This window comes from Deltaproteobacteria bacterium (assembly GCA_016931625.1).
Classification (GTDB): domain Bacteria; phylum Myxococcota; class XYA12-FULL-58-9; order XYA12-FULL-58-9; family JAFGEK01; genus JAFGEK01.
Map to the genome: position 1 here is coordinate 1 of JAFGEK010000069.1, position 55426 is coordinate 55426.

Genomic DNA, 55426 nt, shown 5'->3' on the forward strand with positions numbered 1-55426 from the left:
CTTATTTTTAATTGATGAAAGTGGTATTTGATAGTTTACGTGTTATAAGCGTTTAAGAATATGCGCTAATTTTTCCTACACGCAGATAAAATAATTTAGCATTAATAAAAAAGTAATAATGCAATATTTCGTTTTGAAGGTTATTTACAAAATATATTTTTATATCTAATCCCATTGCCAAATTAAATTCATTAAGTTCGTGTTCATCGCCATTTCATACCGTAATGACACTGAGGGTAGATGATTTGAGCACCTGCCAGATTGGTACAGGTGTGTCTTCCGGCTGTCTTTGGTGCTGGAGATTTTATGAAGTTTTCCTCACAACCAATTGATGAACATCAAGAAGTACCGCTTGCTGAAATCAATTTTCATCATATTTAATACGCATTCTAGTAAGTTGAGGTCGTGTTTTAAGACGAATATTGTTATGCCGTTTTGCCCAGTGACTTATTAATGTTTCATTTTTATAAGCAGGTTCAGTATCTAACGGTGCTAATAATGTTTGTACTTCATCAGCAGAAAATATCCGTTTGCTGGGATCAGTGTTATGTAAAATATTGTTGGCTAATTCTTGTTTTTGTCTTTGCAGAGCTAAGATACGTTCTTCAACACTACCAGCGGCGATTAAATTATAAACGAACACCGGACGTAATTGGCCTATGCGATAGGCGCGATCAGTAGCTTGTGCTTGTGCTGCCGGATTCCACCAGGGGTCATAGTGGATCACAGTATCTGCTTCAGTAAGATTCAAACCGGTACCGCCAGCTTTTAAGCTAATTAGAAATACTTCGGCGCGTCGATGTTGAAAAATATCAACCTGCGCTTGGCGATCGTTAGTTGCGCCAGTGAGAATAGCGTGACGAATACCGCGTTCTGATAATCCTTTGGCAAGCAGAGCCAACATAGTAGTGAATTGTGAAAAGACTAAAACACGATGATTTTGTTCAAGTTGAGCTGTAACAATGTCAAAAAATAAATCATATTTAGCCGAAGTGCTTACCGTGCGCGCGGCATCAAGGCGCAACAATCGCGGATCGCAACACACTTGCCGCAGTTTCATTAAGGCATCAAGAATGGTTATGGTTGCTCCGGCCATCCCACGTTCATTTACCGCTTTGCGAATTTGATCATGAGCGGCTAAGCGAATAGTTTCATAGAGGTCTCGTTGATCATCCGTTAATTCAACAGGTCGAACGATTTCAGTTTTAGGTGGCAATTCGGGGGCGACGTCACGTTTATGGCGGCGTAAAATAAAAGGTGCTACACGATTACGTAAAGCTATTAGCCGTTCATTACAACCACCTTGTTCAATAGGGAGGGCAAAATGATCACGAAAAACATTTTGTGAACCTAATAAACCCGGTACGGCAAAATCAAATAGTGACCACAACTCTTGTAAATTATTTTCAATCGGAGTGCCCGATAAACAAAGTCTTCGTGTAGCAGGCAGAGTTTTTACGGCTTGATGAATTTGGCTTCGTGAGTTCTTAATAATTTGAGCTTCGTCTAATACTAATAGTGAAAAATTAAGCTCACTGAGAATATTTTGGTCACGTAATACTATCGGGTAAGTTGTAAGTACTACCTCACAATGCTTAGCACGTTGCCATAAATCGTTTCGTTGAGGACCGTGACTGATAATAGTTCTTAAGGTTGGGGCAAAACGTTGAAGCTCGCGCTGCCAGTTTTTTACTAAGCTCGTTGGGGTAACTACTAATGCAGGTGTTATTAATTGCTTAGCATCTCGTAATACTAACAAGTGAGAAATAACCTGTAAGGTTTTGCCAAGGCCCATATCATCAGCGAGAATTCCACCAACTTGTTGCTCAGCTAAAGCAGTAAGCCAAGCTAAGCCAGCCCGCTGATATGGTCGCAAAGTTGTCTGCAAACCTGCAGGTGTCCAAGCTGGCTGTTGCCCAAGCGATTTAAATGCATTTGCTTGACGTTTTATAAATGCGTTGGCATTGATGGTAATACTATCATTTTCCTCACTAAAGATACGTTCAAGGTTTTTCAAACCAGCGATTTGCAGGTTATTAACTAATAATCGTGAGTCATTAGTCTTATGTCCTTGATTTAATTCTATGAGCACTCTTAAAATTTTTAAGAGTCGTTTAGGAGCAATGGTTAAATAGCGATTTATGCCGATTTTAAGACCAACTAAACGCCGAGCAGAGTGTGCTAAAGCATTAAGTTCTAAATCAGCCGGAGCTTTATCAATCAGGGTAAGTAAAATAGGTAGTAAGTTTTGCTTTTGTCCATCAACATCGATACCAAGTTCAAGATTCAACCACCCTGGTGTTTCTTTATCAATACTTGCATACCAAGCACGTTGAGCATCTACAGTTTGCCAGTGGTAATTTGGATCAATATCAACTTTGATACCATAAGCGCGTAGCTGTGGGATGGCATATGAGGTAAAGGTGCAAAGCGCGTGCATATCGGCTTCAGTATTAATTATATAGTCGGCATTACCGCTGTAACTGCTAGACTCATTAAGACAAGCAGTTTCAATGGCACCAAAGCTTTCGATTAAGCGCTGTACCTCTTGTTCAGCAGCGATATCTCGTTCTATTGATTGTATACCGGCATCGCTATTACGAAAAAAACGCGTTCGTGAATCACTCATACGAATGAGAGTGCCACCATAATCAAAACGCAAAATAGCAGCTCCGGTGGTTAACACGACATTTTCTTCTAATTGATTATCAATTAGCAACGTTTCAGTAAAAAGGTGAAGATGAGCTACAAAAGGCACAGTACTTTGTGCAGTTAATGCAATAGGTGCATAGATTGCGTTTTTAATAGAGGGCTTCTGGTTTTCCATGAGGCCGAAAGTCATCTATCCGCGTTTTAAGTACTTTTGTAAAGACCATTTTTACATAGATTGTTCAAGATTCAGCCGATGATAAGGTCTTTTTTGTAATTAACGGTTTTGCAGTTAACGAATCGGCCTGTGATTCATGCATAGCATGTTCACCAAAATTGCCACTACCATACCCGGTTTCATAGGCACTTTCACCATGTAGGCTCATATCAAGACCAATTTGCTCATCTTCATTATTAACGCGAATATAAACAAATAATTTTAACACTACTAAAATTACTGTCGTCATAACCATAGCTAAGCCAATGCCAGCAACTACTGCGATAATTTGCTTAATCACTAATGAGAAATTGCCATATAGCCAACCATCAGCCCCTGCTGCATTAGCAGCTTTAGTAGCAAATACACCAGTAAGTAATGAACCAACTAAACCACCCATCCCATGGCAGGCAAAAACATCGAGACTATCGTCAACTTTAGTTTTACCCATAGCTTGAATAGTAAAGAAGCTTACCGTTGCGCCAATAATACCAATTAAAATGGCATACATTGGCATAACAAAACCGGCCGCGGGTGTAATTGTTACCAAACCAACAACCGCACCAGTTGCAACACCAACTGCTGTAGGTTTACCGTTGCGGATCATTTCTAATGCAGCCCATGTTGCCATGGCCCCGAAAGCTCCAAGAGTAGTATTTACAAAGGCAAGTCCGGCAATGCCATCTGCAGCCAAGGCAGAGCCAGCATTAAAACCATACCAGCCAAACCACAATAAAGCTGCACCTAAAGCCACAAACGGAATATTGTGTGGTTTGTGTGGATGCACACGGTGACCATGTCGTCTACCTAAAATGATTGCAGCAACAAGCGCAGAAAAACCAGCGCTAACATGAACTACAGTACCGCCAGCGAAATCTAAGGCACCAAGCTTAGCAATAAAACCACCGCCCCATACCCAATGTGCCAGAGGCACATAAACAAGCAGTGACCATAAAACGAGAAAAACCGTATAAGCAGTAAATTTCATACGGCCAATGATAGCGCCAGAAATTAATGCCGGAGTGATGATGGCAAACATCATTTGAAATGCCATAAAGACAGAATGTGGTATGCTCATGCCACTTTTAGCTTCGGCACCAACGCCAGTAAGGCCAAGGTAATCTAAGCCGCCAATGATGGCATTGCCATCAGCGAATGCGAGCGAATAACCACCAATGGCCCAAACAATACCAACAACACAGATTGCGATGAGACTCATCATTATGGTGTTGAGGACATTTTTAGTACCAGTAAGTCCGCCATAAAAAAAGGCAAGCCCAGGAGTCATCAATAATACCAAGGCCGAGGACACCAACATCCACGCGGTATTTCCGGTGTCAATGGCAGTAGTGCTCATGATTGTTTTCCTTTCAGTAGTAAAAAAGTACCGGTGTTAGTGCCCATAAATGCTAAAAGGCGTAGCAAATATGAATGAGGGCTTATAGCGATAATGAGTACTAACCCTTCAATTAAAATTGTAATATTTATTACAATATAATTTATGATAAATATGACATAATTAAGTATTAATGTCTATAGAATTGTATTAATATTAACTATTTTTATAATTAAGCAATAGCAAACGTGCCTAAACCGTACTTTAAGATTTTAGCAAGCCAATAAATCCTTCGAGGGTGTTGCGTTTACGTTCAGACAGGGCGTAGAGGTTAGCCACGTACAAGGCAGTAGCAGCGTGCCCACCGAGCAATTCAAATAATTCATAATCAACCGAACCAAAGGCGTCTTTTTGCGAGAGCAAACTAAATAAAGCAATAACACCAATGGTCCGTTGATCAATTTTCAGTGGAATGGCTGCAATGGGTTGTTCGGTTTGCGTTTTAGTTACTTTTTCTGCAGGAGTAACCCAAATTTTTCGGGTTAATGCAATTTTGGTAATATTATTATCCAGTTCTAACGTTTCATTATTTTTATGTTTTTCAAGACCTTCGCTTGCAATCAGGGTTAAGTTTTGTTGATTTTCATCAAATAAATATATGCCAAATGCTTCAGAACCAATGAGATTGATAATAATTTCTTTTACGGTGTTAACGACTTCTGAGAAATCGAGAGTAGAATGTAAACGATAAGTTGCGACATACATTGATAGCAGATCTGAATTTTGTCGCTCAAGGCGTAAATAACGCTCAGCAAATTTTCTGTTTTCACCTTCTACCGAGTTAAATTGTTTACGGATGATCTCGAGTTCATCACGTAGTTGGGTGACAATATTCTCTAAATTTTGTGTTTTTTCAGCTAAGGTTGGATTGTTATTAACTTGTAATTGTTGCTCTAAATCGGTTTTTTCATCGCGAAGTTTAGCAATAATAAAACGAAGTTTTTCGTTTTCTTTAAGTAATTCTTGAGTAAAACGTTTACCTTCTTCAAATAATTCAAGAAAACGATCAGCTGATGCTGGAGTTTGTTTATCACTCATCGGCACCCCTTTTAGAAATCATCGCCGCTTGTTAATGAGTATGCAAGTCTCGTTAATGCATTGATGCATTTTATTTAAATAATCACGTACTAACCAAGATGAAATAGGAATATATGAGAAATGTTGCTAAATTAAAAAGTATGCTTATATAAATTTTTTTTAAGTATATTAATCCATTAGAAAAAATATCGTAAATAAATACGATGTTTTGCGATAACTGAAAAACGAGGTATGCTATAGCTATGAAAACGGTGTTGATCGCCGATGACTCCAGAACTTTTCGAGCTCTTGAGCAAGCATTTTTAGTGCAACGTGGTTTTCGTGTAATACAAGCAGGAGATGGGGCAGAAGCATTACGTTTAGTTTATAGCGAAAAGCCCGATCTTATTTTATTAGATATTCAAATGCCAGTAATGGATGGTGCTTCGGTATTAGCTACATTAAAATCAAACCAATCAACAAAAACCATACCAGTGATTGTTATTACCACTATTGGGCGTGATAAAGATCGAGAGATTATGTTACGTGGCGGAGCAGATGATTTTATTTCAAAACCGATCAATGGCGCTGAATTATTAAAAAAAGTAAAACGGTTATTAGAATAGGCTTAAGTACCAGACTAATTAGGGACACCCCCTTATTTTTTAAGCATTTTGCCCCATTAAAAGCTGTTGTACTTTAGCATCCCACTCAGAGGCTGAAAAACCTAAGTTGCGAATAGCCTGACGTTTTGCCGGGGCAAGACTCAAATAAGGGGTAAACATTTCACTTGGCCATCTAGCTTTGGGAGTATTACGCGCAGCCCAACTACGCCCATCCCATCCTAAATTGCGTAAAATGACTTGTTCGCTTTTTGAAAGCTGGGTCCATTCTTCGTTGCTGTTCATAAGCTCGCCAAGTGAGCGGAGCGAAGAGGGATCTTTAACTAAAGTTTTTCCAGTATATTTTTCTTCAACCATAGTAGCATCATTTGCATCGATATTTGATGCTCTGCTTTTTGCTAAACTTGGTTGCGGACCACCCAAATCAGGATCATAGTTTCGTTGTATACCCCAACCATCAGCTGGGGCACTCATGCGATGAGGTTTATTAGCTCTTGCGGTTTGTGGTGCCGTAGAGCCAATAAGAGATTCGGTTTCTCTAGGCATTACCTCAGACAAAGATGAAGCAGCGAGTAGTTGTTCAGATAATTTCTCAATTATTTGTTGCGTTACCTGTTGTGCAACTTTTTGTGCAACATTTTGCGCGATGGTTTGTACCAGTTGACTGGCTTGTTCGGGTTGATTAGCGATATTACCTAATTGAGAAAAAACCGAAGATAGTTGTGTGTCAATATCGCCAAGTGCAGCATCAGTCAGATTGCCAATGCTGTTAGTTCCGCTCATTGAAGCGCCAGCGCGAAGAGTACCGCGACCTGCTTTTGCTTGCCCTCTGGCAGCTCCTCCTGTGGCATTGGCTGTGGCATTGGCTGTGGCATTGGCTGTAGCATTAGCACTTTTAGCCAAACTACCCTTGGTGTTTGGTGTTGCTGCGGTATAAACGTTGGTAGCTGAAGTTTTACCTAGGTTAGGTTGATGGTATCTGGGTTGCATACCCGAAACACGTTCTTTAGCGGCACGGGCCTTGCGCATTTGTGGGGTCAAATGTTTATTACGCTTGGCCCGCATACACTTTTTTTGTTCACCTTGGGTATCAGTGAATAATTCGTTGGTAGATTCAAATAGAGAATCGTTAAGGGCAATGATATCGTCATCAAGACCTTTAGTTAGCTCTTTAGTGCTGATTTGTTTTGGAGGGTTGAGCGTCAATAAACTGACGTCTTCAAAGCATTTGCTTTTAGATTTTTGAATAGTTTTAATGGTGTTGCCAGCTTTTTGATAATGGCGCTGTAGTTTATTGTAATAATTCATTACTTGACTACGATTGCGAGCACGAACTTGCAACGCTTCATCGTCATCAAGACCTTCAGTTGATTGCAGCGTAGGTGGCTGCGGCATTTCAGACTTTTTCGAGTCTTTTATAAGCTTGCGCGTATCAACTGAAGTAGCCCCACCTTTTTGTACTTGTGCGGACATTTTATTAAGAAATTTATTAACATGGCATGCGCGACTAGGAAATTCATCTGATTGCAGAGCAATAAGTGATTTATCGGTAAGTGCTCGGTACTCACTTGGTTTACCTGAACCAATTGTTGAAAAGAAACGTCCTTTATTAACAGCTGTTTGTGCTTTGAATTTAGTATTAGCGGCGAGAGTTTCAAATCCTTGTTTTACCTCAGATTTTCCGTTGGTTTTTGCTAATAGCTCGGTTGCCTTGCCACGAGCAAAATTCGGCATCGCTTTAACATTTGGGTTTTGTACAAAGGCATCAACATTTTTTGCCGCTCGTGGTTCTCCTGGATTACGCTGCACCATCGACATCGCGGCTTTTTGTGCTGGTCGTGGTGTATTAGTAGTTACTAATGAACCTAACATGTCGGCAGCAGGTTTGACCGACTCGAACTGGTTTTTAGCGGCCTGTTGCATACCAAAACGTAAGAATTGATTTTTGGTACCCGCGTCAGCTTTTGAAGACTGCATAAAGCGGCTATTTAATATATTGCTTGCCGCTTGTTCGGTTTTTGGATTTTCTAAGATGTTTTCATGCAAAATACCAGTTTGTTGGGTGGTATTTATCGCTTTTTCAAAACCAGGTTGTTTGGTTAATCGATTAAGCGCATTACTCGCCTGTGTTGCCTTAGGAGGGTTTTTGACCATGGTTTGGCGAAATAATTTCTTTTGCGCTTCGGTTAATTTGCTTTGTATTTCAGTATTATTTTCCCAGTTTGCGACAGCATGTTTTGATTCAGGGCCATCGCTGCCACCCCTTATTTGTTGATACTGACGAAATAGTTCTTCTTCTTGTTTTAATTCTTGGCGGTTAATACTGGTTTGTCTATTAGTAACTATTTTTTGTGCAACTTTTACAGCAGTTTCTTTTTGTTTTTCACTAACTTGTTGCTGTTTTTTCGCAATTTTCTTATTTTTTTCAGCGTCTTCTTCAATATCTTTTATTTTTTCATCAGTGTCACTACGATTTTGAATAATCTGCGCAGCGACGTCGGCATCTAGCCCAGTAGGTATGGGTGCGCCTGAAATATCAACGTTAATTCTTTGCACAGCCATGGCGCCACCTATTGTAAATTGAGCTAGGGAAAATAGATAGTTAGCCCCAGCTCGGTTTATTAAAAATCTAATCCCAAGTTTGCTTAACCAGCAAACTTGCGAATTACTCCTTGAGCAGTATCATACAACATTTTTGAGATATTTGATATCATCTGCAGCGTTTGTTGTTGTTTTTGTAAAGTATTTTGCATATCGGTGTTTGCTAGTTGAGCATCTTCACCAACTGTACTCATTTTTTCTTCGAGTTCTTTAATATAATCTTCTAATTCTCTTTTAGTAGTGCATTTATTATTTGAGTCAGGCTCACCAATTAATGGTTCATCGCCAAAAAACTGAGTTTCAATAGGTGTTTTGCTGAAATCTACCTTAGCGTCGTCTTTGGCGTCATTTGGTAATGGTTTTAAGCAATCGCGAGCAGCTTTTAACTCGGCGCGAATTTGTTTTCTTATTTCATTGTAAAATTTAACTTTTTTGGCAAACAGGTGAAGATCTTCGGTAGATGAGAGGTATGCATCACGCAATACTTGTTGTACTAAAGCATTGGGATCAATACAGCCACCGTTTACCGCCATTTTGTTTACAAATTCACTCCAACGTTTTTGTATTTCGCTGCTAGGAGCAGCATCAAAAATGCCATGACAAATATTTGATAATTCAGCTCGATCTTCAGCACTGAAATTATGGGCATTTTCGTTAGTTAGATCAGGGCCGAAAGTTGGGTTAAGCGAAAACTCAGGTATCGGGTATTCATCGTCAATATCGACATTTTCGATACCAGTAAAAGATTCGAACGCTATTTCGGTACTACTGCCATCTTCATCAAATTGATCATCAATTTCATATAACTCATCTTCAGCGGCTATAACGACTTCTGAGCCATCTTTTGATGCTGTATTTTTGTTTACGTTGTAATCAACGGAAGTCATGTAATTCTCCTCGAAATAGGCGTTATTATTTGTTTAGAGGAGCACGTCTTCCTCTTGGCTAATTTACAGCTAAAGACAGCAATAAGAAAAAATCAGATGTTTTTATCTTCTGGTATACCAGCAGCATCTGGTGCATTTGCTTGTAAATAACGTTCACGTCTTCTAGCTTCTACGGCTGGATTATCTTCAATCTGATCATTAGCTTGAGTATCAGGTTCTGCTTTTTGCGATGCAGAGATAGCTTGGTTTGCTGCATCCAAAGCTTTTTGAGCTTGAGCTCTTGCTTGCTCAGCGCGTCTAGCATCATCAGCTTGTGCTGCTGGCAGTTCACTTTGCAATTTAACATTTTCAGCCATCAGCTTGTCCATTTGCTGCATTTTGCTTTGAATTTCCATCTGAATGGAGGCTATTTGCTGCTGAACAGCATTTAGTTGAGTATCGCAATTGCTTTGCCACTCCGCCAAGCGTTTTTTGAAATCTTCGTCGTCTTCTTTTTTGCCTTGAACTGGTTTCTCCGCTTCAAATTTTTCCTGAAGGGATTGTAGTTTTTCGGTTTCGGCTTGCAGTTTAGCAATTAACTCAGCAATGCCAGCACCAAGGCCATCGAGTTCAGCACAGTTTGCCTGCAGTTGTGCTTGAATGGACTCACTCATACTGCCACCTTTAGTGGCTGTCATAACTGCTGAGTTAGCGATTATATTTACGTTTACGTTAATGTTGTTGCCACTTCCGCCAGTATAAGTCATGATAATTCTCCGTTATTCACAAAATTGAAACAATTAACTTTTTAACCAGCTAACGTTTAAAAATAACCGTTCGCTGGAGGTTCAGCTCGCGATTTACCCCCTTACTCATCTTTTGCGCTTCCCCTACAGATTGGTTACTCTTTTCTGCAATTTTTTGTACGCCACGTACCATATGGCGTTCATTAATCTTACCTTTGTCTACCTGTACCCACACTGACTCACCTGCTACAACTAAGCCATTAATCATGAGTTGGTGGCCTACTGGTAAATCTTCTGGAAGCTCGATTTCAAAGAGGTTTTTAATATTTTTACTAGGTTCATCGAGGTTAATGGGGTCACCGTTTCGCTGCTCAAGATATTCGAGTTTTTTAAGATTTTCTTCGGTTGGTAAATAAGATTTACCAAGGATCGTTTCTGCAAAAGAATTTTCTTCTGGTGAACGTATAGTTTCACGTAATTGAGCACTAGCTAGTGCTAAATGCTTTTGGGCTTCATCAAGACCTTCAGAACTCCATTCAACATCATCGCCTTCATCTGGTATTGGTATAGGCGCATGACTATCATCACCTATGTTGAAACCCTTAGTTTTTCGGCGACGGGTACGTACAAATCCGGCCTGTTGTACAAGGCGAACAGCGTCTTCAGTAGAAATTTTATTTAAATTACGCTGTTGTTTTAGTTTAGCCTCTTCTTTTTCTGATAGGGTTTTAAGCGGACGGTTAACAATTTGAGCGGGTACTTGACCAGGAATTTGTTTATCAACTGGCCCCTGGATTGGTGGTGCTGTGTTTTGTGGGCCTTGCAGTTTGGGGGTTTCAGCAGGTGTTACGCGGGGCAGTGGTTGTGGTTGTCCTCCTGAGCGAATTTGACCAGCCATTGCACTACTCCTTTATTTAGGTATTCAAGGACACACCCTATATAGTCGTAACAAATTTTGTAGCAAGCTGACAACAAGATGCGGCATTAGACTTCGATACCATGTACTTTTAAAATGGCTTTAGCTCGATTAACCCACTGAGCATAATAGCCTAAAGGAGCACCAATTTCGACAGCACGCATTAAATCAGTAATGCCTTCTTTAAGATGGCCTGAAGAAATTTTTGATTCACCACGGTAGGTATAGCTGACTACGTCATTAAAATTAGTAGTAAGTGCCATATCATAAGCCACTATCGCTTCTTTATATTTTTTAAGTGCCTGATTAGCAGCACCAGCAGCACGCCAATAGCGACTAACAAAAGGTTTATACAGGGTTAAAACAGAAAAAATATTTAAAGCGGGCTGATATTTACCGTAATTATAAAGATAGTGCCCCATTAAAAAAATTACTTCTATTTCTTTTTCATCTAGCTGCATTAGTTCGGCGAGAGTTACTTCGCCGCGTAAAAATTTTTTTGCAATATATTCAACTAAACGAGCAAAAGTAACAACAACACTATCGTTTGCCATGATATTGATCGGGTAGCAGTCAAATATGCGTAATGTCAATATGTTCTAAAATGCTACTTAGGTGGTTCAACCACATCAGATTCATGGTTCGATTAGCTTAAGGGCTTATAACCAGGACTAATCATTGCGAACGCTGGGAGAATTCTTTTAATTCGGTTTGTAATTCTAGTGCCTCACTATGATTAGGAACAATTTTAAGCACAGAATTAAGCCATTTTAGTGCTGCTTGAGGATTTTGTTGGGCAGACAATTTAGCAATTTCAAAAGATAGATCTGCCATCGCGCGTTTATAACTGCCATCAATATGCTTAGGCGTGGTGCGGATAGCTTCTTTAAGCTCAGCTATTGCAGTGCTATTATCGCCGTTAGCAAGAGCCTGGTCTGCTTTAAATACGTGCTCACGTGCCTTTACCCATGGAGCGCAAGCTGGGCATGCGCCGGGATGTTGTTTGAGTAAGTAATATCCGTCAATATATCCAGTTTCATATTTGGTGGTCATCAAGCATTCTTTAGGGTGGTCGTAAAAATCAGGAAGTCGAAAAATTGCATGACCTAATTCATGAGCAAGAATAAAAGCACCAATAACATTTAAACGCTCTTGATGAGATAATTTGTCTAAACCATCTTCTTTAAAGAATGGGATTTCAGTAAACATAGAGAAAGTTGAACTAAACATCGCACGCCCGCGCATAGCTCGGCGTGATGGCGATTGCAGTGCAGCACCTCCGACTTTACATTTTTGAAAAACCGTGTGCGGAAAAGGCTCAGAGCCAAGGTCATATAAAATAAAAGCATTGGTTAAGATTAAATCTGCCACGTTCTGTTTGCGCATCGCACATATCCATCGTACATAAGAGCGCTCATCAGCGTGTTTTTCTGATAAAAGAGAAGCGCCATTAGCGAGTTTAAAATTTTTAAGCAGTGCTATTTTTTTGTCATGTTCAGCTTGTAATTTTTGCGCGATGATTTCGTATGAAGATAGTTCAGCTTGTACATTACTTGGAAAAAATGCTTTAAGCTCTTCAAGTTTCCAGTGGGATAAAAAATTAATGACATATTTTTGATCAATACTTTGTGCTGAGCGAATATTCGGTCGTACACGTAATGGCTCAAAATTATTAACACAGGCATTGCCATCAGGTGCATAAGTATCAAGAAAGTTTTTTACATTGGTGTGGCCAACAATTTTAAATTTTAAATGAGCAAAGCTAAGTTTATCGGCTACAGTTTTTTGAGCTTCATGGAGAATAACCTGAGCGTCAGTATCACTAACTTCTTTAAATTCTGGGTCGTTTGCTATTAAGACTGTAAGTAATAACTCGGGATTATTTACCGGAGTAATATTTTTAGAAGATTTATGGTTTGCAGCAGCAAAAGATGCCAATAGCGTAGGTATAAATGACAAAAAAAGGACTAAACCGGCTCGCCGTAAAATTTTAGCATAATGCCATTTGATAATAATTTTAACTTGCATGCAGTATGAGCCTTTGGTGATGCATTATGGCACATCCGGGCTTATAACTTTAATATTACCGCATGATTATTAGGTAGCTGCAATAAAAGATAATTTTTTATTTAAAGATACCCTTCATTTTGCAATATTGTTGTTCTAAGGCAAACCAATCAACTTCAGCCCCTAAGGTTGCAAGAATAGACATTAATCCCAGACGTACACGAAAGAGAAAGAGAAATTCGCCAGGAATAGTTAACTGCATCAGGTTTTGTTTATTTTGTATTAGTTGGCGCATAGAATGAGTTTGTTCGAGGTCGATTTTTCGAATTCCAGGTTGCAGCATCGGACCAAATAAAGAGCGGGTTAAAGCGCGAGCGGCTTCAAAGTCATAGGTGCGATAATGTTTGACCATACCTAAAGCAACAAAGGCTTCGTTTAAAGCATCACGATCATCATTTTGTGTGGCTATGGTAAGCGCGGATAACTTAGCAACAAAAGACATATCAAATTCACGTATGCACCCATAATCAAGCATCGCAACCGTGCCGTCTTGACGAAATAAAAAATTACCAGGATGTGGGTCACAGTTATAAAGGCGATGCTGAAATAGAGTGTTGACGTAGTATTCAAATAAAGCTTGCCCAATAGAATTTCTTACTTTTGGTGATGGATTAGTAGCGACAAAATCGTTTAAGTAAAGCCCATCAATAAAAGTTGAGGTTAATACATTGCGGGCACAATAATTAATATGGACTTCTGGTATAATAATGACTGGATGATTTTTATAAATAAAACCAAAACGTTGTTGCCCTCGAGCTTCGCAAAGATAATTGCATTCTTGTAAGAAACGAGTACGCGCCTCTTCAATAACATTATGCATTTTAGCATTACGATAAATTAGTGAAGCAAAACGAGTACCAACAGCGGCAGGTCCAAAATCAGCGGCGATGGCGCGTTCGATGTTTGGATATTGCACTTTAACCGCAACAATAGTGCCATTGTATAAACGAGCACGATGTACTTGACCTATAGAGGCGGCAGCTATTGGGGTTGTTTCTATTGAATCAAGAATTTCATCGGCATTATCAGGATTATCTGAGAGTGCTTTTTTAATGATAATTCGCGCTTGGGCACTACTCATTGGTTTGGCATGTGTTTGCAAAACTGAAAGCGCGGCTTTTAATTTAGGCGGCAATGCTACATCAGAGTAACTTAAGACCTGACCGACTTTCATGGCCACGCCTTTAAGTTCTGCAAGCGAAGTGACTAAAGCTATAATTGCTTCTTCATCAATTTCTTCTTGGTCATCATCGGTATTTATTACACGCTTGCGAGAATCATTAATAGCTACACCAGCTCGTAAGGCTGCAGAGGCTGTACGCCCAAGTCGGCCTAAAGTAGAAGTTGGCACTTCTTCGATTTCGTTATCAAGTAGCTGAGCTTTGAGCAGCGATATAAGAAGTTGGTTTTGCTCGTCCATCTAGTTCTTACCCAGGGTATTATCAACCCAGAATTAGCATTACATTTAATTAATCGCTAGTCACACATTGATTAAAATATTCTATAGCAATTCAAATTATACATGTTATTCTTTTAGGTGTGGGGTCATAATTGCCTTGTAATACTTAATTGCAAAATATGGAACGTTGATTGCAGGAATTAAAGAGAAAGCAGCATCGAGGAGGCGATATGACCTTAATTTCATCTGAAAGTATTCTTTTTATCGATGATGAACAACCTGTAAGAGTCGCTTTTGCCCGCATAGTTAAATTTCATGGATTTAACATAGATCTAGCAGCAGATCACAATGAAGCGCGTGAACTGGTAAGCAAAAACTCATATGCAGTGATTGCTACAGATTATCGTATGCCCGAGGTTGATGGATTGACATTAATCGAAGAGCTAAAACAACATCAGCCCAATGCGAGCTATATGCTGGTTTCAGGTGAATGTGATTTAACTTTGGCGATGCAGGCTGTAAATGAACACGGGGTTAGCTATATTGTTACTAAACCGTGGGATGCCGATGAGTTAAAGGTGTTATTAAATAAAGCAATAACCACACATCAAGAAAAAGTTTTACAATCCAGAGTGCAACAGAGTGTAGTTGGTCAAAGTCGTTCGTTTGAAGAACAAAAGCGAAGATTGCAAGAGGCTTTATTACGAAGTGAAACATTTCTTGCTGAAATATTACTAAATGCTCTTGATTTGCGACATCATGAAACTCGGGCACATTGTCGACGTGTTGCCACCTATTCACGTATGTTAGCAGAGCAAATGGGTGTTGCTGGTTCAGCTTTGCAATCAATTTATCAAGGTTCGTTATTACATGATATTGGCAAAATTGGTGTGCCTGACAGCATTTTACTTAAACCAGGCCCGCTTGACGCAGAAGAGTGGGCAATTATGCGACAGCATTCGTCTAATGGCGCCAAATTACTTGAAGGATTTGAGTCACTAGCTGGCGCAAGAGAAATTGTTTTGCAGCATCATGAACGATGGGATGGTACAGGATACCCGGGAGGTTTAGCAGGAAAGTCAATTTGTATTGGTGCGCGAATATTTGCCGTTGCCGATGCTCTTGATGCGATGTTGTCGGAGCGTCCGTATCGCGAACCAATGAGTTTTGCTGCTGCTAAAAAACAACTCACGCTAAATAGTAATAGCCAATTTGATGCTGATGCGGTCGCCGCGTTTTTAGCTATTTGCGAACAACAATGGCTTGAGGTACGTAAGCAATTTGTTGATGAACTATACAACTCAAAATCAAGCAGTAGCGAAGCTGCTTAAATATTTTTATTCGCGCCTTCAGTTAATTTAGGATATAGGCTGTATTTAAAACTAAAAGCCAATCAAAGAGAAATTGATGTCACCATTGATATGTATTACTGGCGGCGCTGGATTTATTGGTTCTGCAGTAGCTGAAAGATTTATTGCAGCTAATTGGGAGGTTGCGGTTATTGATGATTTATCTTCAGGAAAACGCAAAAATGTACCGCAAAAAGCAAAATTTTTTCAACAAGATGTTTGTGATGCTGAAACTAAAAATTTAATTGTACAGCTACAACCCGAAGTTATTTGTCATCAAGCAGCTCAAATTGATGTACGTCGCTCTATGTATGACCCTGTACATGACTGCAAAATTAATTTATGTGGTCTTTTGAATATACTTGAAGGAGCGCGTTTAGCAAAAACGGTGCAGCATATAGTTTTTGCTTCTAGTGGTGGCGCAATTTATGGTGATACTGAGCAAATACCAACTCCCGAATCGCATCCAGCGTATCCAGTTTCTAATTATGGGGTAGCCAAGGCCGCCAGCGAATTATATCTTGGTGTTTATTATACTAATTACGGCATTTCTTATACGGCTTTACGTTATGCTAATGTATATGGGCCACGCCAAGATCCCCATGGTGAAGCTGGAGTGGTAGCAATTTTTAGTGATAAGTTACTTGCTAATCAACCATGTATTATTTATGGCGATGGTCGTCAAACTCGTGACTATGTTTTTGTAAAGGACGTTGCGCAGGCCAATTTTTTAGCCGTACAAAAGCAATACCTTGGTGCAGTCAATATTGGTACCGGTATTGAAACCGACGTGAATGAACTTTATGCAAACTTAACAGAAGTAGCAGGTGTAAGTTTAACCACAAAGTATGTTGATGCGCGAGTTGGTGAGCAACGTCGCTCATGTATAGATACAAGTTTAGCTGCGCGTGTTTTAGGCTGGAGTTCGCAAGTTAGTTTAAAAACGGGTTTGGCAAAGACATACTCTTGGTTTAAACAAAAAAAAACAAATATTAATTAGGCTTTGAGAAGTAAGGATTGCGGCCATTCATTTGGTCAGCAGTTGGTTTTAGTGGAATTTTACGTGGCGGATAGCCTTGCGAGTATGGGCAGTCGTTTTGCGGGGTGCTTTCATAAGAAGGTATCGATTTAATTTGCTGCTTGGCTAAAAATGCTGGGGTAAATAGAGTTTTGGCAATTTTGCCACGCATGTCTTTGGCAGTCGGTAAGCCCAAATAAAATAAAACCGTAGGCGTAATGTCTAATATTGATACATCATTTAAAATTTTTGCAGCATTTATCCCAGGGCCATTTGCTACGATAATACCTTGATCAAGATGCACTCCACCATAGGGTTCAGATTTAAATGGATGTGGTCGTTCAACATGGCCAAAGCCATGATCAGAGAGTAGCAACACTAATGTATCTGGGCCACGCACCGCGTCTAAAATACGTCCAATGCGAGCGTCGGTATCTATGTAGCATTGCTCAAAGGCACGACCAAAGCGCCGCTGCAATTCACTGATGTGCCAAGTGGGTAAACCTAAGTCTTTAAGACGTTGCTCAACATACCATAATGGTTCTTTAAAAATCCAGAAGCGATGACCCATAGTATCGGTACATTGAAAATAAGCTAGTACAACCTCGGCTTTTGCTTGATCAACAAAATTTAGCGTCAGAGCTTCAACTGAACGCGCGCGCGCCAAGCTCCATTTAAAAGTATACATGTAACGTTTAAGGTAAGGTAATTGATAGATTGGTGAATGGTCTCTGGGCACGTCGGCAAAATAGGTAATTTCAGTGTCACTGATATCGCTTGCCTCAACGATCAGTTTAGTGGCTTGAGGTTCTAAACTACTTGGCTGCACAAAATTTTTAACATCGCGATAAAAAGAGCCTTTAATGGTGGTTTGGCGTTTGTCACCTAATAGTTCTTTTGGTGCAATCATGATCCCATGTTTTAACGGCTCGGCCGGCCAACTAATTACCCAACCTACCGTAAGTGAGCGGACACCATACTGATCAAGGATGTTCCATAACGCTTTAGATTTGCGATCATTACTAGTAACCACATGACTAGTTTGGGTACGTACATTTGGAGGGTTAAAAGCAGTGTCGGTTTTATGATCCCAAATGCCATGTTGCCCAGGGAGTTTGCCGGTTACTGCCGATGTCCAAACTTGGGGGGTACGGGTAGGCCAATAAGATTCGAGATGACCACGAGTGCCTTCTTGCATAAGCTTGGCGATATTAGGGATCACGCCTTTTTGCGCATATGGTTCGACGATATTTAAAGAAGCGCCATCTATCCCAATAATTACCACTTTGGCGGGATATTTAGCTGCGGCTGATTGCACGAAAAAAATCACTAAAAGATAAACTATAGCGAGATGAAAAACTCTCACGATTGCTCCTTTTATTTACGAGAATATGCAGCACATAACATTGCTTATATGAATTTTTCAAATATTGGGTACTTGATAACGTAAAGCCTTGACTTTATTTATTAGCGCACGTAGGCAGCAGCAAGCTTCTTTACCAATAACATCACCAGCTTTTGCGTGAGAGTTGCTGGCGGCTGCTGTGAATGATGGTACTGGCGCTTTATCAATTTTGTAGTAAGGGATTGTATTAAATGGTTTCAGTACAACATCTTGCTTATGGTGGTTGGCCAAATTGTTATCGGGTTAGTGATGGTGAGGTCGAAATTATTGCAGTTACTGATATCGGTCCGCGTATTATCCGTTGTGGCTTGGTCGGTGGCACTAATTTATTTTTTGAACGGGTAACTGATAAAGGCCGAACTGGAGGCAACAAGTTTCGTTATTATGGTGGGCATCGTTTATGGTGCGCTCCTGAGAGTAAAGCGCTGACCTATAATCCCGATAATCAGTTGGTACATTGTGAAGAATTAATTAATGGCGTTTTATTGCGGCAGGTTATCGAGAGTAGCACGGGTATTGAAAAGTCTATTCAAATTACACTGGATAGCGTTAATCATATTTTTTCTTTAATTCATTGTATTACCAACAAGGGTTCGCAACCAATTACTATAAGCCCATGGGCGTTAACCATGCTTTACCCTGGCGGGGTAGCAATAGTACCACAATATCGTCAGGGCGATGACGAAGGCTATTTACCTAATCGCACCATGGCTTTATGGCCATATACGGATATGAATGACGCCCGGGTAACTTGGGGGGCTGATTATACTTTAGTACGTCAAAATCCCAATGCGGGAGATAAGCGTTTCAAGTTTGGTGTTACTTTACCTCAAGGCTGGCTCGCGTATTTAAATCAAGGGGTATTGTTTATTAAAACGTTTGAATTTGTTCATGGCGCTAGCTATCCTGATAATGGCGTTAATAGTGAAGTGTATACTGTTGGTGATTTTCTTGAACTTGAATCATTTGCACCGTTATGCGAGCTAGCTGTTGGGGCAAAAGCAATGCATGGTGAGCAATGGTCGCTTGTTCGTGTTCATGAGCAACTTGATGACGAAGCTTCAGTGTGGCCGTTGATTGGTAAGCATATAAAAAAGGCGTTGGGACTATAACGACTCCCAAGTTGACAAATGTAGCTTTAGTGGCTACATTTTAATTATGCGTGCTGCTGGGATCCGAGAAGTAAAAAATCGTCTAAGTGAATTTCTGCGACTTGTACGCAATGGCGAGTCTGTATTGATTACTGATCACGAGCGTGTTGTCGCCCAACTTTCACCACCGCCAAGTTATCTTGGTATGCCGTATGAGAATACCAATGCGGCGCTTGAGCGTTTGCAAGCTCAGGGATTATTGAGGCTAGCTAATGCAGAAATGGCAAGTTTGTATGAACCGCCATTACCTAAACCATCGTACTCTGTCGATATTAAAAAAGAATTAGCAGCTATTAGAGCACAAGTAATTGATTTCGAGGATGACGACTTTTGATTTATATTGAATCGAGCGTGCTGTTAGAGATTTACTTAAGCCAAGTGCGAGCAGCTAAAGCTTTAGAGATTATTACCCAGCATCAAGCTAAAGTGTCATCTTGGTTGCTTTCTATTGAAGTGTCGATAGTATTAAGACGGGTATTAAATCGTTCGGCCAAAGATAAAAATTTATTAACAGCCGCTATGAAACGTTTGCAGAAAGATCTTACGGCGATTTCATTATTTGATGGTTTGCCAATATTAGCTGATCGAATCAATGAAGAGTCAAAATTTGCTCGTTGTCGCGCTCTTGATGCTATTCATGTTGCATCTGCTATGCTGATTCGTGATTTGACCGGTCAAAATATGCAAATTGCGACTTTTGATAATCGCGTAGCCGATCTCGCCAATTCTTTGGGGCTTGCTGTTGTTTTATAACGTTTCCCCTCGCTTTTATTTATAAAAATTGCTACAAAACAAAACACTTGTTAAAGAATTGTCATTAATATTATTGAGGGGAGATCATGCTTTTATATAGCGCCGCAATAGTAGTGCATTTGTTATTAGCCGCAAATACCAATGCGCCATCAAAGCCCGAGAGGCTGCCAAGTTCATTGGCAAATTCATCGGCAAATTCATTGGCAAATTCATTAGCCATTGTCGCTTTAGACGGCCCTGATGTGCGGGCAGAAGTTGCCCGTCTTTTTGAGCTTGCTCGTGAGCGTGGAACCTATGTACTTGATGCTGATGCCGTATCGCAAAAAGTACGTATGGTACCGGCTAATTGTGGCACAGACGCTGCAAGCGCTAATGCGGCAGTAGCAACGCCGCTTTGTGATAGCAAACTTAGCGATAGCAGCAACTGCTATTGTCGTTATAGTGAAGAAGCGCTGGCAATAATGTTGCAAAGCGCCTATGAGGCCGAAGGGCATTTTCAAGATCAAAAAGCCGCGGAGTTACGGCGAAAGATAATCAACATTTTCAATCGTGAACCGCAACCGAGCGTGCGCATGGTGCAAATTGCAGGCGAGGCGTTATTGGGTCGCGCTAGCGGTAGCTATGCCCAAGGCAATAATGAAGAAGCGGCAAAATGGGCCCGTCAAGCGATGCGTCATTTTAGTTCGGTTCGTATTGACCCGATGCTTTTTTCACCACCATTGCGAAAGTTATTTGATAAAGCGCTGGCAGCGGTAAAACATGAAAATCAATTTAAAATATTGGTGCGTAGCGATGTGGTGGGGCAATTATGGGCGGATGGCAACAATTTAGGGGCAATCAATCAGCAAAAAATTATTACCTTACCAGCAGGCGATTATCGTTTATGGCTTATGGCTAGTGATGGCACGTTAACGCTACCGCAGGCTGTAGTATTAAGGGCCAAATCTGACCAAGATACTCAAGCTAGCGCGGCGGTGAAGGAAGTCGAAATTAATTTTGATCATAGGCTCGATCAGCGCTTAGTGCTGAACAAACCAGTGCTGGTACGTTGTGCAGGTAATGAATGCCAAGATTTATTGGTGCGCTTACGGATTCGTCTTGGGGTTAGCGAATTAGTAGGCATTGGTTATGGGCCGAACAGTGTTTTGCAAGCTTTATTAGTCTCAGCACAAGCGCCGCCACGTTGGATCCCGGTTTCAGCTTTTGGTGGTGAGTTATTTGGCAATCAAAATTTTGTTGAACCAGCAAAATTAGCGACTAACCCTGATGCAGCGGCAGTACCACAAAATAATGCGGCCCCACCGCCAAGCTTTCTGTCTCGGCATAAATGGCAATTAATGGCAGGTATTGCTGGGGCTATTGCATTAGGGGTGGGTGCATATCATCATAAACAAGCAATCGACGCGCGCGATAAGGCCGCTACCAAAGGTATTTCTCAAGCAGAGCACAACACCTTTAATAGAAACGCCGATTCAAAAACTGAGATGGCATTAATTTTTTATGGGATTGGCGCTGCTGGTATGGGCACTGCCGGTATTATGTTTTGGTTAGATTTTTAAAAACAAGCCCTATGCTCATTTGATTTGAATAAAATGTTCATTTGAGCTATCATAGATAAAATGAAATCTACAATATATCAAGCGCAAGATAAATTTTTAAAATTAATCAATCCACTTAAACTTTATCAAGCCAGCCCGGTTGAACGTATTCGTAGAATCAAACAAGGGGTAGATGCTCAACTTATGTTGTATGTAATTGATAGTTTAGGTATGCCTAAACAACATTTTTATAAAATCTTAGGGTTACCTATTGCGACCATGAATCGCAAAGTGCATAAAAACGAGCAACTTTCAATTGAGCAAGGCGAGCGTATTTTTGGCATTATAAAACTTATTGGCCAAGTGCAGACCATGGTTAATCAGTCTGGTGAGTCAAAGGGTTTTAATGCGGCAAAATGGGTAGCTAACTGGATCAATGAGCCTTTATCCGCCTTAGGGGGCAAGCGACCTTCTGATTATATGGATACCATCGAGGGCCAAGAGTTGGTGGCGAATTTGCTGGCGCGTATTCAAAGCGGAGCTTATGCATAAAAAAATGCTTTATGCCTGGCGCATTGGGATTGATACACCGGATTATACTGCAGATAACATGACTGGCGAAGGAGCAAAGTGTACCGGCGGTCGTTGGAATAGAAAAGGCACAGCGATGCTTTATGCATCATCAAGTATCGCCTTAGCCTGTTTAGAAACTTTAGTTCATATCAATTCTTTTAGTTTGCCGCTTAACCGCTATCTTGTGCGTATTGATATTCCTGCTGAGGTTTATAAGTGCAGGCAGATCATTAATGCCAAAGATCTTGAGATCGGCTGGGACGCTGTGCCAGAGGGCAAGATTAGTATAGATGTTGGCCAGCAATGGATCGCAAGCATGGCAAGTGCGGTATTACAAGTCCCCTCGGTAATAGTGCCCGAGGAGTTAAATGTTCTTTTAAATCCTGCACATCCTGACTGCAGCAAAATAACCGCGAGCAAAATTCGTCGTTATCAATATGATCCACGCCTTAATTTCTAGCCAATATGACCTATATAGCTAACGGCGAGATCATTTTTTAACAGTGTCGCAAAATGCGACATTGTTAGTGTGTCATTTTGCGACATCGCTCTTTTCTACTCGTCAACTCAAAAATAAAAGCGTATATATTTTGACACATTAGGGGGCGGCCCAGATTAGCACGAAGTTTGCACAGACAAACCATCTAAGTGTTGGGCTAGCGCCTAATTAAGGCAAGGGCAGTTTTAAGCAGCTTATGCGCAGATACTGCTAAGAGAGGTTTTAAAAATGAACACCAAACGTCACGTTTTCAATGTCATCCCGAACGCAGTGAGGGATCTTACCCTCTGCATTAAACAAATGATATCGCGAATATTTTTATTAATACTAACTATAATTTTAACCACCAGCTGCATTAATGATAACAACACGGCGGCGGCTGATGATGATGGTTTTACCTGTGATCAATATCGGCGCTGCAGTTCTGAGGGCTATGTATGCAATTATAGTGACAATATGTGTATTCGCATCGCCTTATGCGAGGCCCAAGGCAAAGTCGCCGCTGATGGGTCGTGCCAAGTGTGTGGTGATGGTTATAAAACCGGCCTTGAAACTTGCGATGATGGCCCCGAGGGCAGTGCTACCTGCACGATTGCGTGCACCACTTCGGTTTGTAATGATGGTATTATCAATATAAAAGCTGATGAAGAATGTGATGACGGTGTGGCCAACGGCAAAGAATATGACGGCTGCACAAAAGAGTGCAAAATAGCGCCGTTTTGCGGTGATCATGAAATCAACGGCCCCGAAGTCTGCGACGACGGTCCTGGTAATGGTGATAATTGGACCTTAACCAAACACTGCAAAAAAGATTGCAGCGGCTTTGCCCCATATTGCGGCGATAAAGATATTAACGGCCTTGAAAAATGTGATGATGGTATTGCTAATAGTGATGAGTGGTCACTTTCTCCGCATTGCAATGGATCTTGTTCAGGCGGCGCAAATTATTGTGGCGATGGCAGCGAACAAAGTTTGCAAAAGTGTGATGACAACGATGCGTGTACTACAGATAGTTGTATTAAAGATGTTGGTTGTCAGAATGTATTCGACGCCGCCATTTGCAACAAGTTAGCTTTTGTCACCCAACCTGAGGCCGAACAGTTTCGCTCAGCCCCTTGGGCGCCGTTTTCGGTGGCGGTGTTAGACACCCATAATAATATAGTTAGTGGAGCTAATGCCACGGTTGCTTTAAGTGTAACTAGCGGTAGTGGCAAATTAATTGGTAATCAAACAGTAGATGCAGTTAACGGTATCGCCACTTTTAACGATATAGCATACGACACCCAAGAAGATGGGGTTAAAATTAGCGCGAGCGTTCATCTAATTGGCCAGGTTGAAAGTATACCAGTGAAAGTGACTCATTCATCTTTGGCAATGGTGTCCTCGGGTAATTTACACACCTGTGCAATTACTAAAGCAGGTGAATTGTGGTGTTGGGGCAATAACTATAATGGTCAATTAGGTGATGGTACTTTTGAAAATAAAATAATTCCTGTTCGCATAGGTAATGAGTATTGGCAATTCATTACTACCGGTTTCTATTATTCTTGTGGAATAAAAAAAGATCATACTTTATGGTGCTGGGGTAAATATGGCGAAAATTTAGGATTAGATAATGAAAATAATACAGATGTAAATACCCCAAAGCAAGTGGGCTCTGATAATAATTGGCAATCAGTAGTTGCTAGCAGTTCTCATACATGTGGGTTGAAAAATAATGCTGAACTATGATGCTGGGGTGATAATTCTAGCTATCAACTTGGTATCGATGAAACAATAAGATATACGAATAAACCAACTCGCATAATTAGCGATAATAGGTGGCATGCTGTTGCCATTGGTAAAGATTTTACCTGTGCAATAACTGATACTAATGAGCTTTGGTATTGGGGCAATGAATGGGATATATACCCACAGGGCTGGTACGCAACTACATATAAAGTTCCAACCAAAATAAGCAATAAAAATAATTGGCGATCGGTTTCTTCATTTAATCAGCACGCCTGTGCCATAAACAATAATAATGAATTATGGTGTTGGGGAGCAAATGATTATGGTCAATTAGGTGCCGGAACAAAAGAAGTCGAGACATTTGCAGTACAAGTAGAGCGAAATATAAATTGGCAATCAGTGTTTGTTGGTTTTCGTCAAACCTGTGCTATTAGTAATAATAGTACTCTTTGGTGTTGGGGCAATAATTTATTAGGTCAGTTAGGTGTTGGTGACAATATTAATACAAACAGACCAAAACAAGTTGGTAGTGATGCAGATTGGCAAATGGTTTCAATCGGTAATCAGTCTGCTTGTGCTCTTAAAAAAGATGGTATGCTTTGGTGCTGGGGAAAACCTTATATTAAAGGTGATGGCCTAATTTACTCAGCGAATTCTCCTGTGCAAATTGGTACAGCTAAAGACTGGCAGCAGGTGGCAGCCGATGGTTCTTCTGTTTGCGGTATTAAAAATGGTGGTGAATTATGGTGTTGGGGTAAAAATAGCTGGGGTGAATTTGATTATGCAACCTATAAACAAGTGCCAACAAAAATCGGTAGTGATAATAACTGGCAATCAGTATCAGTTTTTTATGATGCGACATGTGGTATTAAAAACAGTGGTGAGTTGTGGTGTTGGGATGATAATAGCTATTATGGTCGTCTTGGTTTAGGCAGCGATATTGAGTATTTTAAATCACCACAACGAGTAGGTACAGCTAACGATTGGCAGTTTATAAAAATATCTTATACTAATGCTTGTGGATTGCGAAATGGTGGTAAATTATGGTGTTGGGGTGATAACCTCTCTGGTCAATTAGGTATTGGCGGTAATGATTTAAACACACAAAAAGCGCCAAAATTTGTTAATGGCACCTGGAAATCAGTCGATATTGGTTTGTCGTTTGTTCAAAGTAGTTGCGCAATAAATTCAAGCGATGCATTGTATTGTTGGGGTAATGGTTTTAATCCTAATTATAACGATTATGAAAATGTAGCTATCAAAGCACCAAAATTTGTAGATTCAAATTTAACTTGGCTGTCAATTGCTGTTGGGGATGAAATATTTTGTGGTATTAAAAATGATGCTACTTTGTGGTGTTGGGGTTATAATAGCTATAAAGATATATTTATTAATAAGCCAACTATGGTTGGTACCGATAATAATTGGCAAGACATTATATTAAAAAGCACATCTGGATATATGTTAAAAACTGACAACACAATGTGGACAATTAATTGGGGTGAAAATCATTTTGATAAAATTAGTCAATTTGGCAGTGATGCCGATTGGCTTTCTTTATCAACTGAAGGTGGCCCATGTGCGATTAAACAAGACCACTCACTTTGGTGTTGGGGTAATAATTATGTTGGCCAATTAGCTAATGGTAAAGCCTGGCTTGAATCGCCGGTTTCGATTGTGATCCCATAATCAAGTTTATCAACTTAATACCGTCTGGTTTACTGAGCCGCAGTTAGTTACCGCGCCGTAGTAATAATTTGCGCATTTTTCACATTATGATTAAATAATTTTTGTTGTTGTTACGTCACATAGGCTAAGGTCGAGGCATTGGTGTGCTAAAAATTCTAAAGATATTGTGGTAACTTATTGAAATAATTAAAAGATCGCCAAAATATTTAAGGATTAATTAGTGCAGGTTGTCGAAAACTGACTTTCGTTGTAGTGTGCAAAGATATAAATTCTTTGCTTTGAGCAAAAGTAGGAGATAAACCGTGAGGAAAATTCTTTCTCTATCAGTAATTTCATTGCTGGCAGCATGCGGAAGTTCATCGAGTATTAAGACGACTGATCTTCCTGAAAACAGCGAAAACTGCCCCTATGGCGGCGTTCAGATTGATTCTGGCGGCAAAACCACCATCATCTGTAATGGTGCAAACGGTACTGTCGGCGATGATGGTACCATGGGCTATTCGTCACTTATTGAACGAACAGTTTTAGCTACCGGTGATGCTAACTGCGAAGCCGGTGGTGTGATGATTGTATCAGGTATTGACAACGGCGCTGGTGAAGGTGGTGTTGCTAGTGATAGTATATTACAAACCGGTGAAATAGTTGGCGACCCAACTTATGTATGTAATTTATCTTCGAGCGAGAAAGTTGGCTCATTAGATCCACCAAGCACCGCAGATGGTACTGCAGCGATAACTACAAATGGTGGTGAAGGCCAGGGCACAGCAACATATGATGATGGTGTTAACCCTGTTGAATATGCAGGTTATGGCGGTAATGCTGGTGGTGTTGATATCAAAATGGTTACTGGCAGCAATGGCGGCCATGTAAAGGTATTTAAAAATACTATTCCAACCGCGCCAACTGTTGCTGTACCAAGTAAATCTGATTTTAGTTTTGGTAAATTACCAACAGTTTTTGAGAAAGATGATAATGAGGCTGCTACTAATTGTGTTGTAGACACTGATAATAGTAATACAGGTGTATCGATTACTGGCAGTGTTGTTGCATGGCAAACCAGTACAGGCGCTTGGGCATGCGCACAGTGCGATAATGTTAATGGCGTAGATTGGCCATCAGCTGCTGCTCAGGCAATTTATATAAAAGCTAATTGTCGTGTAAAAATGGCAAATATAACATATAATATTCTTGGTAGCTGTGTTAATGCAGGAAGAATTACAAGTACTGGCAATAACTTTACACTTAATTGTCAAGATTATTATGGTACTAATACCTCATCAATAGATTCATCAGGTTTACTCCAAGGCAGTGTTGCTGAGGCTGGTGGTAATATTAATATTAATACAGCATATTCATTTTATAATTCAGGTAGCATTGTGCTTTCAGCAGACGATCCAGCCAATAGCAGCTCTACCGATGCTAAAGGTGGCAATTTAACTATAACGGCTACCAATGGCTCTATTTATAATGCTGGAGCAATTACCTCTATTGGTAGTAACCCCATAACAAATAGTATTAACGCAGCTTCAGGTGGTACAGGTGGTGATGTTACCCTCGCTGCAGCATATCATTGCTATAATTCTGGCGCTATTACAACTGATGGTGGTCCTTCTCCTAGTAGTTTAGAAAATGGTTTACAAGCAGGTGGTGACGCTGGCGCAGTTAAATTGTTAGCTGGCGGCGATTACACAATAGCATCGCAAGATTATGTTGGTACATTATTAAACACTGGCGCTATTAGTGCCAAAGGTGGCCAAGTATCAAGTGGATGTAGCGTTCAATCAGGCGCAGGTGTACTACAAACTCGTTGCGATGCAGGTAATGGTGGCAATGTTCTTTTTGCTGCGGCCAATGGTTCTCTTACAAGCACAGGAACAATAGCAACTACCGGTGGCAGTACCATAACTGCAGCTGATTTACGCAATGGCGGCAATGGTGGCACGGTAGACTTTATTGTCGTAACTAATCACAATTCACCTATATCCACGGCGAATATTTTAATACCTTCAGGTAGCATTACCATCTCTGGTGCAATTGATACCAGTGGTGGCAGTGGTTCTATCGGTGGTGATGGTAAAAAGGTTACTGTTAGTTTAGATCCGGGCTTATTACCAAATGGGCAAGAGATAGTGCTTTATGGCTATACTTCGCTTGTTGCCAAGGGTGGCAATGGCAAAATGGCCGAAGGTGATAACAGTGATACGTTAACCGATTATGGCAATGGCGCAGCAGTAAATATTAGTACTACTTATGGTACGCTTGCCAACAGCAACGTTAAAACCCCTGGTGGTGCTGTTATTAACTATGCCAATATTGACACTCGTGGTGGTAGTGTAACACCAGCAACCAGTCTTACTGATACAGATCTAGATGTTGGTCTTGGTGGTAAAGTTTCATTAACAACGCAACAGAATTCTTACTTTGTTAATACTAGCGATACAGAATATGAAGTCGCTAAAAACTATGGTTCTATTACCACTACCGGTGGTAGTTGTGTTGGTGGTACAGGTATAAGTTGTCAAGCTCGTGGTGGTGACGCAGGTTCTATCGGTATTTATGGGCGTGCTGGGGTAAACAATGATGCGAATGTTACGTTTACCGCAATGGGTGGTGGTTCTACTGATGGTATTGCCGGTAATGGCGCTCCGGTTTCAATAGGTTCAGATGATGGCCTGGTATATAACAGAGTTGACATCGTTACTTCAGGTGGTGAAGGCGCTAATGGTGGTGATGCAGCCAAGATTCTCTTGGTTGGTATGTCTTTAGATAGCAATGCAGATCTTAATGCTGCCGGCGGTAACGATGGCGGTGATGGCGCTAATATTGAGATACTTTCACTATCAGGCTTTAGTACTGCTCGTGGTACTATGATTGCTACCGGTGAAGGCACTGGTGCCGATGGCATCATTACTAAAGATGGTCGTGTAGAAATTAGCAATTAATTTGGTTTGCTAGTTAGTTATTAATACATATAACCCCACCAGTAGTTTAAGCAGTTTTTAAGTTACTGGTGGGTTTTTTTATTTTATGGCATCTTCATATCCACGCAAAAACGCCAAAACGGCAGCACGGTTACTTTGCCTTTAGAAAAATATTTTTCACCGCTATGTACTTGAAATATACGCGGTATATTAAGGCGTTCGCTAAAGTAATGGGTAGCTTGACTAATAGGGCGCTCACCGGTTTTACACTCAACCGCAAATTCAACTTGGCTATCACGTAAAACAACAAAATCAATTTCACGTTTATTAGTATCGCGCAAAAAACGCAATTCCATTTTATAACCTTCGGTGTCCTCAGTATAATGACAATATTTTAAGAGTTGACTTGCAACAAGATTTTCAAATCTTGCCGCGGGGTCTTTAATAGCTGACCAATCCCATAAATATAGTTTTTTTTCTTTTTTTACCGCGCGAATACGCGGTACGCCATAGGGAGCAATTCTAAAACAGATATACATATTTTCTAAAATTTGCAGCCAGCGCTCAACCGTTTTATGGTCAACTTCTAAATCTTGTTTTAAATTGGCAACCGATAAAGGTGAGCCAACTTTTTCTGGTAAGAGATCAACAAGATGTTCAATAAGACTAGTTTCTCGTACTCGTTCTAAATCACGCAAATCTTGGCGAATAACTCGTGATAAGCGGTCACGTTGCCAAATACGATGTTCAGTTTCATCTTGCAATAAAAAAGGCTCAGGAAAGCCGCTAAAACGACTTAATAAATCAAGTTCTTTTGCGCCTGGATTATTATGTATTTCTCTTAAAGATAGTGGGTGCAAGCGAAAATAGCGATAACGATTAGCCAATGAATCGCCACCTTTGCGGTAATAATCTAATCTTGCTGAACCAGTAACTATAAAGCGACGAAAAGATTTTTCGGTGTCATACAAACCCTTAAGCAGGTTACGCCAATGGGCATATTTGTGGATCTCATCAAAGATTAATAGCGATTCGTTAGCGGGCAATTCACCTTTGCGTAAGCTTGGAGCTACGCGGGGATCATCCCAATTTAAATAAGCGGGATGGCGTTCGTTTGCAGTAGGGCCAAGTAAACCAAGCGCTAATGTGGTTTTTCCGACTTGGCGTGGTCCACCAATAAAAATCATCTTATTTAAAGATAAGGCTTTATTAATGCCTGGAAGAAGGTAACGAGTAACGTGCATAAAATGGACTATAGTCTATTTTAGTAATGAGTAAAATGGACTGTTGTCCATTTTGGTCATTTTTTAGTGATATGCGGTATTGTTTACAAATGAGCCACTTGCAAAAGTCACTACAAAGCAAATTCTCGTCACTCCTGCGAAAGCAGGAGTCTATAACTAATTGATATTGCAGAACATTATGGATTCCCACTTTCGTGGGAATGACGGTATTTTTATTATATTTGTTAAATGCCTCGACTTTTGCAAGTGGCTCAAATATGCTGTTTTATTCTTGTTTTAAATATTACATGTAAATATAATATTTATATGCCGCAATTACATTTTTCAATATCTTCGCAACTGGCGCAAATCCTTGAAGAAAAAGCCAGGACTGCAGGTGTTAGTCTTTCGAGTTATTTGGCAAATTTAGTGCAAACGCAAATTAGCAATAATTGGCCAGTCGGATATTTTGAACAAGTAGTTGGTCGTTGGTCAGGTAGGCCGCTTGAACGGATGCCACAAGGCAATTTTGAAGAACGAGAGTTATTTTAATACAATCGCCTAATCGCAGAGATGTGTAGTGCAATCAGTGGGGGTAGAATGTATTTGCTAGACACCAATGTATGTATCAATATTCTTAATGGAACTAATGAACCACTGCTTGAAAGAATGCGTGAGCATAACCCTTCTGAATTGCGACTATCTGTTGTAGTTAAAGCGGAATTGCTTTTTGGTGCACGCTATAGCAATCGCCCTGGTGAAAATTTGGCCTTATTAACCAAGTTTTTCAAACCATTTATCAAAACCCGCCGTTAAACCTCGTCGTTCAGGACGAGGATATAAGGCGGATGTTAAATTTTCATTTACTGATTTTCAACATATTGTTTAATTTTTTCCAAGGGAGCGCCTCCACAAGAAGCTGCGAAGTAGCTTGGTGACCATAACACTTTTTTAAAATACTTCTTAGCAAGTGATGGTACCTCACGTCTTAAAACATATGATGAAACACCTTTTAAGCTATTTACTAATTTTGCAATCGATATTTTTGGTGGATAAGAAACAATTAAGTGCACATGGTCTGCTTCACCATTACACGCATTTAATGTGCATTCATAATTAGCACAAACATCAGAAAATACTCTTGCACAACATTGCATTACTTTTTCGTTAAGGATTCTTCGCCTATATTTTGTCACAAATACTAAATGTACTTTTAAGTTAAATACGCAATGTTTTCCGTGCTGTATATCGCTTGACGCACTCATATTCCAAACGTATTGTCTATCTATGCTAGTGCGCAAGGTTTTTAAATATCGGCTAAAGATTAAAGATAAAACCATAGAAGCCAAATTGCAGCAAACTGCTGGTTGCGTGCGTTTTGTGTGGAATAAAGCATTAGCTCTGCAAAAAGAAAGGCTCGACAATAAACAGTATACTCTTAACTATAACAAACTTGCAGGCGAGCTTAAAAACTGGAAAGGCCAAGCCGATACAGCATGGCTTAATGATGTTCACTCACAACCTTTGCAGCAAAAGCTTAAAGATTTAGCTAAAGCTCTTAAAGAAGCATTTCAAAAAACTAATCCAAAGCAGTTTCCTCGCTTTAAGAAAAAAGGCCAACACGCCAGCTTTCGCCAGCCTCAAGGCTTTAAAATTAATGGCAATAGAGTCTATCTGCCAAAGATAGGTTGGGTTTTAATGTTTAAGAGTCGTGATATTGAGGGCACTGCAAAAAATATCACAGTTTCTCGCAAATGCTGCAACTGGTACGTATCAATACAAACCGAGCAAGAGGTGTTAAAACCAATACATCCTGCAAAATCGATGATTGGTATTGATATGGGTGTTGCACGGTTTGCTACCCTTTCAGATGGTAGATATATCGAGCCATTAAGTAGTTTTAAAAAGCTTGAGAAGAAGCTAGCTAAATTGCAGCGGCAGCTAGCACGCAAAGTAAAGTTTTCAAGTAACTGGAAAAAACAAAAGCAGAAAATATCCAAGCTTCATATTCGTATTGCCGATGCCAGAGTTGATTTTTTACATAAGGTTTCAACTAATATCAGCAAAAACCACGCTATGATTGTAGTTGAGGACCTTAAGATTAAAAATATGAGCGCATCGGCTAAAGGCACTAAAGATAATCCAGGTCGTAATATAAAAGCTAAAGCTGGATTAAATAAGCGTATATTAGACCAAGGTTGGTATGAGTTTCGAAGGCAGCTTGAGTATAAACAACTATGGCGTGGTGGTCAGCTCTTAGCAGTACCACCAGCATATACTAGTCAGCGCTGCTCTTCTTGTGGCCATAAGGCTAAAGAAAATCGTAAAAGCCAAGCTGTATTTAATTGTGTTGCCTGCGGCCATAGTTCAAATGCTGATTTAAATGCTGCCAAAAATATTTTAAGGGCGGGGCACGCCCTATTAGCCTGTGGAGATACTTCGCCTGTTGTAAGGGCGTCGGCCCAGGAACCCCTAGCAGCTTAATTGCTGTTAGGAATCCTCGGTCTTTAGGCCGAGGAGGATGTCAAAAGTCTACCATTCGATGATAAGTGCGCTGAGCAATATGGCCTAATTCGTGCGGATCTCACCCGTACCGGCACACTCATTGGCCCTAACGATATGATGATTGCCGCGACTGCCAAGGCAAACAATCTTATTTTAGTTACACATAATACCTCAGAATTTTCACGGGTTATTGGACTACCAATTGATGATTGGGAGATTGAGGGCAAAATATTATAGGAACATTTTATAAAATTATACGCACTGATATTGTTAAATTATACGATTTAATCGTATAATTAAACAATGTGGATACCGAGAATAATCGAAGCGCGGTTATTGAATTCAGTGGCAACTCGACCAGCAATAGTACTAACAGGCGCACGTCAAACCGGTAAAACATCAACTTTGCGTCGTTTGTTTGGCAATTATAATTTTGTTTCACTTGATTTACCCACTGAGGCTGAACTTGCTGAAAAAGAGCCGCAAAATTTTTTTAACCGTCATCCCTTACCGTTGATTGTTGATGAAGTACAATACGCCCCCAACATTTTTCGTCATTTAAAATCTATAATTGATGAAAATCGTAACGAATATGGTCGCATTTTGCTAACCGGTTCACAGAAATTTAATTTGATGAAAGGAGTATCTGAATCTTTGGCGGGTAGATGTGACGTAATAACTCTTGAGACGCTCTCATTGGCTGAAATACAGTCAACCTTACCTAAATTAGATTTGCTAACCGTAATATTGCGTGGTGGTTTTCCAGAGTTATATGCAAATTTAGAAATTGACGTAGTTTCTTTTTATAACTCATATCTAGCCACCTATTTAGAACGCGATGTACGGGCACTTACGATGGTAGGTAGTTTGCGCGATTTCGAGCGTTTTGTAAGAGCATGTGCATTGCGCTCTGGTAATTTGCTTAATAAAGCTGAATTAGCACGTGATATCGGTATTGCACCTTCAACCGCGAATCAATGGCTTTCAGTGCTTGAGGCTTCAGGCCAAGTGATCTTACTTGAACCGTGGTTTTCAAATAAAAGTAAATCTTTGGTTAAAAGCCCAAAGATTTATTTTGCTGATAGTGGGCTTTTATGTAGTTTGCTCAATATTCGTAATCAAACAGAATTAATTAATTATCCAGCGATAGGTGCGATTTGGGAAACCTTTGTGTTTGCGCAACTTAGGCAACGTGAGCAGATGGCAGGTAGAAAAAATAGCTTATTTTTTTATCGTGATCGTGTACGTGAAGTTGATTTTGTAATTTCAGCTGCAGGTGAATTATCTCTTTTTGATGCCAAATGGACTGAATTACCGGATAATCGGGATGCAGCGAATTTAATATATACTAAAAATATATTATCAGATGAGCAGGTGATTGGTGGTGGTATTATTTGCCGAACGCCAGTCGGTGTTCTGCTGATAGATAATTTTCGGGCGATATCAATTAATGAAATTTTTAATTAAATAGGGCGTGTCCTAATTATGACCAGGGTATTTTAGTTTTGAGAATATTTGTTTGTTTCTTAACTAATGATTTGGAGGGTTAATAATTTCGTTAATAAAAGGCACTATTTCATTAGGGATAGTTATATTTAATTTATTAGCGATTGCTTGATTAACCACCAAATTAGTACTAATAGGTGGTTGCATACCGATTTCTTTTAAAGATTTATTAGATTCAAGTATCACTCGGGCAAGCGCCGCAGCTTGATTACCAATTTGGTGTAAATCGATAGATACTGACATTAGGGCACCGGCACGGGCAAATTTGTCTGAAAGTGAAGTAAACAATGGTAACTTGTATTTAAAAGTTAAACGCTGCAAAAAATAAAACATTTCGGTGTTCATGATAAATTTATCATTGGCAAACCAAACACCATGTATTTCATGGGCATACTTGTCGATAGTTAAACTAATTTGATCTTGATTGCTAATAGCTACCGGAATTATTTCGATACCCAATGATTCAACCTGTTTTTTAGCTTCAATTATTGAAGAGTTAGGATGGTTTTGCTGATAAAAAGTAAGCACTTTAGCTAAAGATGGTAACATCATTTTAAATTTAATAAATTCGGTTAGCGGCGGAGTTTCTACTGAAATACCAATAAAATTAGGATAGTTATCAAGATCATAAGATTTATAATCCAGCACCATGGCAAATAAAACCGTAGTATTGTTAATGTATTGTTTTGCCCATAGCGTGGGTTCGACGCCAATAGTAAAAATTAAATCTGGTTGGTATTGGTTAATTGCTTTTGTCAAAGCTGTTTCATTGGTGGAGTTACAAATAGCATAAGTAGCAATAGTTGCATCGATTTGAGATGAGAATTGCTGTGCAGCATACAAAGTAAAGCTATGTGATTTATTGAGAACAATTGCGATTTTTGGGTTACCGGCTTGTGTCGCTAATTTTACCTTTAGAGGTTTAATGCTATGAGCACAACTAATGTTGAACAGTAAAAGCAAACAAGGGTAAAAAAATAATTTTATAAGATTCCGCATTTTTACATGCCTTCCCTAATTGAGGTGTTGAATTTTATAAAATTATCAAATCCTAAAAGCGCCAAAATTTGCTTACCGAGGTCATTATTTTGCATATTTAAAAAGGCATCAGTTAATTTATTTACTATTTTTATATCATTGTAGTTATTTACCGAACAAAGCAGTGACCGAAGAATAGGTTTGGTGGTCCCAAAAACAGTTAGCTGTTTAACGGCCGAGGGGTTGATTTTTAATAATACCTCGAAACTTTGATTGGTAACTAACGCAATATCAACTTGATTAAATGACAATGCTAAAAGGGCATCAATATCTTTGCTTACCGGTAAAATAATGGTGTTTTGTATATTGAAATTGCTAGTGTCAATTAAATTAAAAACATATTTAGTGTTGCTATTAATATTAGAGGGAATGCCTGATACAGCGATGGTTAATTTGCTAGATTTTTCCAGAATATTGTTAGTATTTTTTACTAAAACTTTTTTATAAAAGGCAGAATTGTCAACGCTAGGTACCAATAGCGGAGTAATTTTGTGTAAATTATTTATAGTAGAAAATAATTTAGAATTTATTATAACAAAGCCTGGCCGGTCTTGGTTTAATAATTTTTCGAAATCATGTTGATTTTGTAGGGGTACGAAATTAAATGAGTTATCTATTTGAGATAAGTATTTATTCAATAATTCTGTGGCTTTTATTAAAGCAACATAATTAATATCTGGATCAAAAAAATAAATCTGACCTAGGTTATCTTGTCTAGCGTTAGCATTTAGGGGTAGTAAATTAATAATTAGAAAACATAAAATAATATTACAATGTTTGATCAATGATGGATAGGTTGACGCTATTTGATATAAATTTTTCAACGTATAATCCTCGTGATATTGAAACCTAAGTAATATTTAACATACATAGCAAAGATACTTAATATTTACTACTCACATTTAATTTGATTAAATATCAAAGGACCAATCGCATTTTTAGTATTTTCATGTTCAATTAATTTTATAGTTTGTTCATTAGGGCCTGGTTTAGCAAAAAGAAAACCTTGTGCATAATCACATTTAAGTTGTTGTAGAATTTTTAATTGCTCGATAGTTTCAACACCTTCGCCAATAACTGCGAATTTTAAAGTATGAGCCATTAAAATCACCGCTTGCACAATAGCGGTTAAATTCTGGTTGGTATCGATATCACAAATTAATGAGCGATCGATTTTAATAATGCTTAAAGGTAATTTTAATAAACTACGGTAAGAAAAATAGCCGCTGCCAAAATCGTCAATGGCTAGAGCAACACCTAAATTGTGGATATTATGAAAAATATTGATCAGAGATGGATCAAGGCGGGTCATTAAACTTTCAGTAATTTCTAAAGTTAAGCAATCACTACCGAGATCAAAATGCTTTAAAATATTAGCAACAAAATCGTCAAGACGGCGAACGCATTGACGATACGAAATATTAATGAACATTTTAGCCCAGGTTGCGCCGCGGTGATGCCAATCTAATAAATCTTTACAGGCATGTTCTAAAACCCAATTACCGATAGGTACAATCATACCCGATTCTTCAGCAATAGGAATAAAAGAACCAGGAGGTATTAATCCACGTTGCGGATGTTGCCACCGCACTAAAGCTTCAAAACCATAAATAGCACCATTGCTTAAGTTAATAATAGGTTGATAATGAAGGAGAAATTCATCACGATCAAGAGCTTTGCGCAAACCCACGTCAATGGTTAAACGCAACAAGGTATTGCTAGTCATCGATTGTTCAAATACAGCGAATGTATTTTTACCTTTGACTTTTGCTGCATACATCGCAGCATCTGCATTTTTTAATAAGGTTTCACGATCATTGCCACTATCTGGATATATTGCAATACCAACACTAACGGTGGTGATAATTTCACGTTCACCAATGGTAAGTGGTTTTTCGAGCATGGCGATGATGCGTTCGGCAACGGTAATAGCTTCATCCACTCCACGTAGCTCGTCTAAAAGTATGCAAAATTCATCACCGCCAAGTCTTCCCATAGTAGTTGATTCATGAGGGTCGAAATGACGTGAAACCGAATCACTTTGACGCACACAAGATAAAAGCCGCTTGGCAACAGCACATAAAAGCTCATCGCCCATTGAGTGGCCTAAAGAATCATTGGTGGTTTTAAAATCATCGAGGTCTAAAAATAAAACTGCTAGTACGCGATGATAACGTTGAGCATGCAATAATGCTTGATCAAGACGGTCATTAAATAAACGGCGGTTTGGAAGTTTGGTTAATACATCGTAATAGGCCATAAAAAAAATTTGGTCTTGGGCTTGTTTTTGGCTAATGGTATAGCGGATGGTTCGTTCAAGCGAAGTGGCGGTTAACTCAGATTTAATTAAATAATCGGCGGCACCAGCTTGCATAGCTTCAATATCGACATCGTGATTGCCCTGACCAGTAAGAAATATAATAGGTGTACGTAAACTTGCTTGATTGGCCAATTTAATTAGTTCGATACCAGAATTTGCCCCAAGACGATAATCAAAAATCAGTAGGTCATATTTATTTGTAAGAAATGATTCATGTGCTTGGTTAAAATCAGGTATCCAATCGATAGTAAAGGATATGTTGCTAATTTCATCTAAAATAGATTTGGTGAGAAAATAATCATCTTCATCATCTTCAACTAGTAAAATATGTAGATTCTTTGGAAGTAAAGGAGAGTTTGGTTGAGTTGGCATGAATTGGTAATCCATAAAAATTCCTCATGCATTTAATTTTGAATTGTCTAAATTTAAAATACAAGCTTTCATATAATTACCTAGGCAGTTTAACGATTTCAAACCAATATTTATTAATGGCAATAACAACTTCAATTAGTGCTGAAAAAGAAACTGGCTTTACAATAAATGAATTACCTCCATCATTATACGAACGTATGATATCTTCTTCTTCTTTTGAGGTGGTCAATAAAACGACTGGGATATGACGGAGATCAGGATCAGCTTTAATTTCTTTAAGTGCTTCACGCCCGTCCATGCGAGGCATGTTTAGATCAAGTAAAATCAAATCAGGTAACGGATTTGCGTTAATGTTACTATAATTACCATGGTGATTAAGGTAATCGAGTAATTCTTGGCCGTCTTCAACAAAGCGCAATTCATTATTTAAACGAGCTTCTTTAAAGGCTTCTTTAGTTAAGAGGCGATCCTCTTCATCGTCATCAGCCATTAGAATCATTATACTCTCCATTTTGCACTTCCTTTTGTTCTTGATTTTCAATTGCTGTAAATTGTTGCGAGGGGAAACGAATTAAAAAAGTGGTACCAAAACCAGGCTCGCTAGTGGCTGTAATGGTGCCTTCGTGCCGCTCAACAATTTTACGACAAATGGCAAGCCCCATACCCGTTCCTTCATATGCAGAGCGACCATGTAAACGTTGAAATAGCCCAAAGATACGTTCAGTATATTTCATCTCAAAGCCAATACCGTTATCTTTTACTTCTATATTATAGAAATCAGTATCATTTTCATTGTGGATATTTTTAATGATTATTAATGGTTCTACTTGAGGTCTTTGAAATTTTAGGGCGTTACTGATAAGATTTTGAAAGAGCTGCCGTATTTGTAAGGGATCGGCTATAATAGTTGGTAAGTCGTGAACTTCAATATGAGCATGGTTCTCTTCAATACGCACTTCTAAATCTTCAAGGACTTCTTTAATCAATGAAGACAAGGCAACGGGTTGAAATGGACGAGCCTTAGTGGTGAGACGTGAATAATGCAGCAGTTCATTTATTAAGGTCTGCATTCGGGTACTGGCATTGATCATACGCTGCATATAATCAAGTCCCTCAGAATCTAATGCTGCTCCACAACGTGATTGCAAGCGATCACTAAAAGCACGAATCTTACGTAAAGGTTCTTGGAGATCGTGTGAGGCGATATAGGCGAATTGTTCGAGTTCCTGATTGCTTTTTTTAAGTTTTTCGGTAGTGAGAAATAGCTCTGCGGTACGTTCTTTGACTCTTTGTTCAAGTTTATCATGTGCTTGAGAAAGATGAGCGTTAAGTTCATGTAATGAACGATTGCGTTCAGAAATAGTGTCGTTCATTAAAATTATCGCATTACTTAATTCGGTTAATTCTGGTGGACTATTTTTTAACTTAATTGAAATATTAGCAGCACCACTACTTATTGATCGGACACAATTAAGCAATTTGGCAATAGGTATTAATACCACATTGCGTAGACTTATAGTGCCAATAATAATGGTAATAGTTAAAAGTAAAATTACAAAAGAAACCGAAACTAATAAATTTTGCAGCAGGTGAGATCTTAATAACTGTTTACTTTGTTCGATCTGAACTTCGAGATTTTTTCGTGATAAAATATAGCGAATAGTGCCCCAAAATTTATCTTCGGTAATGATTTTAGCGTCTACTTCTAATAAAGATAAGCCGTTAAGGTATCCTTCGTGAATATGAATATTATTATTGATTTTAATTGTTTGTGCCGGCTTATGGTTATCATCAAGTAAGTGCGTGTAGGTATTAATAAAATTGTTATCATTATTAGTACGAGTATCGACAAGAATTTTGCCGCTTTGATCATAAACCATACCATATAAAATTTCATCATCGTGTTTTACGGTGGTGTTAAGAATTTCAATAAGAAAGAAATAATCATGTAAAGCAATAGCTCTTTGCGAAGCTAAAGCAGTAGTAAGAGCAATAGCGCTAGCTTTTTGTCTTAATCTTTTAATAATAATTTCTATTTGGGTATGTAGAGTTTGATTTGATTCAGATATTTGACGATATATCGAAAAGCTTGTGGTTAAAATTTGGCTGCAAAGTAAAATACCAACAAAAATAAGCAATAGTCGTGTATTTAATTTAAGATGTTTTAACACAACTAGTACCTTATAAAGTTCTAAAGATTACTAATTTAATGACACGCTGCATAACTATTCACCCAATAGCATCAGCTAACACTAGCTAATCTATTCATAGTAAACGGATCATTTAAGCTTAATGCAAAGGGGAACGGGAAGCACGAAGTGTGTTTTATTTATTTCATGCTTAAGAAGGTTAAAAACCTCGTCTTAAAGGAGAGGGAGACTCAGTGCGACAAAAAAAGTTGATTAGCTGACAATAAATACTCAATAGATACTTGAATCTAGCGAGCATGTAGTTCTTGCAAGCTTTTCACTTCAATTTCATCGGCCATGGATTCAATTGCTAAAGTGGCAGCTGCGGCGCCAGCAAGTGTAGTAATACATGGAACATTATGTTGTACAGCTGCGGTACGAATAGCCCAACCATCTTGAAATGAAGAAACCCCAAGAGGTGTATTAATAATTAATGAAATCTGAGCACTCTTAATAGCATCGACGCAGTTTGGTCGGCCTTCACTTACTTTTAATATTTCACGCACTTCAATCTCATGCTCGCGTAGCACTTTTGCAGTACCGCGTGTTGCTACTAATTCAAAGCCAACTGCGGATAAGCGTTTGGCAATCCCGACAACATTTTTATGGTCACGTTCATTTACCGTAATAAAGGCAGTGCCTTTACGTGGTAGACGAGTATTAGCGCCCAATTGTGCTTTATAATATGCATGGCCAATATCATTGGCTATTCCCATAACTTCGCCGGTAGAGCGCATTTCAGGGGTTAGCTTGGGATCAAAACCAGGAAATTTGATAAACGGAAACACCGGGGTTTTGACACAAACTCGTGGTACTTCAAGATCACGAGTTATTCCAAGATCTTTAAGTTTTTCACCCATCATCAAATGAGTAGCAATTTTGGCGCAAGGTATACCCGTTGCTTTTGAAACAAATGGTACTGTACGTGAAGCACGTGGATTAACTTCAATGATAAATAATTTGTCATTAATATCGATAGCATATTGCACATTCATTAAACCAACGATCCCGAGTGCTTTGGCTAAGATGCGGGTGGTTGATTTAATTTCATCGATTAATTCTTTTGAGATTTGATAAGGAGGCAAGACACATGAAGAATCACCTGAATGCACACCAGCTTGTTCAATATGCTGCATAATGCCAGCGACGATGCAATCTTCACCATCACATAAGGCATCAACGTCAACTTCAATGGCATCGTCAATAAACTTATCAATAAGAATCGAGCCTTCAGGAGCGGCATGTAAAGCTTCTTCAACGAATTTAGCTAAATCTTCGCGATTATCTACGATGGCCATAGCGCGGCCACCAAGAACAAAAGAAGGACGTACTAATAAAGAATAACCAAGTTTATCAGCAATAACGTGAGCTTCTTCGGCACTTTTAGCAAAACCATGAGCAGGGTAGCGTAAACCAAGTTCGCGTAGTAATTTGCTAAATCGTTCTCGATCAGAAGCTAGGTGCACAGCATCAGCAGGCGTACCAAGTACTTTTACGCCCTCATTGGCAAGCGCCTGAGTCATATTGATGGGTGTTTGCCCACCAAATTGTACGATGACGCCTTCAGGTTTTTCACAAGCTACTACTTCAAGCACATCTTCAAGAGTAAGAGGTTCAAAGTAAAGACGATCACTGGTATCGTAGTCAGTCGAAACAGTCTCGGGGTTTGAATTAATCATTATGCTGGTAATGCCCATATCGCGTAGGGCTAACGAGGCATGACAGCAGCAATAATCAAATTCAATGCCTTGGCCGATACGGTTTGGTCCACTACCCAAAATTACAACTCTGCGATTTTTTGTGGGGCTGGATTCGTTTTCTTCTTCGTAAGTTGAATACATATATGGGGTATATGATTCAAACTCTGCGGCACAAGTATCAACTAACTTGTATACCGGTCGCATATTTTCACGATAACGACGTTGGCGTACTTCAGCAATGCTAGCGTTGCATAAATGGGCAACACGGCGATCTGAAAAGCCATACTCTTTAGCATTACGAAGTGTATCGCTTGATATACTTGCAAGTGGTTTGCCTCGCATTTTTTGTTGCAAGAGTGAACATTGTTCAAGCTGATCAAGAAACCACTTATCAATACGAGTTAAGCGATGTAATTCATCGATACCAAAACCAGCCTCTAAAGCTGACATCAGTAAACGTACACGATATTCATTTGGTTGCTTAAATGAGCGTGCAAATTCGTGCAAGGTAAGACGAGGTGGTTCCCAAGCGCGTACACTTTCTAGTGAACGTAATGCTTTAAATAGTGACTCTTTAAAAGTGCGGCCGATAGCCATTACTTCACCGACCGACTTCATTTGGGTGCCGAGGGTGATATCAACCCCAGGGAATTTCTCAAAAGCAAATTTAGGTATTTTGGTAACTACATAATCTATTGAAGGCTCGAAAGCTGCAGGAGTTTTTTGGGTGATATCGTTAGATATTTCATCAAGTGAATAACCAATGGCTAATTTAGCGGCGATTTTGGCAATTGGAAATCCGGTTGCTTTTGAAGCCAAAGCGGATGAACGGGAAACACGCGGATTCATTTCGATTACTGCAAGTCGCCCGGTTTCAGGATGTACTGCGAATTGAACGTTTGAACCACCAGTATCAACTTTAACTTTACGCATAATTGCAGCGGCAGCATCACGCATACGTTGATATTCGCGATCAGTAAGCGTTTGTGCAGGGGCGACAGTGAGTGAGTCACCGGTATGCACACCCATAGGATCGAAATTTTCGATTGAACAGATGACTACGAAGTTATCGTTGCGATCACGCATAACTTCAAGTTCAAATTCTTTCCAACCAAGCAGCGATTCTTCAATTAAAACTTGATGAACCGGTGATAAATCAAGACCATGGCGTACAATACGTTCACACTCCTCAGCGTTATAAGCAATACCACCACCAGAGCCGCCAAGCGTAAATGAAGGTCTAATTACTACAGGATAGCCTATATCTTCTGAAAATTTTAAGGCGTCAGTGGTGGAATTAACTAATTCACTAACCGGCACATCAAGGCCGATTTCAACCATAGCATCACGAAATAGCTGGCGGTCTTCTGCGATACGAATAGATTCAGAGCTAGCACCAATAAGTTCGACTTTATATTTTTCTAAAGTACCGTCTTCAACGAGTTCAAGGGCTAGATTAAGTGCGGTTTGCCCACCGACGGTAGGCAAAATTGCATCAGGTTGTTCGCGTGCAATGATGGCTTCTAAATATTCAGCCGAGAGCGGTTCGATATAGGTACGATCTGCAAGTTCAGGATCAGTCATAATGGTAGCTGGATTAGAATTAACCAGTACCACTTCAAATCCTTCACTTTTTAATGCTTTAACCGCTTGAGTACCAGAATAGTCAAATTCACAGGCTTGGCCGATGACGATAGGGCCCGAGCCCAAAACCATAATACGCTTTAGGTCAGTACGCTTAGGCATTTTGCCTCTTCTTGGCTTTGGCCATAAGTTTTTAGTTTGTTAATCGAATACTTCGGGGCGCATCACTAGCGCAAGTTAGCCTCTTAGCCTAGATCGTTTTGTCATCAAACCGATAAAAAGAGTGTCTTTAATAAAATATTGCTTAAATTTGGATGTTAGTTGCAAGTTATGCAACTTTAATGCTCTTAAAAAACAGATAACCGGCCTGCAGTAATGCTACAGACCGGTTCCGTTTTAACTTCATAAACTACAGTTTTGCCAAAATACGTTTTTTTTATATTACTTGCATTCTTCAGGAGCACCATCGGGGAGAGCTGCAAGGCTTTGAGCCATTGCGCTAACGGCTTGCTTGCAAGCATCTTCGCCACCAGGAGCTTCTTTAAGTTGAGGAATGTTGGCACAAGCTTGAGTCAAAGCTGACATATTAGGCAGCTTTGAAACCGCATCACAGCATTTTTGATACTTGTCACAAGCGCCACTGCTACCTTCACCCTCAGCTGCAGGAGCTGCTTCATCTTTAGCCGCAGCCGCAGCTTCATCGGTGGCCGCAGCGCTGTCTGCTTTTTTCTCGCAACCAGCGAGTGCCAAACCAGCAATCAAAACTGCTAAAGCCATCTTAATTTGCATGAAAAGCCTCCGTGCCGGATCAGCCGGCGAAAACAGATGGCCTTCTTCAACCACGAAAATTCGTTTGAATCAACACTTTGGTAGGTTTGCAGTGAAATTTGTTATTTTATTTAATGAGTAATTGTACAAATTCTTGTTCGTTGATGATCTTAACCCCTAAATCTCGTGCTTTTGCTAACTTACTACCAGCATCGCTACCGCATATCACTAAGTCAGTTTTTTTAGAAACTGAACCAGTAACTTTACCACCACGGCGTTCAATTTCAGCTTTTGCCTCATCGCGACTCATATTGGTGAGCGAACCGGTTAATACTACACTTTTGCCAATAAATATGCCTAGTTGTGGAATTTGCTCATCTTTAAATGAAAGTCCAACCGCTAAAAGTCGCATCACAACTTTTTGGTTGCTTGGTTCAGTGGTCCATAAAGTAATTTGTCGTGCACTTTCAGGACCAATGTCGCGTATGTTTAATAACGCATTTTCATCAGCAGCCATAAAGTTAGCAATAGACTTAAAATGCTGTGCTAAAGAACCAGCTGTCGCATCACCAACTTGGGGGATACCAAGCGCATAAAGTAAGCGTCGTAGAGTGGTACTTTTTGAGTTAGCTAGCGCAGTTAAAATATTTTGAGCGCTTTTTTCACCCATTCGTTCAAGTTCACATAAAGATTTAAAATCTATCGCGTAGAGATCGGCAAAATCGTTAACTAATTTATTTTGTACTAATTGTGCTAATAATTTTTCACCAAGACCATCAATATCCATGGCGCGTCTTGATGCAAAATGGGCAAGGCGACCTATTAGTTGGGCTGAGCATGATGCGCCCATACAACGATATACTTTTTCACCTACGGGTCTAATTACACGGGCACCACAAATGGGGCATTGTGTTGGAAAAATAAATTCTTTTTCCGCACCGCTGCGTTTTTCTTTTATAACTTTAACGACTTCTGGGATGACCTCACCAGCACGACGAATAAAAACCATATCGCCGATGCGCACGTCTTTACGACGCATTTCATCTTCATTATGCAAAGTAGCGCGTGAAACTACCGCCCCAGAAAGATTCACTGGTTCAACTTCAACCACAGGAGTCAAAATACCTGTACGTCCAACTGAAGCCCAAATAGATTTTACGCGCGTAGCCTCTTCTTGTGGCGGGTACTTATACGCTACAGCCCAGCGTGGCGATTTAGAAGCTGCACCTAAACGTACTCGCCAATCGAGATTATTAATTTTAATTACAACGCCGTCGGTATCATAAGGCAAGTTAAAACGTCGTTGTGCCATCGTATCACGATAATATTTAACCTCAGCAATATTGTGACAAAGCTTATTTTCTTCGTTGGCGGCAAATCCCCAAGAAGCAATAAGGGCAAGTTTATCCCAATGAGAGTCAGCTATGGCGCTATCAGATGAGAGAGCATCATAAGCAATAAAGGATAGCGGACGTGTCGCAGTAATTCGCCAATCAAGTTGTCTTAGCGAACCTGCTGCTGCATTACGTGGATTAGCAAAAGGTTCTTGATTAGATCTTAGCATATGAGCATTAAGCGCGGCAAAATGCTGTTTTTGGATAAGTACTTCACCTCGTACTTCAAGATTATATGGGTACTTTCCTTGCAGTTTTTTAGGCACACCAGCGTTGGCCCCGAGCGAGCCGATAGTTAGTAAATTTTTAGTAATATCTTCGCCAGTATTACCATCACCTCGCGTTGATCCATGAACAAAGACACCATTTTCGTAAACTAATTCAACAGCAAGGCCATCGAGTTTGGGTTCGCAGATATATTCTATTGAAATACTGCTATCGAGATCTATTAAACGCCGAATCCGTGCATCGAAATCATCGAGTTCATTATCATTTTGAATATTGCTTAACGATAGCATTGGTTCGCGATGATTTATTTTTTGAAAACCATCAGATGGTTTTCCTGATACACGTTGAGTTGGTGAGTCATCGGTAATTATTTCAGGATGCGCTTGCTCTAAAGCTATAAGTTCACGCATTAAGCGGTCGTATTCGGCATCAGAGATTATTGGGGCATCAAGAACATAATACCCATGATCTGCCTGCTGTAGCTGTTGACGTAGTGTTTCTGCCTTTTTAATTACCTGATGGTCATTTACTTTAGATGTTTTCACACTTGAGCCATACTGCGACAGATACCTTTACTGCAACTATATGTTGGACCACGGTGCACTATCTTGTAGGGTATTGTCGTATATATTTTTTAGACATGATTACGAATAAACTCACTTAAAATTCCTAATTCCTAATTCCTAATTCCTAATTCTCTGTTCTTTAAATCTTCATTTTTTTAACTGGGTATTTAAAGAACAGAGAATAGGGGACGGGGAATGAAAGGCGATGATATAGCTGATAGACTGCTACTTTTGGATCTTTTTTACATACATTCTTACATCAAATTTTATGGAAAACCGCCAAAACACGGCTAAGCTAATTGTCTCTAAATGAGAGACGATAAATAGAACCCAACGTAACAGGAATAATGACTTGGCGGGTATTCTTGCTTAAAGGAGGAAACACATGACAGCTTTTGCTCAAGTAGAGCGGCGTCACACGCCGCGACAACTCGTTTTTATGGGAGCAGAATGTCGATTAGGTGGAGCAGCGTTAACGGGAGTAATTCGTGATCAAAGTAATGGAGGCGTCTTTTTTACTCCCACTCAGGATGGCGACATTATACTCAAGAAAGTGCAATTATCATTTGAACCAGAACTCGGTGATTTTGTGTTACTTACTTATGCTGATGAAAACATATTAATGCGTAAACCGGCAACAGTATGTTGGTTTGGCTATAGTCATGAGCATAGTTGTGAAGGATTGGGTCTGGCTTTTGTAGAAGATTAAATATTATGAACTAATGATACTGCGGCGTGTAATGCACCAAGCATACCATTATGTTTAATGGCAGGAGAGCCAATTTTATCATAAGCCGTGCCATGATCTGGCGAAGTACGTGGTGTTGCTAAACCTAGAGTAACATTAACTGCTTGTCCAAAAGATAACAGTTTGATCGGAATCAATGCTTGATCGTGATACAGAGATACAACACCATCAAATTCACCATTACGTGCACGATAAAATAAAGTATCAGCAGGAAAGGGGCCAGACAGATCAATCCCTAATGCACAAGCTTGTTTTACCGCAGGGGCAAGAATAAGTTTTTCTTCATTTCCCAGTAGACCAGCTTCACCAGCATGCGGATTTAAAGCTGCTAATGCCAATTTTGGCACTTTTGTGGGAACGGTATTTTTTAAAGCGTCATTTAATAATTGTGTAACTTCAACGATACGTTCTGCAGTAAGCGTAGAGATCGCTTTTTGTAATGGCAAATGGGTGGTGGCTAAGACAACCCGTAATTCTTGAGTAAAGAAAGACATAGCTGTTGGGCCGACACCTAATTCGCGGGCTAAAATTTCGGTATGGCCGCGATCGGTACTACCTGCCATAGCCAATGCCAGTTTATTAATTGGCGCAGTTACAATTGCTTCAACAGTGTGTTGCTGCGCTAGAGTAATGGCACGAGCTAATGTGCTTAGCGCAGCTTGGCCGCTCGCAGCACTTGGCATTCCACGTGCCGCAGTAAATGCAGCAATACTTTCAGCGTGAGAACGAGGGCCAAGCTTGGCGCATAGAGGTTTGACAATATTATCAGGGCCAATAATTATTAACTTTGCAGTAGTGTTTTCTTGCAAGAATTGTATTGCCGCTAACTCGACAACTTCAGGACCTATACCAGCAGGGTCACCTAAGGTCACAGCTAATCTTACTTGATTTTGCATATAGGCTATTTAAGCTTGAAAATAATAAAGTTTAAAGTCGTTCTTCAACAAAAGATTTTTTGCGAAGCTCGTTGACCCAGATTTGCATTTGTCTTTCAAATTCTTCTTGGTAAAGCTCATTTCGTATTTTGGTTAAAGTATCGCTATCTTCGCATTTAGCAGGAGAAGCCGAAATATGTTCGAGCATTTTAATAATATGAAAACCAAAAGTTGTACGCACCACTTTTGATATTTGTCCTTTTTGCAGAGCAAAAGCAACCTCTTCAAAAGGTTTGACCATTTCACCTTTTGCAAAGCACCCAAGTTTTCCATCTGGGGTTGCTTTGTCATCAGAGTATTTTAAAGCGTATGCAGAAAAATCTGCACCATTAATTAATTCTGATCGTAGACGTGTAGCGAGGTTACGTTTTTTTTCAATTTCTTGTGCACTTGTATTTTTTGGCACTGCGATAAGAATGTGAGCAGCACATACTTGCGATATACCGCTGCTTTGTTGTGAGCGTTGTTCACAGCGTTGTTTTACATCGCGATCTTGAATTTTAACTTTGCCTTGAACACGAAATTGTATAAGCCGGGCTCGTTCAATTTGATCACGTAATTTTTTACGGTATTCGCTCCAAGTTAGACCTTGTCCATAAAGAGCGGCTTGTAACTGTTCTTTGTTGAGATTGTTGGTGCGCTGTACTTCTTCAATAGCGAGGTCAATATCTTGATCGGTTACTCCGAGTTTTTCACGACTAGTTGCAAGTTCTTTGGCAACTATTTTTTCACCAATTTCGAGGTCAAGTACTTGTTTATAAAGAGATTGGCGACGTTCTTCGCGTTTTTTAGGGTCTTTAATATCATCTAGTTGCGCTAAAAAAGGTTGAACTTTTTTATCAAGGTCTCGCTGGGTAATAATTTCGTTTTCGATAATAGCAACAATACGATCAACTATAATTCTCTTTTCATTTTTCTTTTTAGTATTATTTGTTGTCGTAGAGCTAGTTAAAGTAGCTGCCAGAGAATTGCTGAATACTTGTATACTGTTAGCTGCAAAAGCAGTTTTAGCAAGTAAAGGGCAAATAGTTAGAGATAGAATAGTGCTAATAATGTAGTTATTTAACGCGCGCAAGCTGTTCCTCCGCGATGGTAATTGCGGCAGCTTTTCTTAATTCTGCAAGTTTTGCAGTTTCAGCAAGCCGCTCTTTTTCATAACGAATTTGTTTTTCGACTAATTCTTTTACGGTGGCAAGGTCACGAACTTGTTGTGGTCGTTTTTCGATAACTTTAAATATATAAAAACCAGTATCGCTAGCAATAACAGGGCTAATTTTAGTCAGTGGCAAATTAAAGCATATTTCATCAAATAGAGGTGGCATAATTCCTTTTGGTACTAATCCGAGGTCACCACCATTTTTGCTATTTGGTAATAATGAATATTTGATTGCAGCATTTTCAAAAGATAAGCCATTTTTAATCTCACGTAATACTCGAGTAGCTTCTTCTTCAGTACGTAAGACTAAATGTAAAGCACGTACTTTTTCAGGTTCAATAAAGATGTCAGGTTGTGCTTTAATGCTTTCTTCAATTTCACGATCAGTGACGGCGATTCGTGCAAAAACATTATTGTGAAAATATTTTTTAATTAGCAAATCTTCGCGCAAATAATTTTTAAATTCAGATGGCGTAAGATCTTTTTGCTTAAGATAACTATCAAATTCATTACGCTCCCAGCCAGACTGCGAGCGGGTAAAAGCAGCATCAACTTCATCAGTTCCAACAATAACATTCGTGCGTTCAGCTTCATACAGCAACAAACGTCGGTTTATAAGTTCGTCTAATAAAGTTCGCTTTTGAGTGTTTTGATCACGAGCTATGGGGGTATTAGCTGGCTCGCCTATTTGTTGGCGTAGATATTCACGACGAAATTCATCGACATATATAGGAGTTCCACGAACACGAGCTAATACCGGGCGATCACTATTGCTAGAAAAGGGTGAATTTGCACAGGCACTAAGGCATATCAATACGATACCCAAAAGTAATAGCTTTAAATTTTGTGCGCCTAGCATGACTAATCCTCTAATTTATCGTTTCTAAGTTTAGTTACAAGCTCACTAATACGATTATTGTGTATGGTAGTTGGGTAACGATTTTTGAGATCTTTTAAATATTGTTCAAATATTTGCGAACGGTTTTTAGTGAGCAAACGACTACGAATATCATCGGCAACATCTTCAATTCGATAAGCAGAAGAGGTTTTTTTAGCCATAGCAAGAACAACATGCCAACCATGTGTGCTTTGCACGGGTTTCGCAGTAATTTCTTCAACTTGAAGTTTAAAAACTTCATCAGAAAAATGAGAACCATAGTTTTGTTCTACTTCACTCTTGCTTACAAAACCAATTTCACCACCACGAGTTTTACTAGTGCGATCACGAGAATATTGCTGAGCTAACTTAGCAAGAGTACGTGTTAATTTAGAACGTTCAGCGCCTTTTAGCTTATCAATGAGACTTTGAGCTAGTGCGCGTCCTTCAGGAGTGGGATCGAGTTCCACATGAGCTAGACGAATTTTTTCAGGCTGAATATATTGGTCAATATGATTATCATAGTAATCTTTTACGGCTTTATCACTTATTTGATCACCTAAAGCTTTTAGCCCTAAATCTTGTAATAATAGTTTACGCACCATAACTTTCTGTGCAGCTTCAATAACTTCAGGGTCACGATCGAGACCTTGTTCGATAGCGGCGTTTGCTAAAAGTTCAAGACGGATTTGATCCTCAACGAAACGTTGCATGCTTTTAGTATTGGTATAGCGATTGGCTGTGGACCCTTGTTGATGCAAACGCCGTAGGATGTCTTCTGTAGTAAGAAATGATTCACCAATTTGGGCCACAATTGGGCTGTTATTTGTCGGCAAAGTGAGGCAACGTTGCACCTGTGGCGTTTTATTATTTTGGCACGCCGCGACAAAAAACAATATGGTGAGCATGATACGCATCTTAAGGCATAGCGCTAGCAGAGTGGCGGTTAGCTAGCAAGGATATGATTAACCTTGATTAATTAGGTTGCTGCAGTGCTCCTAATTCTTGACGTACTTGGCGTAAAAACAAATGTGGGGGCATATCTTCTGCTGATTTACTAACCGGCACTACAATGGCGAGGCGTCCTGAGGGTAATAAGCGATAGCGTTGTGGTTTTTGTTGGAGCATACGCGCTAAGTGAGTGCGATCTACAGGGGCATCACCTGCAAAAGCTACACCAATTTTTAGTTCACGATTTACGATATCAGCAGATAAGGCAATCGCACCTAGGTCTAATAAGCGTCGGCGAATAACCATCAATTCTGCGAGGTTATCAACTTCTTCGGGGGCTTTACCGTATAAGTCTTCAATTTCAGCACGCAAGTTGAAAATGACCTCATCGCTATGGGCAGCGGTAAGTCGCTGATAAAACGCCAGACGTTGCATAGGTTCTGGTATGTAGTTTTCAGGTAATACGGCAGGTACTGGGATTTTTATTTCGGGTTCAATAGCATCGCGATGTGGTGAACCTTTTAGGCTAGCAACGGCTTCAGCTAATAATTCTGTATAAAGTTCAAAACCAACTGCAGCGATATTGCCTGATTGCTCAGCACCTAAAAGGTCGCCGGCACCGCGCAGATCAAGGTCAAAACTGGCAATTGAAAAACCTGAACCTAATTCGCTAAATCGCTTTAGTACGGCTAAGCGCTCACCAGCCTCACGAGTGATTTTTTCGCTACGAGGTAATAAAAGCAAAGCATGCGCTCGTTCGCGGCCACGGCCAATACGACCGCGAATTTGGTATAGTTGCGCTAGACCGAAAGTGTCAGCGCGATTAACAATCATGGTGTTAGCTGATGGAATATCAATACCACTTTCAATAATTGTTGTGCAGATTAAGACATCGGTACGCCGATGGATAAACTTGACCATAACTTCTTCAAGCTCGTTAGCTGACATCTGTCCATGACCAATGCCAACTTTAGCCTCTGGCACTAAGCGTTTAATAAGGTCGGCCATAGCGTTAATTGAGCGAACCCGGTTATGCACTACAAAGATTTGACCGCCGCGATGTAGTTCGCACCGAATGGCATCGCTAATTATTTCTTCATCAAAGCGTGTAACTTCAGTGCGAATAGCGCTGCGATCTAGTGGTGGGGTTTGAATAATCGATAACTCGCGCAAGCCGGTTACCGCCATATGCAATGTACGCGGAATCGGGGTAGCGGTAAGGGTTAAGCAATGTACCTGGGCACGTAGTTGCTTGATGCGTTCTTTATGTTTAACGCCAAAACGATGCTCTTCATCGATGATTAAGACCCCTAAATTTTGCCATCCGACATCACTAGATAATAAACGATGGGTGCCGATAAGTATGTCAATTTGACCGGTTTTGGCTTTTTTAATTATTTCAGTGGTTTCTTTTGTTGAGCGAAAACGTGATAAAACTTCTATAGTTACGCCTTGGGGGCCTAATCTTTCATTAAAAGTCATGCCGTGCTGTTCGGCAAGTACAGTAGTTGGTACCATCACCGCTACTTGTTTTTTGCCGAGCACCGATAAATATGCGGCACGTACCGCGACTTCAGTTTTACCAAAGCCAACATCACCGCATACTAAGCGATCCATAGGGGTATTTTTGCAAAGATCACCTAAAACATCGTCAATAGCACGTTGTTGATCGGGAGTTTCTTCATAAGGAAAAGTTGCTTCAAAAGCGCGAAAGTGATCATCAGGGGGCGGTAGGGCAAAACCAGGCAGAGTGCGACGCTGAGCTTGCAGGCGTAGCAATTCATGCGCCATCACCAACACCGCATCTTTAACGCGCTGTTTGGCTTTTTGCCAACGAGTGCTACCCAGCTTATCAAGTTTGGCAGCTTGGGTTGGACCACGATAACGTTGCAGTAAATTAAGACGATAGACAGGCAGATAAAGCTTATCACCACCAAGATATTCAAGGTGGACATAATCACCATCAACGCCATTTAAGATTATGCGCTTTAGGCCTAAATATTTGCCAACGCCATGATCAATATGAATTACGTAGTCGCCATCACGCAAATCTTTAAGAGTATCGAGGCCTTCAGTGGGAGCACTACTTTTTTTATTAGTTTTACGAGGTAGCGCCGCCCCAAAAATTTCAACATCGGTTAAAATGGCAATACCGCGCTCACTATCGACTAAGCCTCCCATTAATGGTGCTACGGCGATGGCACGACGTGGATTTTTACGCGAAAATCCAGCTTGAGCTAACGATGGCAAGCTATTTAAAACCGGTAAATCAATTTTGCGGCCTAATAACAGCTCTCGTAAACGCTCGGCTTGACCACAAGAATGACAAGTTAGAAATACTTCGTAACGTTTTTCGTAATAGCGTTTAAGTTCAGTAACTACAGGGTCAAGTATTTCACCGCGAGAAATATCTGAGCGACGCAAAGAGAGTTCGCGTTTTAATTCATTAAAATCTTTAAACTGAGGACGAATACGTAGTTTATGGCGATCATCGGCAACCTCAACTAAACGAGCCCGAGGATGATTATTAAATAGATCTTCGACGGTATCAGGTGCAATTAAATGTTCGTTGATCTCTAAAGCAAGGTGATGGCGTTCAAGCTGTCTTTTACGTTCAAATTCGGCACGGCGATAATATTTATTGATAGTGTCTAAGACCGCATCACCATCAGCTTCGATAATAATAGTATCATCGCTAATGAGATCTTTAATTAACGGTTCGCTATTTTTATAAAACAGCGGCCACAGAGCTTCGATACCAAAAAAATAATTGCCGGTAGAAATTTCAGCGTCAAGCTCTCGCAAGCGTCGAGTTGGTACTGCTTGAGTTTCACCAAGTTCTTTAAAGCGCGCTTGCGCAAGCGCTATTGATGCCTCATTGAAAATTACTTCACGTATAGGAAAAATAGAAACCGCTTCGCAAGCTTTACCATTACGTTGTGAGCGCGGGTCATAGTAATTTAGGGCAGCAATTTCATCGCCAAAAAAATCAAAACGAACAGGTTCTTTTAAACCTGGGACAAAGATATCAATTATTCCACCACGAACCGCGAAAGTACCTTCGTCTTCACATATATTAGTGCGTTGATAGCCACAGAGTATAAGGTTTTTAATTAACAAATCGCGATCAAGGGTTTGACCGCAAATGTATATTTCACTGCTTTTACTAAAAGCCTCTTGCGGCATTACCCGCATTAGTAAAGCAGCAGCAGTGGTGACGATTATTTTTGGTTTTTCACCCGTAAGCGCACGATGTCTAACTGCAAAGCGGGTAGCAACTAAGCGAGCATCAGGTGAAACTTCTTCATATGGTACATGTTCTTCAGCTGGTACTAGCGCGGTATCATTAAGACCAAAGCTAGCCAATTCATCAATTAAGGGTTCAGCGCGTTCAAGATCACTAACAACGATAAGCAAGCTGCGATCAGCAAAATTAGAAGAAATATAATAGGCAATTGCCGATTGCGGTAATCCCTCAATCAACATTGTTTGCCCGCTAGATAGTGCTGAAATAGGTAAGGTCACGATACAACGCCAGAAGTGATTAAGTTGCGCTTTGGGGGTAGCGGTTTGCACAGGAAACGTCAATAAAAATGACAAATCAATTTACTACTGGCAAATGTATAAATAATTTGTTATTCTATAATTATAGAAGATAAGGAAGAACTCTACCATGCATTTAAACATAAAAGACAGTGAAGTACATCAACTAGCAGTTCGGCTAGCGCAAAAAACAAAAAAGAATATTACCCAAGCAGTTAAAGAGGCACTTGTGTACAAATTAAATACACTTGAGCGTGAACAAAATCGTAAGAACCTAACAGAAGACTTGTTAAATATCGGGCAGCGCTGCGCTTCTTATGCTCGTATTGATTTTCGCAGTCATGGTGATTTTCTTTATGATGAACACGGTCTACCAAAGAAATGATAGTTGATACTTCTGCAATTCTAGCAATTTTATTTGCTGAAGATGATGCACCTGCATTCGCAAATGCACTTAGTTCAAAAGGTGTTCACAAAATATCGGTGGCTAATTTTCTTGAAGCAGCTATAGTAATTGACAGTCAACTGGGTGCTAAAGCTGGCCGTCAACTTGATGCCCTAATTGCCCGTGCCGAACTTGTTATTACTACAGTAAATTTTGAACAGGTTCATGTGGCAAGACAAGCATATTTAGATTTTGGCAAAGGCAATCATGTTGCTGGCTTAAATTTTGGTGATTGTTTTGCCTATGCGCTCACA

45 protein-coding genes and 2 pseudogenes are annotated in these 55426 nt (G+C 39.8%); 21 read left to right on the forward strand and 26 right to left on the reverse strand.

All coding sequences use genetic code 11. The annotated features are described in order from the left end of the window. Positions 1 to 361: 361 nt before the first annotated feature. From JW841_05920 to JW841_05930, 3 genes are all read right to left on the reverse strand, one after another. A complete protein-coding gene (locus tag JW841_05920; GenBank protein ID MBN1960464.1) occupies positions 362 to 2842 on the reverse strand; it encodes a DEAD/DEAH box helicase in 2481 nt (826 codons plus the stop codon). A gap of 49 nt (positions 2843 to 2891) precedes the next feature. Then, positions 2892 to 4208, reverse strand: coding sequence for an ammonium transporter (locus tag JW841_05925; protein ID MBN1960465.1), 1317 nt, complete (start codon positions 4206 to 4208; stop codon positions 2892 to 2894). Positions 4209 to 4466: 258 nt separating this feature from the next. Continuing rightward, positions 4467 to 5300: a GAF domain-containing protein gene (locus JW841_05930; protein MBN1960466.1), complete on the reverse strand. Its 834-nt coding sequence runs from the start codon at positions 5298 to 5300 to the stop codon at positions 4467 to 4469. 242 nt (positions 5301 to 5542) lie between these two features. On the opposite strand from JW841_05930, the gene JW841_05935 reads away from it, so the two are divergent. Continuing rightward, positions 5543 to 5905, forward strand: a complete 363-nt coding sequence (locus JW841_05935; protein MBN1960467.1) for a response regulator — start codon at positions 5543 to 5545, stop codon at positions 5903 to 5905. Positions 5906 to 5944: 39 nt separating this feature from the next. On the opposite strand, the gene JW841_05940 is transcribed toward JW841_05935, so the two are convergent. From JW841_05940 to JW841_05970, 7 genes are all read right to left on the reverse strand, one after another. After that, positions 5945 to 8464, reverse strand: a complete 2520-nt coding sequence (locus JW841_05940; protein ID MBN1960468.1) for a hypothetical protein — start codon at positions 8462 to 8464, stop codon at positions 5945 to 5947. An 83-nt stretch (positions 8465 to 8547) separates the two neighbouring features. Beyond that, positions 8548 to 9390, reverse strand: coding sequence for a hypothetical protein (locus tag JW841_05945; protein MBN1960469.1), 843 nt, complete (start codon positions 9388 to 9390; stop codon positions 8548 to 8550). 92 nt (positions 9391 to 9482) lie between these two features. Next, the gene (locus JW841_05950) at positions 9483 to 10136 is read right to left on the reverse strand and encodes a hypothetical protein (GenBank protein MBN1960470.1); all 654 of its coding nucleotides are present in this window, start codon (positions 10134 to 10136) and stop codon (positions 9483 to 9485) included. A gap of 49 nt (positions 10137 to 10185) precedes the next feature. Further along, on the reverse strand, positions 10186 to 11013 hold the full coding sequence (locus JW841_05955; GenBank protein ID MBN1960471.1) for a hypothetical protein: 828 nt from the start codon (positions 11011 to 11013) through the stop codon (positions 10186 to 10188). Between the two features lie 86 nt (positions 11014 to 11099). Then, complete coding sequence (locus JW841_05960; GenBank protein MBN1960472.1) at positions 11100 to 11585, reverse strand: tetratricopeptide repeat protein; 486 nt, start codon at positions 11583 to 11585, stop codon at positions 11100 to 11102. Between the two features lie 121 nt (positions 11586 to 11706). Next, positions 11707 to 13059 carry a hypothetical protein gene (locus tag JW841_05965; GenBank protein MBN1960473.1) on the reverse strand — a complete coding sequence of 451 codons (1353 nt, stop codon included), beginning with the start codon at positions 13057 to 13059 and terminating at the stop codon, positions 11707 to 11709. A 97-nt stretch (positions 13060 to 13156) separates the two neighbouring features. Next, positions 13157 to 14518 carry an AarF/ABC1/UbiB kinase family protein gene (locus JW841_05970; protein ID MBN1960474.1) on the reverse strand — a complete coding sequence of 454 codons (1362 nt, stop codon included), beginning with the start codon at positions 14516 to 14518 and terminating at the stop codon, positions 13157 to 13159. A 209-nt stretch (positions 14519 to 14727) separates the two neighbouring features. Here JW841_05970 and JW841_05975 point away from each other — a divergent pair, with 209 nt between their 5' ends. Continuing rightward, a complete protein-coding gene (locus JW841_05975) occupies positions 14728 to 15828 on the forward strand; it encodes an HD domain-containing protein (GenBank protein MBN1960475.1) in 1101 nt (366 codons plus the stop codon). 76 nt (positions 15829 to 15904) lie between these two features. Further along, entirely contained in the window at positions 15905 to 16846 is a 942-nt protein-coding gene (locus tag JW841_05980; GenBank protein MBN1960476.1) for a GDP-mannose 4,6-dehydratase, read from the forward strand. Here the strand turns inward: JW841_05980 and JW841_05985 are convergent. Beyond that, entirely contained in the window at positions 16839 to 18230 is a 1392-nt protein-coding gene (locus JW841_05985; GenBank protein MBN1960477.1) for an alkaline phosphatase family protein, read from the reverse strand. The genes JW841_05980 and JW841_05985 overlap by 8 nt on opposite strands. A 230-nt stretch (positions 18231 to 18460) precedes the next feature. Here JW841_05985 and JW841_05990 point away from each other — a divergent pair, with 230 nt between their 5' ends. From JW841_05990 to JW841_06035, 10 genes and pseudogenes are all read left to right on the forward strand, one after another. Next, on the forward strand, positions 18461 to 19381 hold the full coding sequence (locus tag JW841_05990) for a hypothetical protein (GenBank protein ID MBN1960478.1): 921 nt from the start codon (positions 18461 to 18463) through the stop codon (positions 19379 to 19381). Between the two features lie 46 nt (positions 19382 to 19427). Continuing rightward, positions 19428 to 19754 (forward strand): type II toxin-antitoxin system Phd/YefM family antitoxin, encoded by a 327-nt coding sequence (locus JW841_05995; GenBank protein ID MBN1960479.1) that lies wholly within the window; start codon positions 19428 to 19430, stop codon positions 19752 to 19754. Positions 19755 to 19771: 17 nt separating this feature from the next. Beyond that, positions 19772 to 20173, forward strand: coding sequence for a PIN domain-containing protein (locus JW841_06000; GenBank protein MBN1960480.1), 402 nt, complete (start codon positions 19772 to 19774; stop codon positions 20171 to 20173). Positions 20174 to 20259: 86 nt separating this feature from the next. Then, positions 20260 to 21732, forward strand: coding sequence for a hypothetical protein (locus tag JW841_06005; protein MBN1960481.1), 1473 nt, complete (start codon positions 20260 to 20262; stop codon positions 21730 to 21732). A 60-nt stretch (positions 21733 to 21792) separates the two neighbouring features. Next, positions 21793 to 22263, forward strand: coding sequence for a DUF2384 domain-containing protein (locus tag JW841_06010; protein MBN1960482.1), 471 nt, complete (start codon positions 21793 to 21795; stop codon positions 22261 to 22263). A 4-nt stretch (positions 22264 to 22267) separates the two neighbouring features. After that, on the forward strand, positions 22268 to 22744 hold the full coding sequence (locus JW841_06015) for an RES family NAD+ phosphorylase (protein MBN1960483.1): 477 nt from the start codon (positions 22268 to 22270) through the stop codon (positions 22742 to 22744). 267 nt (positions 22745 to 23011) lie between these two features. After that, the gene (locus JW841_06020; GenBank protein MBN1960484.1) at positions 23012 to 24514 is read left to right on the forward strand and encodes a hypothetical protein; all 1503 of its coding nucleotides are present in this window, start codon (positions 23012 to 23014) and stop codon (positions 24512 to 24514) included. Between the two features lie 33 nt (positions 24515 to 24547). After that, positions 24548 to 24646, forward strand: a pseudogene (locus JW841_06025) (hypothetical protein). 267 nt (positions 24647 to 24913) lie between these two features. Continuing rightward, positions 24914 to 26203 carry a hypothetical protein gene (locus JW841_06030; protein MBN1960485.1) on the forward strand — a complete coding sequence of 430 codons (1290 nt, stop codon included), beginning with the start codon at positions 24914 to 24916 and terminating at the stop codon, positions 26201 to 26203. Positions 26204 to 26505: 302 nt separating this feature from the next. Then, the gene (locus JW841_06035) at positions 26506 to 29145 is read left to right on the forward strand and encodes a hypothetical protein (GenBank protein ID MBN1960486.1); all 2640 of its coding nucleotides are present in this window, start codon (positions 26506 to 26508) and stop codon (positions 29143 to 29145) included. A gap of 83 nt (positions 29146 to 29228) precedes the next feature. Here the strand turns inward: JW841_06035 and JW841_06040 are convergent, their stop codons facing one another. Next, positions 29229 to 30311, reverse strand: coding sequence for an ATP-binding protein (locus JW841_06040; GenBank protein MBN1960487.1), 1083 nt, complete (start codon positions 30309 to 30311; stop codon positions 29229 to 29231). Positions 30312 to 30674: 363 nt separating this feature from the next. Between JW841_06040 and JW841_06045 the strand changes: the two genes are divergently transcribed. Together JW841_06045 and JW841_06050 are read left to right on the forward strand one after the other, a co-directional pair. Then, a complete protein-coding gene (locus JW841_06045) occupies positions 30675 to 30899 on the forward strand; it encodes a hypothetical protein (GenBank protein ID MBN1960488.1) in 225 nt (74 codons plus the stop codon). Between the two features lie 48 nt (positions 30900 to 30947). Further along, complete coding sequence (locus tag JW841_06050) at positions 30948 to 31163, forward strand: type II toxin-antitoxin system VapC family toxin (protein MBN1960489.1); 216 nt, start codon at positions 30948 to 30950, stop codon at positions 31161 to 31163. 47 nt (positions 31164 to 31210) lie between these two features. Here JW841_06050 and tnpA read toward each other — a convergent pair whose 3' ends face one another. Further along, positions 31211 to 31612, reverse strand: coding sequence for an IS200/IS605 family transposase (tnpA, locus tag JW841_06055; GenBank protein MBN1960490.1), 402 nt, complete (start codon positions 31610 to 31612; stop codon positions 31211 to 31213). Positions 31613 to 31634: 22 nt separating this feature from the next. On the opposite strand from tnpA, the gene JW841_06060 reads away from it, so the two are divergent. From JW841_06060 to JW841_06070, 3 genes and pseudogenes are all read left to right on the forward strand, one after another. Continuing rightward, positions 31635 to 32831 (forward strand): transposase, encoded by a 1197-nt coding sequence (locus JW841_06060; protein ID MBN1960491.1) that lies wholly within the window; start codon positions 31635 to 31637, stop codon positions 32829 to 32831. 45 nt (positions 32832 to 32876) lie between these two features. Further along, positions 32877 to 33089, forward strand: a pseudogene (locus JW841_06065) (PIN domain-containing protein). 66 nt (positions 33090 to 33155) lie between these two features. Continuing rightward, a complete protein-coding gene (locus tag JW841_06070; GenBank protein ID MBN1960492.1) occupies positions 33156 to 34319 on the forward strand; it encodes an ATP-binding protein in 1164 nt (387 codons plus the stop codon). A 63-nt stretch (positions 34320 to 34382) separates the two neighbouring features. Here JW841_06070 and JW841_06075 read toward each other — a convergent pair whose 3' ends face one another. The 8 genes from JW841_06075 to ligA form a co-directional block, all read right to left on the reverse strand. Further along, entirely contained in the window at positions 34383 to 35201 is an 819-nt protein-coding gene (locus JW841_06075; GenBank protein ID MBN1960493.1) for a hypothetical protein, read from the reverse strand. A 158-nt stretch (positions 35202 to 35359) separates the two neighbouring features. Beyond that, positions 35360 to 36220, reverse strand: a complete 861-nt coding sequence (locus JW841_06080) for a PhnD/SsuA/transferrin family substrate-binding protein (protein ID MBN1960494.1) — start codon at positions 36218 to 36220, stop codon at positions 35360 to 35362. Positions 36221 to 36288: 68 nt separating this feature from the next. After that, on the reverse strand, positions 36289 to 38103 hold the full coding sequence (locus JW841_06085) for an EAL domain-containing protein (protein ID MBN1960495.1): 1815 nt from the start codon (positions 38101 to 38103) through the stop codon (positions 36289 to 36291). A 61-nt stretch (positions 38104 to 38164) separates the two neighbouring features. After that, entirely contained in the window at positions 38165 to 38578 is a 414-nt protein-coding gene (locus JW841_06090; GenBank protein MBN1960496.1) for a response regulator, read from the reverse strand. Continuing rightward, entirely contained in the window at positions 38571 to 39968 is a 1398-nt protein-coding gene (locus JW841_06095; protein ID MBN1960497.1) for a hypothetical protein, read from the reverse strand. Before JW841_06095 ends, JW841_06090 begins: the two co-directional genes overlap by 8 nt. 557 nt (positions 39969 to 40525) lie before the next feature. After that, positions 40526 to 43723 (reverse strand): carbamoyl-phosphate synthase large subunit, encoded by a 3198-nt coding sequence (carB, locus tag JW841_06100; GenBank protein ID MBN1960498.1) that lies wholly within the window; start codon positions 43721 to 43723, stop codon positions 40526 to 40528. A 279-nt stretch (positions 43724 to 44002) separates the two neighbouring features. Further along, positions 44003 to 44350: a hypothetical protein gene (locus JW841_06105; protein MBN1960499.1), complete on the reverse strand. Its 348-nt coding sequence runs from the start codon at positions 44348 to 44350 to the stop codon at positions 44003 to 44005. 106 nt (positions 44351 to 44456) lie between these two features. Then, positions 44457 to 46463 carry an NAD-dependent DNA ligase LigA gene (gene ligA / locus JW841_06110; protein ID MBN1960500.1) on the reverse strand — a complete coding sequence of 669 codons (2007 nt, stop codon included), beginning with the start codon at positions 46461 to 46463 and terminating at the stop codon, positions 44457 to 44459. 439 nt (positions 46464 to 46902) lie between these two features. Between ligA and JW841_06115 the strand changes: the two genes are divergently transcribed. After that, complete coding sequence (locus tag JW841_06115; GenBank protein ID MBN1960501.1) at positions 46903 to 47226, forward strand: PilZ domain-containing protein; 324 nt, start codon at positions 46903 to 46905, stop codon at positions 47224 to 47226. On the opposite strand, the gene pdxA is transcribed toward JW841_06115, so the two are convergent. The 5 genes from pdxA to mfd all read right to left on the reverse strand — a co-directional run bounded on the left by pdxA (position 47223) and on the right by mfd (position 54709). Further along, complete coding sequence (pdxA, locus tag JW841_06120) at positions 47223 to 48161, reverse strand: 4-hydroxythreonine-4-phosphate dehydrogenase PdxA (GenBank protein MBN1960502.1); 939 nt, start codon at positions 48159 to 48161, stop codon at positions 47223 to 47225. The two genes, JW841_06115 and pdxA, sit on opposite strands and share 4 nt — an antisense overlap. Positions 48162 to 48192: 31 nt before the next feature. After that, the gene (locus JW841_06125; protein ID MBN1960503.1) at positions 48193 to 49275 is read right to left on the reverse strand and encodes a peptidylprolyl isomerase; all 1083 of its coding nucleotides are present in this window, start codon (positions 49273 to 49275) and stop codon (positions 48193 to 48195) included. Beyond that, positions 49259 to 50215, reverse strand: coding sequence for a SurA N-terminal domain-containing protein (locus tag JW841_06130; protein ID MBN1960504.1), 957 nt, complete (start codon positions 50213 to 50215; stop codon positions 49259 to 49261). The genes JW841_06125 and JW841_06130 overlap by 17 nt, the downstream gene beginning before the upstream one ends. A 2-nt stretch (positions 50216 to 50217) precedes the next feature. Further along, a complete protein-coding gene (locus JW841_06135; protein ID MBN1960505.1) occupies positions 50218 to 51087 on the reverse strand; it encodes a peptidylprolyl isomerase in 870 nt (289 codons plus the stop codon). A gap of 121 nt (positions 51088 to 51208) precedes the next feature. Further along, positions 51209 to 54709, reverse strand: coding sequence for a transcription-repair coupling factor (gene mfd / locus JW841_06140; GenBank protein ID MBN1960506.1), 3501 nt, complete (start codon positions 54707 to 54709; stop codon positions 51209 to 51211). A gap of 148 nt (positions 54710 to 54857) precedes the next feature. On the opposite strand from mfd, the gene JW841_06145 reads away from it, so the two are divergent. Together JW841_06145 and JW841_06150 are read left to right on the forward strand one after the other, a co-directional pair. After that, the gene (locus tag JW841_06145; GenBank protein ID MBN1960507.1) at positions 54858 to 55112 is read left to right on the forward strand and encodes a type II toxin-antitoxin system VapB family antitoxin; all 255 of its coding nucleotides are present in this window, start codon (positions 54858 to 54860) and stop codon (positions 55110 to 55112) included. Continuing rightward, positions 55109 to 55426: type II toxin-antitoxin system VapC family toxin (locus JW841_06150; protein MBN1960508.1), on the forward strand; the 318-nt coding region annotated here is incomplete at its 3' end. The genes JW841_06145 and JW841_06150, both read left to right, overlap by 4 nt.

Coding starts and splice junctions, on each gene's coding strand:
- JW841_05920 (MBN1960464.1), bottom strand. CDS start 2,842: ATGACTTTCGGCCTCATGGAAAACCAGAAGCCCTCTATTAAAAACGCA.
- JW841_05930 (MBN1960466.1), bottom strand. CDS start 5,300: ATGAGTGATAAACAAACTCCAGCATCAGCTGATCGTTTTCTTGAATTA.
- JW841_05935 (MBN1960467.1), top strand. CDS start 5,543: ATGAAAACGGTGTTGATCGCCGATGACTCCAGAACTTTTCGAGCTCTT.
- JW841_05940 (MBN1960468.1), bottom strand. CDS start 8,464: ATGGCTGTGCAAAGAATTAACGTTGATATTTCAGGCGCACCCATACCT.
- JW841_05945 (MBN1960469.1), bottom strand. CDS start 9,390: ATGACTTCCGTTGATTACAACGTAAACAAAAATACAGCATCAAAAGAT.
- JW841_05950 (MBN1960470.1), bottom strand. CDS start 10,136: ATGACTTATACTGGCGGAAGTGGCAACAACATTAACGTAAACGTAAAT.
- JW841_05955 (MBN1960471.1), bottom strand. CDS start 11,013: ATGGCTGGTCAAATTCGCTCAGGAGGACAACCACAACCACTGCCCCGC.
- JW841_05960 (MBN1960472.1), bottom strand. CDS start 11,585: ATGGCAAACGATAGTGTTGTTGTTACTTTTGCTCGTTTAGTTGAATAT.
- JW841_05965 (MBN1960473.1), bottom strand. CDS start 13,059: ATGCAAGTTAAAATTATTATCAAATGGCATTATGCTAAAATTTTACGG.
- JW841_05970 (MBN1960474.1), bottom strand. CDS start 14,518: ATGGACGAGCAAAACCAACTTCTTATATCGCTGCTCAAAGCTCAGCTA.
- JW841_05975 (MBN1960475.1), top strand. CDS start 14,728: ATGACCTTAATTTCATCTGAAAGTATTCTTTTTATCGATGATGAACAA.
- JW841_05980 (MBN1960476.1), top strand. CDS start 15,905: ATGTCACCATTGATATGTATTACTGGCGGCGCTGGATTTATTGGTTCT.
- JW841_05990 (MBN1960478.1), top strand. CDS start 18,461: ATGGTTTCAGTACAACATCTTGCTTATGGTGGTTGGCCAAATTGTTAT.
- JW841_05995 (MBN1960479.1), top strand. CDS start 19,428: ATGCGTGCTGCTGGGATCCGAGAAGTAAAAAATCGTCTAAGTGAATTT.
- JW841_06005 (MBN1960481.1), top strand. CDS start 20,260: ATGCTTTTATATAGCGCCGCAATAGTAGTGCATTTGTTATTAGCCGCA.
- JW841_06010 (MBN1960482.1), top strand. CDS start 21,793: ATGAAATCTACAATATATCAAGCGCAAGATAAATTTTTAAAATTAATC.
- JW841_06015 (MBN1960483.1), top strand. CDS start 22,268: ATGCTTTATGCCTGGCGCATTGGGATTGATACACCGGATTATACTGCA.
- JW841_06020 (MBN1960484.1), top strand. CDS start 23,012: ATGAACACCAAACGTCACGTTTTCAATGTCATCCCGAACGCAGTGAGG.
- JW841_06040 (MBN1960487.1), bottom strand. CDS start 30,311: ATGATTTTTATTGGTGGACCACGCCAAGTCGGAAAAACCACATTAGCG.
- JW841_06045 (MBN1960488.1), top strand. CDS start 30,675: ATGCCGCAATTACATTTTTCAATATCTTCGCAACTGGCGCAAATCCTT.
- JW841_06050 (MBN1960489.1), top strand. CDS start 30,948: ATGTATTTGCTAGACACCAATGTATGTATCAATATTCTTAATGGAACT.
- tnpA (MBN1960490.1), bottom strand. CDS start 31,612: ATGAGTGCGTCAAGCGATATACAGCACGGAAAACATTGCGTATTTAAC.
- JW841_06060 (MBN1960491.1), top strand. CDS start 31,635: ATGCTAGTGCGCAAGGTTTTTAAATATCGGCTAAAGATTAAAGATAAA.
- JW841_06070 (MBN1960492.1), top strand. CDS start 33,156: ATGTGGATACCGAGAATAATCGAAGCGCGGTTATTGAATTCAGTGGCA.
- JW841_06085 (MBN1960495.1), bottom strand. CDS start 38,103: ATGGATTACCAATTCATGCCAACTCAACCAAACTCTCCTTTACTTCCA.
- JW841_06090 (MBN1960496.1), bottom strand. CDS start 38,578: ATGGCTGATGACGATGAAGAGGATCGCCTCTTAACTAAAGAAGCCTTT.
- JW841_06095 (MBN1960497.1), bottom strand. CDS start 39,968: ATGGTTTATGATCAAAGCGGCAAAATTCTTGTCGATACTCGTACTAAT.
- carB (MBN1960498.1), bottom strand. CDS start 43,723: ATGCCTAAGCGTACTGACCTAAAGCGTATTATGGTTTTGGGCTCGGGC.
- JW841_06105 (MBN1960499.1), bottom strand. CDS start 44,350: ATGCAAATTAAGATGGCTTTAGCAGTTTTGATTGCTGGTTTGGCACTC.
- JW841_06115 (MBN1960501.1), top strand. CDS start 46,903: ATGACAGCTTTTGCTCAAGTAGAGCGGCGTCACACGCCGCGACAACTC.
- pdxA (MBN1960502.1), bottom strand. CDS start 48,161: ATGCAAAATCAAGTAAGATTAGCTGTGACCTTAGGTGACCCTGCTGGT.
- JW841_06130 (MBN1960504.1), bottom strand. CDS start 50,215: ATGCTAGGCGCACAAAATTTAAAGCTATTACTTTTGGGTATCGTATTG.
- JW841_06145 (MBN1960507.1), top strand. CDS start 54,858: ATGCATTTAAACATAAAAGACAGTGAAGTACATCAACTAGCAGTTCGG.